The 57,671-nt window shown below is 69.1% G+C and carries 51 protein-coding genes and 1 tRNA gene (1 of these 52 running past the window's edge); 41 read left to right on the forward strand and 11 right to left on the reverse strand.

Annotated elements, in window-relative coordinates; translation table 11 throughout:
- The 18 genes from ACR3IO_RS18765 to ACR3IO_RS18850 form a co-directional block, all read left to right on the forward strand.
- Positions 1-1,318 (forward strand): hypothetical protein (locus ACR3IO_RS18765; RefSeq protein ID WP_434072745.1); only part of this gene is annotated, 1,318 nt, incomplete at its 5' end.
- A gap of 3 nt (positions 1,319-1,321) precedes the next feature.
- A complete protein-coding gene (locus tag ACR3IO_RS18770; RefSeq protein ID WP_434072746.1) occupies positions 1,322-2,353 on the forward strand; it encodes an HAD-IIA family hydrolase in 1,032 nt (343 codons plus the stop codon).
- Positions 2,354-2,443: 90 nt separating this feature from the next.
- The gene (locus ACR3IO_RS18775; RefSeq protein WP_434072747.1) at positions 2,444-2,608 is read left to right on the forward strand and encodes a hypothetical protein; all 165 of its coding nucleotides are present in this window, start codon (positions 2,444-2,446) and stop codon (positions 2,606-2,608) included.
- A 2-nt stretch (positions 2,609-2,610) separates the two neighbouring features.
- Positions 2,611-3,420, forward strand: a complete 810-nt coding sequence (locus ACR3IO_RS18780; protein WP_434072748.1) for a TlyA family RNA methyltransferase — start codon at positions 2,611-2,613, stop codon at positions 3,418-3,420.
- On the forward strand, positions 3,417-4,331 hold the full coding sequence (locus ACR3IO_RS18785) for an NAD kinase (protein ID WP_434072749.1): 915 nt from the start codon (positions 3,417-3,419) through the stop codon (positions 4,329-4,331). Before ACR3IO_RS18780 ends, ACR3IO_RS18785 begins: the two co-directional genes overlap by 4 nt.
- Positions 4,324-6,030, forward strand: coding sequence for a DNA repair protein RecN (gene recN / locus ACR3IO_RS18790; protein WP_434072750.1), 1,707 nt, complete (start codon positions 4,324-4,326; stop codon positions 6,028-6,030). Before ACR3IO_RS18785 ends, recN begins: the two co-directional genes overlap by 8 nt.
- A 125-nt stretch (positions 6,031-6,155) precedes the next feature.
- Positions 6,156-7,847: a CTP synthase gene (locus ACR3IO_RS18795; RefSeq protein WP_434072810.1), complete on the forward strand. Its 1,692-nt coding sequence runs from the start codon at positions 6,156-6,158 to the stop codon at positions 7,845-7,847.
- Positions 7,840-8,535 (forward strand): NUDIX domain-containing protein, encoded by a 696-nt coding sequence (locus ACR3IO_RS18800; RefSeq protein ID WP_434072751.1) that lies wholly within the window; start codon positions 7,840-7,842, stop codon positions 8,533-8,535. Before ACR3IO_RS18795 ends, ACR3IO_RS18800 begins: the two co-directional genes overlap by 8 nt.
- Before the next feature lie 11 nt (positions 8,536-8,546).
- Entirely contained in the window at positions 8,547-9,452 is a 906-nt protein-coding gene (gene xerD / locus ACR3IO_RS18805) for a site-specific tyrosine recombinase XerD (RefSeq protein ID WP_434072752.1), read from the forward strand.
- 55 nt (positions 9,453-9,507) lie between these two features.
- Entirely contained in the window at positions 9,508-10,395 is an 888-nt protein-coding gene (locus ACR3IO_RS18810; RefSeq protein ID WP_434072753.1) for a ParA family protein, read from the forward strand.
- The gene (locus ACR3IO_RS18815) at positions 10,379-11,284 is read left to right on the forward strand and encodes a segregation and condensation protein A (RefSeq protein WP_434072754.1); all 906 of its coding nucleotides are present in this window, start codon (positions 10,379-10,381) and stop codon (positions 11,282-11,284) included. Before ACR3IO_RS18810 ends, ACR3IO_RS18815 begins: the two co-directional genes overlap by 17 nt.
- Positions 11,285-11,348: 64 nt before the next feature.
- Positions 11,349-12,011, forward strand: coding sequence for an SMC-Scp complex subunit ScpB (gene scpB, locus ACR3IO_RS18820; RefSeq protein WP_434072811.1), 663 nt, complete (start codon positions 11,349-11,351; stop codon positions 12,009-12,011).
- Between the two features lie 46 nt (positions 12,012-12,057).
- Positions 12,058-12,867 carry a pseudouridine synthase gene (locus ACR3IO_RS18825; RefSeq protein WP_434072812.1) on the forward strand — a complete coding sequence of 270 codons (810 nt, stop codon included), beginning with the start codon at positions 12,058-12,060 and terminating at the stop codon, positions 12,865-12,867.
- A complete protein-coding gene (locus tag ACR3IO_RS18830) occupies positions 12,864-13,946 on the forward strand; it encodes a prephenate dehydrogenase (protein WP_434072755.1) in 1,083 nt (360 codons plus the stop codon). Before ACR3IO_RS18825 ends, ACR3IO_RS18830 begins: the two co-directional genes overlap by 4 nt.
- Positions 13,947-13,948: 2 nt before the next feature.
- Positions 13,949-14,635, forward strand: coding sequence for a (d)CMP kinase (gene cmk, locus ACR3IO_RS18835; protein WP_434072756.1), 687 nt, complete (start codon positions 13,949-13,951; stop codon positions 14,633-14,635).
- A gap of 54 nt (positions 14,636-14,689) precedes the next feature.
- A complete protein-coding gene (gene der / locus ACR3IO_RS18840; protein ID WP_434072757.1) occupies positions 14,690-16,207 on the forward strand; it encodes a ribosome biogenesis GTPase Der in 1,518 nt (505 codons plus the stop codon).
- 61 nt (positions 16,208-16,268) lie between these two features.
- Positions 16,269-16,688, forward strand: coding sequence for a nitroreductase/quinone reductase family protein (locus tag ACR3IO_RS18845; protein WP_434072758.1), 420 nt, complete (start codon positions 16,269-16,271; stop codon positions 16,686-16,688).
- Positions 16,689-16,699: 11 nt separating this feature from the next.
- Complete coding sequence (locus ACR3IO_RS18850; RefSeq protein WP_434072759.1) at positions 16,700-17,608, forward strand: CHAD domain-containing protein; 909 nt, start codon at positions 16,700-16,702, stop codon at positions 17,606-17,608.
- Positions 17,609-17,617: 9 nt separating this feature from the next.
- Here ACR3IO_RS18850 and ACR3IO_RS18855 read toward each other — a convergent pair whose 3' ends face one another.
- Complete coding sequence (locus ACR3IO_RS18855) at positions 17,618-18,241, reverse strand: GNAT family N-acetyltransferase (protein WP_434072760.1); 624 nt, start codon at positions 18,239-18,241, stop codon at positions 17,618-17,620.
- A 76-nt stretch (positions 18,242-18,317) separates the two neighbouring features.
- Here ACR3IO_RS18855 and ACR3IO_RS18860 point away from each other — a divergent pair, with 76 nt between their 5' ends.
- The gene (locus ACR3IO_RS18860; RefSeq protein ID WP_434072761.1) at positions 18,318-18,776 is read left to right on the forward strand and encodes a MarR family winged helix-turn-helix transcriptional regulator; all 459 of its coding nucleotides are present in this window, start codon (positions 18,318-18,320) and stop codon (positions 18,774-18,776) included.
- The gene (locus ACR3IO_RS18865; RefSeq protein WP_434072762.1) at positions 18,773-19,429 is read left to right on the forward strand and encodes a hypothetical protein; all 657 of its coding nucleotides are present in this window, start codon (positions 18,773-18,775) and stop codon (positions 19,427-19,429) included. Before ACR3IO_RS18860 ends, ACR3IO_RS18865 begins: the two co-directional genes overlap by 4 nt.
- A 35-nt stretch (positions 19,430-19,464) precedes the next feature.
- Here ACR3IO_RS18865 and ACR3IO_RS18870 read toward each other — a convergent pair whose 3' ends face one another.
- Positions 19,465-19,950, reverse strand: coding sequence for a hypothetical protein (locus ACR3IO_RS18870; protein WP_434072763.1), 486 nt, complete (start codon positions 19,948-19,950; stop codon positions 19,465-19,467).
- A 220-nt stretch (positions 19,951-20,170) separates the two neighbouring features.
- Between ACR3IO_RS18870 and ACR3IO_RS18875 the strand changes: the two genes are divergently transcribed.
- Positions 20,171-20,247, forward strand: a tRNA-Pro gene (locus ACR3IO_RS18875).
- A 557-nt stretch (positions 20,248-20,804) separates the two neighbouring features.
- Positions 20,805-21,869: a hypothetical protein gene (locus tag ACR3IO_RS18880; protein WP_434072764.1), complete on the forward strand. Its 1,065-nt coding sequence runs from the start codon at positions 20,805-20,807 to the stop codon at positions 21,867-21,869.
- Between the two features lie 122 nt (positions 21,870-21,991).
- Here the strand turns inward: ACR3IO_RS18880 and ACR3IO_RS18885 are convergent, their stop codons facing one another.
- The gene (locus tag ACR3IO_RS18885; RefSeq protein WP_434072765.1) at positions 21,992-25,435 is read right to left on the reverse strand and encodes a helicase-related protein; all 3,444 of its coding nucleotides are present in this window, start codon (positions 25,433-25,435) and stop codon (positions 21,992-21,994) included.
- A 72-nt stretch (positions 25,436-25,507) separates the two neighbouring features.
- On the opposite strand from ACR3IO_RS18885, the gene ACR3IO_RS18890 reads away from it, so the two are divergent.
- The 4 genes from ACR3IO_RS18890 (at position 25,508) to ACR3IO_RS18905 (ending at position 30,983) form a co-directional block, all read left to right on the forward strand.
- The gene (locus ACR3IO_RS18890) at positions 25,508-26,548 is read left to right on the forward strand and encodes a hypothetical protein (protein ID WP_434072766.1); all 1,041 of its coding nucleotides are present in this window, start codon (positions 25,508-25,510) and stop codon (positions 26,546-26,548) included.
- Positions 26,545-29,658 (forward strand): AAA family ATPase, encoded by a 3,114-nt coding sequence (locus ACR3IO_RS18895; protein WP_434072767.1) that lies wholly within the window; start codon positions 26,545-26,547, stop codon positions 29,656-29,658. Before ACR3IO_RS18890 ends, ACR3IO_RS18895 begins: the two co-directional genes overlap by 4 nt.
- A gap of 569 nt (positions 29,659-30,227) precedes the next feature.
- Positions 30,228-30,392: a helix-turn-helix domain-containing protein gene (locus tag ACR3IO_RS18900; RefSeq protein WP_434072768.1), complete on the forward strand. Its 165-nt coding sequence runs from the start codon at positions 30,228-30,230 to the stop codon at positions 30,390-30,392.
- Positions 30,393-30,764: 372 nt separating this feature from the next.
- On the forward strand, positions 30,765-30,983 hold the full coding sequence (locus ACR3IO_RS18905; protein ID WP_434072769.1) for a hypothetical protein: 219 nt from the start codon (positions 30,765-30,767) through the stop codon (positions 30,981-30,983).
- 75 nt (positions 30,984-31,058) lie between these two features.
- Here ACR3IO_RS18905 and ACR3IO_RS18910 read toward each other — a convergent pair whose 3' ends face one another.
- Positions 31,059-33,518, reverse strand: coding sequence for a right-handed parallel beta-helix repeat-containing protein (locus ACR3IO_RS18910; RefSeq protein ID WP_434072770.1), 2,460 nt, complete (start codon positions 33,516-33,518; stop codon positions 31,059-31,061).
- 576 nt (positions 33,519-34,094) lie between these two features.
- Between ACR3IO_RS18910 and ACR3IO_RS18915 the strand changes: the two genes are divergently transcribed.
- Together ACR3IO_RS18915 and ACR3IO_RS18920 are read left to right on the forward strand one after the other, a co-directional pair.
- Positions 34,095-34,550, forward strand: coding sequence for a glutamate-cysteine ligase family protein (locus ACR3IO_RS18915; RefSeq protein WP_434072771.1), 456 nt, complete (start codon positions 34,095-34,097; stop codon positions 34,548-34,550).
- A gap of 285 nt (positions 34,551-34,835) precedes the next feature.
- Complete coding sequence (locus ACR3IO_RS18920) at positions 34,836-35,405, forward strand: NADPH-dependent FMN reductase (protein WP_434072772.1); 570 nt, start codon at positions 34,836-34,838, stop codon at positions 35,403-35,405.
- 19 nt (positions 35,406-35,424) lie between these two features.
- Here the strand turns inward: ACR3IO_RS18920 and ACR3IO_RS18925 are convergent, their stop codons facing one another.
- The 3 genes from ACR3IO_RS18925 to ACR3IO_RS18935 all read right to left on the reverse strand — a co-directional run bounded on the left by ACR3IO_RS18925 (position 35,425) and on the right by ACR3IO_RS18935 (position 37,908).
- Positions 35,425-36,435, reverse strand: coding sequence for a zinc-binding dehydrogenase (locus ACR3IO_RS18925; protein WP_434072773.1), 1,011 nt, complete (start codon positions 36,433-36,435; stop codon positions 35,425-35,427).
- Positions 36,432-36,950, reverse strand: a complete 519-nt coding sequence (locus ACR3IO_RS18930) for a MarR family winged helix-turn-helix transcriptional regulator (RefSeq protein WP_434072774.1) — start codon at positions 36,948-36,950, stop codon at positions 36,432-36,434. Before ACR3IO_RS18930 ends, ACR3IO_RS18925 begins: the two co-directional genes overlap by 4 nt.
- 130 nt (positions 36,951-37,080) lie before the next feature.
- A complete protein-coding gene (locus tag ACR3IO_RS18935; protein ID WP_434072775.1) occupies positions 37,081-37,908 on the reverse strand; it encodes a LuxR C-terminal-related transcriptional regulator in 828 nt (275 codons plus the stop codon).
- Between the two features lie 100 nt (positions 37,909-38,008).
- Here ACR3IO_RS18935 and hxlB point away from each other — a divergent pair, with 100 nt between their 5' ends.
- Positions 38,009-38,587 carry a 6-phospho-3-hexuloisomerase gene (gene hxlB, locus ACR3IO_RS18940; protein ID WP_434072776.1) on the forward strand — a complete coding sequence of 193 codons (579 nt, stop codon included), beginning with the start codon at positions 38,009-38,011 and terminating at the stop codon, positions 38,585-38,587.
- A gap of 58 nt (positions 38,588-38,645) precedes the next feature.
- On the forward strand, positions 38,646-39,269 hold the full coding sequence (gene hxlA / locus ACR3IO_RS18945; protein WP_434072777.1) for a 3-hexulose-6-phosphate synthase: 624 nt from the start codon (positions 38,646-38,648) through the stop codon (positions 39,267-39,269).
- 72 nt (positions 39,270-39,341) lie between these two features.
- Here the strand turns inward: hxlA and ACR3IO_RS18950 are convergent, their stop codons facing one another.
- Together ACR3IO_RS18950 and ACR3IO_RS18955 are read right to left on the reverse strand one after the other, a co-directional pair.
- Positions 39,342-40,262, reverse strand: a complete 921-nt coding sequence (locus ACR3IO_RS18950; RefSeq protein WP_434072778.1) for a LysR family transcriptional regulator — start codon at positions 40,260-40,262, stop codon at positions 39,342-39,344.
- A 92-nt stretch (positions 40,263-40,354) separates the two neighbouring features.
- The gene (locus ACR3IO_RS18955) at positions 40,355-41,422 is read right to left on the reverse strand and encodes a LacI family DNA-binding transcriptional regulator (protein WP_434072779.1); all 1,068 of its coding nucleotides are present in this window, start codon (positions 41,420-41,422) and stop codon (positions 40,355-40,357) included.
- 190 nt (positions 41,423-41,612) lie between these two features.
- Here ACR3IO_RS18955 and ACR3IO_RS18960 point away from each other — a divergent pair, with 190 nt between their 5' ends.
- The 5 genes from ACR3IO_RS18960 (at position 41,613) to ACR3IO_RS18980 (ending at position 49,667) form a co-directional block, all read left to right on the forward strand.
- Complete coding sequence (locus ACR3IO_RS18960; RefSeq protein WP_434072780.1) at positions 41,613-42,917, forward strand: ABC transporter substrate-binding protein; 1,305 nt, start codon at positions 41,613-41,615, stop codon at positions 42,915-42,917.
- A gap of 74 nt (positions 42,918-42,991) precedes the next feature.
- Complete coding sequence (locus tag ACR3IO_RS18965) at positions 42,992-43,876, forward strand: carbohydrate ABC transporter permease (RefSeq protein WP_434072781.1); 885 nt, start codon at positions 42,992-42,994, stop codon at positions 43,874-43,876.
- Between the two features lie 3 nt (positions 43,877-43,879).
- Positions 43,880-44,746 (forward strand): carbohydrate ABC transporter permease, encoded by an 867-nt coding sequence (locus ACR3IO_RS18970; RefSeq protein ID WP_434072782.1) that lies wholly within the window; start codon positions 43,880-43,882, stop codon positions 44,744-44,746.
- On the forward strand, positions 44,743-47,394 hold the full coding sequence (locus tag ACR3IO_RS18975; RefSeq protein WP_434072783.1) for a family 78 glycoside hydrolase catalytic domain: 2,652 nt from the start codon (positions 44,743-44,745) through the stop codon (positions 47,392-47,394). Before ACR3IO_RS18970 ends, ACR3IO_RS18975 begins: the two co-directional genes overlap by 4 nt.
- Complete coding sequence (locus tag ACR3IO_RS18980) at positions 47,391-49,667, forward strand: glycoside hydrolase family 3 C-terminal domain-containing protein (protein WP_434072784.1); 2,277 nt, start codon at positions 47,391-47,393, stop codon at positions 49,665-49,667. Before ACR3IO_RS18975 ends, ACR3IO_RS18980 begins: the two co-directional genes overlap by 4 nt.
- On the opposite strand, the gene ACR3IO_RS18985 is transcribed toward ACR3IO_RS18980, so the two are convergent.
- Positions 49,579-50,472, reverse strand: coding sequence for an IclR family transcriptional regulator (locus tag ACR3IO_RS18985; RefSeq protein ID WP_434072785.1), 894 nt, complete (start codon positions 50,470-50,472; stop codon positions 49,579-49,581). The two genes, ACR3IO_RS18980 and ACR3IO_RS18985, sit on opposite strands and share 89 nt — an antisense overlap.
- A gap of 120 nt (positions 50,473-50,592) precedes the next feature.
- Here ACR3IO_RS18985 and ACR3IO_RS18990 point away from each other — a divergent pair, with 120 nt between their 5' ends.
- The 3 genes from ACR3IO_RS18990 to ACR3IO_RS19000 all read left to right on the forward strand — a co-directional run bounded on the left by ACR3IO_RS18990 (position 50,593) and on the right by ACR3IO_RS19000 (position 53,659).
- Positions 50,593-51,564: a PDR/VanB family oxidoreductase gene (locus ACR3IO_RS18990; RefSeq protein WP_434072786.1), complete on the forward strand. Its 972-nt coding sequence runs from the start codon at positions 50,593-50,595 to the stop codon at positions 51,562-51,564.
- A gap of 71 nt (positions 51,565-51,635) precedes the next feature.
- Complete coding sequence (locus tag ACR3IO_RS18995) at positions 51,636-52,850, forward strand: cytochrome P450 (protein WP_434072787.1); 1,215 nt, start codon at positions 51,636-51,638, stop codon at positions 52,848-52,850.
- Complete coding sequence (locus ACR3IO_RS19000; protein WP_434072788.1) at positions 52,847-53,659, forward strand: SDR family NAD(P)-dependent oxidoreductase; 813 nt, start codon at positions 52,847-52,849, stop codon at positions 53,657-53,659. The genes ACR3IO_RS18995 and ACR3IO_RS19000 overlap by 4 nt, the downstream gene beginning before the upstream one ends.
- A gap of 79 nt (positions 53,660-53,738) precedes the next feature.
- Here ACR3IO_RS19000 and ACR3IO_RS19005 read toward each other — a convergent pair whose 3' ends face one another.
- Positions 53,739-54,773, reverse strand: coding sequence for a VOC family protein (locus ACR3IO_RS19005; RefSeq protein WP_434072789.1), 1,035 nt, complete (start codon positions 54,771-54,773; stop codon positions 53,739-53,741).
- Between the two features lie 265 nt (positions 54,774-55,038).
- Between ACR3IO_RS19005 and ACR3IO_RS19010 the strand changes: the two genes are divergently transcribed.
- From ACR3IO_RS19010 to ACR3IO_RS19020, 3 genes are all read left to right on the forward strand, one after another.
- Complete coding sequence (locus ACR3IO_RS19010; RefSeq protein ID WP_434072790.1) at positions 55,039-56,040, forward strand: fumarylacetoacetate hydrolase family protein; 1,002 nt, start codon at positions 55,039-55,041, stop codon at positions 56,038-56,040.
- Positions 56,037-57,068: a cyclase family protein gene (locus ACR3IO_RS19015; RefSeq protein ID WP_434072791.1), complete on the forward strand. Its 1,032-nt coding sequence runs from the start codon at positions 56,037-56,039 to the stop codon at positions 57,066-57,068. The genes ACR3IO_RS19010 and ACR3IO_RS19015 overlap by 4 nt, the downstream gene beginning before the upstream one ends.
- Positions 57,069-57,141: 73 nt before the next feature.
- On the forward strand, positions 57,142-57,671 hold the beginning of the coding sequence (locus tag ACR3IO_RS19020) for an FAD-dependent monooxygenase (protein ID WP_434072792.1). The gene runs 604 nt beyond the window's last position; the window shows 530 of its 1,134 coding nt (coding positions 1-530); it begins with the start codon at positions 57,142-57,144; the stop codon falls past the right edge of the window.

Below are 57,671 nucleotides of genomic sequence, written 5' to 3' on the forward strand. Positions count from 1 at the left end.
CGGGGCGCCGCGTTCCTATGGTGACCGCGACAACAAGCGTCCGTACGAGAAGCGTGATGGTGGTTCCTCGCGTCCGTACGAGAAGCGTGATGGTGGCCCGTCGCGTCCGTACGAGAAGCGTGATGGTGGTTCCTCGCGTCCGTACGAGAAGCGTGATGGCGGTGCGCCGCGTTCGTACGAGAAGCGTGATGGTGGCCCGTCGCGTCCGTACGAGAAGCGTGATGGTGGCCCGTCGCGTCCGTACGAGAAGCGTGATGGTGGCCCGTCGCGTCCCTACGAGAAGCGCGATGGCGGTGCATCGCGTTCGTATGGCGAGCGGCCCGAGCGACGCGACTCCAGCGAGCCGCGGGACTTCCGTCGCGATTCCGCGGGTGCCGCGAACCTGGCGGTTCGTCCGCACCACGACGACCCGTTCATTCCCGAGTCGATCGAGCCGCGGGATCTCGACAAGGGCGCCCGCGCCGAGCTCAAGACGCTCAGCAAGGAGAACGCCGACTGGGTCGCCCGTCACCTGGTCGCGGCATCCATGTACCTCGATGACGACCCCGAACTCGCGCACCAGCACGCGCAGTCCGCGGGCCGTCGGGCCGGCCGCGTCGCGGTCGTCCGAGAGACACTCGCGATCACGGCCTATGCGACCGGCGACTTCGCACTCGCCCTGCGAGAGCTCCGCACGTACCGTCGCATCTCGGGCAGCAACGACCAGCTCCCGCTGATGGTCGACAGCGAGCGCGGCGTGGGTCGCCCCGATCGCGCGCTCGAGGTGGGTCGCGCCGTCGATCGAGCCTCGCTTCCCGCAGCCGTCCAGGTCGGATTGGCCATCGCCATGTCCGGCGCGCGCCTCGACCTCGGCCAGGCGGAACTCGCCCTCGCCGAGCTCGAGATCCCGCAGCTCGATCCCGACCGGGCCTTCACCTACAGCCCCGCGCTCTTCTCCGCGTACGCCGAGGTGCTCGACGAGCTCGGGCGTGCCGATGAGGCCGCATCGTGGCGGTCCCGTGCGGCGCGAGCCGACGAGGCGCTCGGCGGTCCCGAGCTCGATCTCGTCGAGATCTACGAGGTCGAACTGGAGCCGGAGCTCCCGGGCGAGGCCGAGCCGACCGCCGCTGAGACCGGCTCAGACGCTGACGACGTCGCCGACGAAGCCTTCTCTGCTGAGGTTGACGAGGTCGAGGCCGACGAGACCGAGGTCGAGGTCGAGTCCGACGAGGCATCCGCTCAGGTGTCCGAGGCCGACGATCTCGGCGACCCGGGCGACGTGCTCGAGGACGACGTGCGCGCGGTCCTGGCCGAGGGCGACGACGAGGATCGGGCGTAGCGGGTGGGGCTGTTCCGTTCGAAGCTCGTCGGATCCGCGCCGCTCGACGGCGCGGATGCCGTGCTCGCCGATCTCGACGGCGTCGTCTACGCCGGCGCCGGGGCGATCCCGTACGCCGTCGAGAGCCTGTCCTCGGCGAAGCAGCGCATGGCGGTCGGGTACATCACGAACAACGCCTCGCGAAGCGATGCATCCGTCGCCCGGCATCTCTCGGAACTCGGCCTCGCGGTCGAGCCGGGCGATGTCGTCACCTCGCCGCAGGCCGCGATGCGACTGCTCGACGAGCAGGTGTCGCCGGGGGCCCTCGTCATGGTCGTCGGCGGTGAGGGCATCGTCGTCGAGCTCGAGAAGCGCGGCTACCGCGTGACGAGATCGGCGGATGACGCGCCCGACGCGCTCGTGCAGGGCTTCACGCCCGAGATCGGCTGGAAGGACCTCGCCGAGGCGGCGTTCGCCCTCAACGCCGCGGGCGGCCCCGGTTCGGACGCGCCCGGCATCCCGTGGATCGCGACGAACACCGACTGGACGATCCCGGTGGCACGCGGCATCGCACCGGGGAACGGAACACTCGTCTCCGCGGTGCACACCGCCGTCGGACGCCTCCCGCTCGTGGCCGGCAAGCCCGAGACGCCGATCTTCGACGAGGCAAGGCGCCGCTTCGGGGCCGAACGGCCCCTGGTGGTCGGCGATCGCCTCGACACCGACATCCTCGGGGCGAATCGTGCGGGCATGACGAGCGCACTCGTGCTCACGGGCATCGATCGTGCCAAGCAGGTGCTCGCCGCGGATGCCGCGAGTCGACCGGACTACATCGTCGCCGACCTGCGCGGGCTGCACGAGCCCTACCCGGCGACCGAGGAGGTGCGCGGCGCCCTCCGGGTCGGCCGCTCGCGAGTCCGGGTCGACGGTCGGCGCGTGGTCATCGAGGCCGAAGGTGACGACGAGCTCGACCTGCTCCGGGCGGCGTGCGCCGCCATCTGGCGTTCGGGCCAGGCGATCCACGTCTTGGACGTCCCGTCGTCGCTGTACGCCTGAGTCGGGGGCGCCGGCCGTGTTCGCGGTCGGCGTTCTCCGGTTCGTCGCGCGTCCCGGTCGGTCGTCGGACGCCTCGGGTAGCGTGGTGACGTGAGCATTGACGACGCGCCCTTCGAGGCATCCGACGAGGCACGTGCGGCCATCGCCGCGATCGAGGCGCTTCCGCTCGACGAGCGCGCGCCGGCGTACCTCGCCCTCGCGGAACGGCTCAGGGCAGAGCTCGAGCACTCCGATCCCACCCGGCAGTCCGACTGAGCATGCCGGATCAGCGACTCGATGCCGCCCTGGCCGAACGAGGACTCGCGCGCTCGCGCACGCATGCGGCGACCCTCATCGCGGCCGGCCTCGTGACCGTCGACGGAAGACCCGCCGTCAAGGCGTCGCTCAAGGTCGATGAGCACCGCGAGCTCGCCGTGGCGGCATCCGATCACTACGTCTCGCGAGCGGCCCACAAGCTGATCGCCGCGCTCGACCGCTTCGGCGTCGACCCTGCCGGGCGCGTGGCGCTGGATGCCGGCGCATCGACGGGAGGCTTCAGCCAGGTGCTGCTGGAGCGCGGTGCCCGCATGGTGCTGGCCGTCGACGTCGGGCACGGCCAGCTCGCCGCCGAGCTGTTCGGCGCACCAGGGCTCGTGCTCGTCGAGGGATGCAACGTCCGCTCCCTCGACCGGGCGACGCTGGCCTCGCTCACCGGGGTGGCCGAGGCGCCGTCGCTCGTGACGGCCGACCTCTCGTTCATCTCGCTCACGACCGTGCTGCCCGCGCTGGCCGCCACCGCCGCGGAGGGTGCGGACTTCGTGCTGCTCGTGAAGCCGCAGTTCGAGGTCGGCCGTTCCGGCGTTCGCGAGGGCATCGTGCACGACGCGGCGCTGCGTTCCGAGGCCGTCGCGAACGTGCTCTGGGCCGCCCATGACCTCGGCATCGGCACGACCGGCGTCATGTCCTCCCCAATCTCGGGCACGCGCGGAAATCACGAGTACCTCGTGCATCTCGACGCCGGGCACGGAACGAATCCGACAGAATGGATGCGTCGGGTCGAGCAGATGACGGGAGGCTTCGCCGAGTGAACGATGCACGGCACTTCCTCGTGGTCTCGCACACCGGTCGTCCCACCGCGCTCGAAGCGACCGGAGAGGTCTGCTCCCAGCTCATCGCCGCGGGCGCCGTTCCGGTCATCTCCGACGAGCAGTGGAACGACGTGCACGAGTTCGTTCCCGAGCTGAACGGCGCGGTGCGCCGACTCGAGGAGACCGATCCCGCGCTCATCGAGCTGGTCATCGTCCTCGGCGGCGACGGCACGATCCTCCGCGCGGCCGAACTCGTCCGCGACCAGCAGGTGGCCCTGCTCGGCGTGAACCTCGGCCACGTCGGATTCCTCGCCGAGAGCGAGCGCGACGACCTCGGATACACCGTGCAACGGGCACTGGCGCGCGACTACGTCGTCGAGGAGCGCATGACGCTGTCGGTGCGCGCGAAGATCGGCGACGAGATCGTCTACGAAAGCTGGGCGCTGAACGAGGTCTCGATCGAGAAGGCCGAACGCGAGCGCATGATCGAGGTCGTGATCGAGGTCGATCGCCGCCCGCTCTCGTCGTTCGGCTGCGACGGCGTGGTCATGTCGACGCCGACGGGGTCGACTGCGTACGCCTTCTCCGCCGGGGGCCCCATCGTGTGGCCCGGCCTCGAGGCGCTGCTGCTCGTGCCGCTCAGCGCGCACGCCCTGTTCGCGAGGCCGCTCGTCGTCGCCGCGGACTCGTCGCTCGCCGTCGAGGTCCTGCAGCGCACCGAGACCTCGGCCGTCATCTGGTGCGACGGCCGTCGCACCTTCGACCTCCCGCCTGGTGCGCGGGTCGTCGTCCGCCGGTCGCCGATCCCGGTTCGGCTGGCGCGCCTGCACGAGGCTCCGTTCACCGACCGGCTCGTGAACAAGTTCCAGTTGCCCGTGAGCGGATGGCGAGGGCCGGTGGGCCGTGATTGACGAACTCGGAATCCGCGATCTCGGCGTGATCGCCGAGGCGACGCTGCCGCTCGGGCCCGGGTTCACCGCGGTCACGGGCGAGACTGGCGCCGGCAAGACCATGGTCGTCACCGCGCTCGGGCTGCTGCTGGGTGCGAGGGCCGATGCCGGCACCGTTCGGTCCGGTGCGAAGCAGGCCTGGGTCGAGGGGCGATGGTTCGTCCCCGGCGACGGCGCGGTCGCCGAACGCGTCGCCGAGACGGGCGGGGAGATCGAGGCGGGCGAGCTCCTGCTCGGGAGGTCCGTCTCGTCCGAGGGTCGGAGCAAGGCCGTCGTCGGAGGGCGCAGCGCCCCCATCGGCGTGCTCACCGAACTCGGCGACGAACTCGTCGTCGTGCACGGACAGGCAGATCAGCAGCGACTGCGGTCCGCCGTCGCGCAGCGAGATGCGCTCGATCGGTTCGCCGGCGCCGCGTTGCAGGCCGCCCTCGTCGACTACCGACGCGCCTTCATCACGTGGCATGCCGACGCGGCGGAGCTCGAGGAGCTCACCAGCGCGCACGAGGCGCGGATGCGCGAGGCCGCCGAACTCCGGGAGGCGCTCGACGAGGTCGAGGCGGTCGATCCGCAACCCGGCGAGGACGTCGAGCTGGGCGAACGCTCCGACCGGCTGTCCAACCTCGAGGAACTCCGCCTCGCCGCAGCGCAGGCGCACGCGCTCATCTCGGCCGACGAGGTCGTCGACGACGCCCCAGACGCGGTCGCCCTCGTCGACGGGGCGAAGCGGCAGCTCGAGCGCGTGCTCGAGCACGACTCCGGGCTCGCCCCGATCGCCGAGGTGCTGCAGAACGCGGGCTTCCTGCTCGCGGACGCCGCGGCCGAACTGGCCGGCTACATCGCCGGGCTCGATGCCGACGGCGCACGCGAGCTCGAGGCCGTGCAGGCGCGACGCGCGGAGCTGACCGCGCTCATCCGCCGGCACGGGAGCACCCTCGACGAGGTGCTCGAATTCCGCCGGACGGGTGGACTCCGGCTCGTCGAGCTCGACGGCGACGATGAGCGCATCGAGCAACTCGCGGCATCCGTCGACGAGAGCGCGGCCGAGGTCGACCGCCTGGCCGCTGCCGTCACCGAACTGCGCACCGAGGCGGCCGGTCGCCTGGCGGACGCCGTGACCGTCGAGCTCGCGGCGCTGGCGATGCCCGACGCGCGACTGACCGTGCTGGTCGATGCCGAACACGAGCCGGCCCTGCACGGGCGCGACCAGGTGTCGATCCTGCTGCAGCCGCATCCCGGCGCCGAGCCGAGGTCGGTCTCGAAGGGGGCGTCGGGCGGTGAGCTCTCGCGCGTCATGCTCGCCATCGAGGTCGTCATCGCCGGCACGGACCCCGTGCCCACCTTCGTCTTCGACGAGGTCGACGCGGGGGTCGGCGGCGCTGCGGCCATCGAGATCGGACGCCGACTCGCCCGACTCGCCGAACGCTCCCAGGTCATCGTCGTGACCCACCTCGCCCAGGTCGCGGCGTTCGCCACGAACCACCTGAGCGTGATCAAGGGCACCGACGGGCGCGTCACCGAATCGAGCGTCCGCCGTCTCGAAGGAGCCGAACGCGAGGCCGAGATGGCCCGCCTGCTCTCGGGACTCGCCGAGTCCGAGAGCGGCATCGCGCACGCCCGAGAGCTGCTCGAACTCGCCTCGGAGCGGGCGAGAACCGGCTGAAACACCGACGAGGATCGCCCGGCGATCATGCCGGGCGAACGATGAAGGGGGAGCGTGTGCAGGATGTCGAGCCAAGTCACGGCAAACGTGGCTTAGACTATAAGCCCGTGGTGGAAGAACGCGGAATAGCGCAGTCAGGCGCACAGAACTCAGACGACACGACCAAGCACATCTTCGTGACCGGTGGTGTCGTTTCTTCGTTGGGCAAGGGGCTCACAGCAGCCAGTCTCGGCAACCTGCTCACCGCGCGCGGTCTCCGTGTCGTGATGCAGAAGCTCGACCCCTATCTCAACGTCGATCCCGGAACGATGAACCCGTTCCAGCACGGCGAGGTCTTCGTGACCGACGACGGCGCGGAGACCGACCTCGACATCGGTCACTACGAGCGGTTCCTCGACATCGACCTCAGCCAGGCCGCGAACGTCACGACCGGGCAGATCTACTCGACGGTCATCGCCAAGGAGCGACGCGGCGAGTACCTCGGCGACACCGTGCAGGTGATCCCGCACATCACCGACGAGATCAAGCGCCGCATGCGGCTGCAGGCGACCGAGTCGCCCAAGCCCGACGTCATCATCACCGAGATCGGCGGCACGGTCGGCGACATCGAGTCGCAGCCGTTCATCGAGTCGGCGCGCCAGGTGCGTCACGAACTCGGACGCAAGAACGTCTTCTTCGTACATGTGTCGCTCGTGCCGTACATGGGCGCCTCCGGCGAGCAGAAGACCAAGCCGACGCAGCACTCGGTGGCGGCCCTCCGGTCCATCGGCATCCAGCCCGACGCGCTCGTGCTGCGCAGCGATCGCCCGGTGACCGAGTCGAACAAGCGCAAGATCGCGCTCATGTGCGACGTCGACGAGGCCGCCGTCGTCAACGCGGTCGACGTCCCGTCGATCTACGACATCCCGACGATGCTGCACGACCAGGGTCTCGACGCCTACATCATCGATTCGCTCGGCCTCGACGGCAAGGCGGCAGACGTCGACTGGTCGGGCTGGAGCAGCCTCCTCGACGTCGTGCACGACCCCAAGCACGAGGTCACGATCGGGCTCGTCGGCAAGTACATCGACCTCCCCGACGCCTACCTCTCGGTCACGGAGGCGCTGCGTGCCGGCGGCTTCGCCAACGACGCCAAGGTCAAGATCGAGTGGATCCCGTCGGACGAGTGCCAGACCCCAGAGGGTGCGCACCGGCACCTCTCCGGACTCGACGGCATCTGCGTGCCCGGCGGCTTCGGCGTGCGCGGCATCGAGGGCAAGCTCGGAGCGCTCCGCTATGCGCGCGAGAACGGCATCCCGACGCTCGGACTCTGCCTCGGCCTGCAGTGCATGGTCATCGAGTACTCGCGCAACGTCGTCGGCCTCTCGGGCGCGTCGTCCAGTGAGTTCGATCCCGACACCGAGTTCCCGGTCATCGCGACCATGGAGGAGCAGGTCGAGATCATCGCCGGCGGCGACCTCGGCGGCACCATGCGGCTGGGACTCTACCCGGCGGCACTCGCCGAGGGCTCGATCGCCGCGGAGGTGTACGGCTCGACGCTCGTCTCCGAGCGCCACCGCCACCGCTACGAGGTCAACAACACGTACCGCGACCGCATCGCCGAGGCCGGACTCGTCTTCTCGGGCACCTCGCCCGACCGCCACCTCGTCGAGTTCGTCGAGCTGCCGCGCGACGTGCACCCGTACTACATCGCGACGCAGGCCCACCCCGAACTGCGCAGCCGGCCGAACCAGGCGCACCCGCTGTTCCGCGGGCTCGTCGCGGCATCGCTCGACCGGCAGAAGTCCAGCCTGCTCTTCGACGACGCGAATGCCTGATCCCCTCGAGGTCGAGCCGCTCGCCGACGAACCGGTCTCCGTGCCGGTGTCGGCGAGCGAGCTCGCCTTCGCGGGCCGGGTGTGGGACATCCGCCGCGACACGTTCGACCTCGGCGACGGGCCGATCGTCCGCGACTACATGGACCACCCCGGCGCCGTCGCCGTGCTCGCGCTCGACGACGACGATCGGGCGTTCCTGATCCGCCAGTACCGGCATCCGGTGCGCACGCGAGGGTGGGAGATCCCGGCCGGCCTGCTCGACGTGCCCGGCGAGGACCCGCTCGAGGCGGCCAAGCGCGAGCTCGCCGAGGAGGGCGACCTGGCGGCTTCCGAGTGGTCCGTGCTCGCGGACTTCTTCACCTCGCCGGGCGGCAGCGATGAGGCCCTGCGCGTCTACCTCGCGCGCGGACTCACGGCCACGGCCGAGGCCTTCGCTCGCGAAGACGAGGAGGCGCACATCGAGATGCGCTGGGTGCCGCTCGACGACTGCGTCGACGCGGTGCTCGCGCGCCGCGTGCAGAACCCGTCACTGGTCATCGCGATCCTCGCCGCACAGGTGTCGCGGTCCCGCGGCTGGCAGAGCCTCGGCCCGGCCGACGCCGAGTGGCCGGGCCGATCCACCCCGCGTGGCGTGACCGGCGCGGTCGCGGCATCCGCCGATGTCGCCTCGCCTGCGGCACGGGGCTGAACGGGATCCTCGTGACCGGGCCGTCGGCCGTCGATGCCTACCTCCGCCACCTCACGGTCGAGCGCGGCCTCGCGAGGAACACGGTCGCGTCGTACCGTCGCGACCTGGCGATCTACGCCGACTGGCTCACGCAGGAGGGGATCGCCGGGCCGGCCGCGGTCGGCGAGCAGGACCTCTCGCGCTTCATCCGCTTCCTCGGGGCCGATCGTGTGCCGCCGCTCGCGACGTCGTCGGTCGCGCGCGTGATCTCCACGGTGCGGGGCCTGCATCGCTTCCTCGTCGACGAGGGCTTCATCGAGGCCGACGTCTCGCGCGAGCTGCGTCCGCCGAAATTGCCCATGCGGCTCCCGAAGGCGATCTCGGTCGAGGACGTCGAGGCGCTCCTCGCCGCGGCCGGAGGCGAGGAGGTCGTCGAGCTCCGCGATGCGGCCCTGCTCGAGGTGCTCTACGCGACCGGGGCGCGTGTGTCCGAGGCCATCGGCCTGAACGTCGACGACCTGGTCGACGGCGATGTCGTGCGGCTCTTCGGCAAGGGCGGCAAGCAGCGCATCGTGCCGCTCGGTTCGTACGCCCGCGCCGCGCTCGATGCGTACCTCGTGCGCGCGCGGCCCGTGCTCTCGGTCCGCGGCACGGCGACGCCTGCGCTGTTCCTCGGCATGCGCGGTCGGCGGATGTCCCGGCAGACGGCGTGGGAGGTCATCCGCGATGCCGCCGAACGTGCGGGCCTCACGATGTCCGTCTCCCCGCACACGCTTCGGCACTCGTTCGCGACCCATCTGCTCGAGGGCGGGGCCGACGTGCGCGTCGTGCAGGAGTTGCTCGGCCATTCCTCGGTCGCCACCACGCAGATCTACACGCTCGTCACGGCTGACACACTCCGGGAGATGTACACGACCGCCCACCCCCGCGCTCGCTAGAATCGACCAAGCAACTCGTACGACGAGGCGCCGGCAGGCAGGGGAGAGACCACACGTGACCAACCAGACGCGCGACTCGGCGGACGGAATCGCAACGCTCCCGCCGGAGCTCGGTCCGACCGGTCGTCCTCACCGAGAGTTCCCCGAGCCCGCGCCGCTGCGTTCGCACGGTCCGGCCCGCATCATCGCCCTCTGCAACCAGAAGGGCGGCGTCGGCAAGACGACCACCACGATCAACCTCGGCGCGACGCTCGCCGAGTACGGCCGGCGGGTGCTCGCCGTCGACTTCGACCCGCAGGGCGCGCTCTCGGCCGGTCTCGGCGTGCAGACGCACGACGTGCCCACGATCTACGACCTGCTGCTCTCTCGCGCGATCGACCCGAAGGACGCGATCCAGCACTCGGGCGTCGAGGGACTCGACGTCATCCCGGCGAACATCGACCTCTCCGCCGCCGAGATCAACCTGGTCAACGAGGTGGCCCGCGAGCAGATCCTCGCCGGCGTGCTCCGCAAGGTCTCCGTCGACTACGACGTGGTCCTCATCGACTGCCAGCCGTCGCTCGGACTGCTCACGGTCAACGCCCTCACGGCGGCGCACGGCGTCGTCATCCCGCTCGAGTGCGAGTTCTTCGCGCTGCGCGGGGTCGCGCTGCTCATCGAGACGATCGACAAGGTGCGCGACCGCCTCAACCCCGCGATCACGCTCGACGGCATCCTCGCGACCATGTACGACTCGCGCACGCTGCACTCGCGCGAGGTGCTCGAGCGAGTGGTCGACGCCTTCGGCGACGACGTGCTCGAGACCGTCATCACGCGCACGGTGAAGTTCCCCGATGCCACGGTCGCCGCCACGCCGATCACCGAGTTCGCGCCCGAGCACCAGGCATCCAAGTCGTACCGTCAGCTCGCGAGGGAGCTGGTCTTCCGTGGCGCGGTCGCCTGAGGCCGTTCCGGTCTCGGGGGAGCACGCGCCCGGCGTCGAGGCCGGAATCGGTGGCGCGCCGGCGGGCGAGGCCGTGGCCGACCCGGCCGAGGCATCCGACGCGCCTGCTGCCGGGTTCCGCGTCGCGCTGACGAACTTCGAGGGCCCGTTCGACCTGCTGCTCTCGCTCATCGCGAAGCACGAGCTCGACATCACCGAGGTGTCGCTGTCGGCCGTGACCGACGAGTTCATCGCCTACCTGCGGGGAGTGGACTCGGCGGAGGAGCTCGACCGCGCGTCGGAGTTCCTCGTCGTGGCGGCCACCCTGCTCGACCTCAAGGTCGCCGGGCTCCTCCCGCAGGGAGAACTCGTCGACGCCGAGGACGTGGCGTTGCTCGAGGCCCGCGACCTGCTCTTCGCCCGCCTGCTGCAGTACCGCGCGTTCAAGGAGGCGGCGCGCTGGTTCCAGGCAGGCCTGGAGGCCGAGGGAACCCGACATGCGCGCACCGTGCGACTCGAGGACAAGTTCCGCCAGCGTGCGCCCGAGCTGCGGTGGACGCTCAGCGCCGAGGACTTCGCCGCGCTCGCGACGCTCGCCCTCACCCCCCGGGAGATCCCGGTCGTGGGCCTCACGCACCTGCACGCGCCGCTCGTCTCGATCCGCGAGCAGGCCGCCCACGTCGTCTCCGTGCTGCGCCGCGGCGAACCGGTCAGCTTCCGCCAACTCATCGCGGGCGTCACCCGACCGGGCGTGGTGGTCGCCCGGTTCCTCGCGGTGCTGGAGCTCTACCGCCATGCCGCCATCGGGTTCGACCAGGTCGAGCCGCTCGGCGAACTGACCCTCCACTGGGCCGCCGAGTCGTGGTCCGATGCCAACCTCGAGGCCCTGGGAGCCGACTATGACGAGTGACACGGATGCCGCGATGAGCGACACGGATGCCGCGACGGATGAGTCCGTCGAAGCAGAGGCCGCGATGTCGGAGTCGCACGACGGCCCCGAGCTCTCGATCGTCACGCCGCTCGACGTGCCCGGCCAGCCCCACCTCGACCTCGACCGCGCCCTCGAGGCGATCCTGTTCATCGCCGACGAGCCGCAGAGCGTCGTGCACCTGGCCGCCGCGGTCGCGCGCCCGGTCGCCGAGGTCCGAGCGGCCATCGCGCGCCTGCGCGCCGACTACGACGGGGCGGCGGGTTCCGGCGAGCCGCGCACCGACGTCGCGGGCGACGAGACCTCGGCACGCGGCATCCGCCGGGCCTTCGAACTGCGCGAGGTCGGCGGCGGATGGCGGTTCTACGTGCGAACCGAGTACGACGCGCTCGTCTCCGATTTCGTGATCGCGCAGACGTCGACGAGACTTTCGCAGGCGGCACTGGAGACGCTCTCGGTGATCGCGTACAAGCAACCGATCTCCCGATCGCAGATCGCCTCGATCCGCGCGGTGAACGTCGACTCCGTCGTGCGCACGCTGCTCGGCCGCGGACTCGTCACCGAGGTTGACACGGATGCCGAGACCGGAGCACTCCTCTACGGCACCACCGACCTGCTGCTCACCAACCTCGGCATCAACTCGCTCGACGAGCTGCCCCACATCTCCCCGTTGCTCGACGACGGCCAGGAAGGATTCGACCGTGACTGATACCAACGGCCCCGACGACGGGGCCGGCGACGGCACCGCCGACCGCATCGCCAACGACTGGGCCGCGCCCGCGGAGGGCGTGCGCCTGCAGAAGGTGCTCGCCGCGGCGGGCGTCGCGAGCCGCCGGGTCGTCGAGCAGTACATCGTCGAGGGGCGCATCGAGGTCAACGGCGAGGTGGTGACCGAGCTCGGGCGCCGCGTCGACCCCGAGGTCGACCTCGTCGCCGTCGACGGCGTCGCGATCCAGCTCGACCCCGACAAGCGCTACTACATGCTGAACAAGCCGCGCGGCGTCGTCTCGTCGATGCGCGACGAGCAGGGCCGCCCCGACCTGCGGCAGTTCACCGACGAGATCGAGGAGCGCATCTACAACGTCGGCCGGCTCGACGGCGAGACGAGCGGCCTGCTGCTGCTCACGAACGACGGCGACCTCGCCCACGTGCTCGCGCACCCCTCGTTCGGCGTCGAGAAGACGTACATCGCCAAGGTGAAGGGCCGGGTCACCGCGCAGACGATCCAGCGGCTCAAGCAGGGCATCGAGCTCGAGGACGGCCCGATCAAGGTCGACCGGGCCAAGGTCAGGCAGCACCAGGCCGACGACGGCCACTCGATCGTCGAGCTCACCTTGCACTCGGGTCGCAATCGCATCGTGCGCCGCATGCTGGCCGAGGTGGGGCATCCGGTCGTCGACCTCGTGCGGCGCAGCTTCGGTCCGCTGCACCTCGGCACCCTCCGCGTCGGCGTCATGCGCGAGCTCACCGACACCGAGCGCGGCCTGCTGCTGACCATCTCGCGGGACGCGGATGCCGCGCGCCGGGCTCGTGGTGACGGCGAGGCGCCGAAGGAGGAGTCGTGACCGAATCCCGCCTCACCGGTCCGGTCCGGGTCGTCGGCGTGGGCCTGCTCGGTGCGAGCATCGGGCTCGGCCTCCGGGCGAAGGGCGTCGAGGTGATCCTCGCCGACGCGTCGCCGACGCACCTCGCGATCGCCGCCGACTACGGGGCCGGTCGCCCGGCCGCGCCCGGTGACGAGCCGCAGCTCGTGGTCGTGTGCGTTCCGCCCGACGTCACGGCCGACGTCGTGGCATCCGAGCTGGCCGCGTACCCGAACGCGATCGTGACGGATGTCGCGAGCGTGAAGCTCGCGATCCACGACGACCTCGTCGCTCGCGGCGCCGACGTCTCCCGCTACCTCGGCACGCACCCGATGGCCGGCCGCGAGGTCGGCGGACCGATGTCGGGGCGCGCCGACCTCTTCGTCGGACGCCCGTGGGTCGTCGCCGCGCACGCGGGCATCTCCTACCGCGACGCATCCGTCATCGACGACCTCATCCTCGACCTCGGGGCGACGCTCGTCGAGCTCACGCCCGAGCAGCACGACCGCGCCGTCGCGCTCGTCTCGCACGTGCCCCAGGTCGTCTCGAGCCTCATGGCGCGCCGGCTCATCGACGCGCCCCACGCCTCGGTCAACCTCGCCGGGCAGGGCCTCCGCGACGTCACCCGGGTGGCCGCGAGCGACCCCGAGCTCTGGGTGCAGATCCTCGGCCAGAACGCCGCGCCGGTCATCGAGATCCTCCGCGGGTACCGCGACGACCTCGACCGCTTCATCGACGCACTGGGCGACCTCGAGGCGCCCGGCGCCCGCCGGCGCATCGCCGAGGAGCTCTTCGGCGGCAACACCGGCGTCGAGCGGCTGCCCGGCAAGCACGGCGTCGACCGCCGCTACGCGAGCCTCATCGTCATGGTCGACGACCGGCCCGGGCAGCTCGCCCGCCTCTTCCACGACGTCGGCGACGCCGGCGTCAACCTCGAGGACCTCCGCCTCGAGCATTCGCCCGGCGCCCAGGTGGGCCTGGCCGAGATCTTCGTGCTCCCCGAGGTGCAGGAGCGCCTCACCGACGAGCTGGCCGCGCGCGGCTGGCGGATTGCAGGTTGAACGTGTCCTCACTCGACATCCCCGTCGTCGTCGCGATCGACGGACCCGCCGGCAGCGGGAAGTCGAGCGTCTCCAAGGCGGTCGCACGCCGGCTCGGATACGGGTTCCTCGACACCGGCGCCGCGTATCGGGCGCTCGCCTGGCACGTCCAGGCGTCCGGCATCGACACGGATGACGCGGCATCCGTCGTCGCCTCGCTCGCGAGCTTCGACTACCGCATCGGGACCGATCCCGCCGGGTACGCGGTGCACGTCGGCGACGTCGACGTGACGGCGGCCATCCGCGACCCCGAGATCTCGGCGGTCGTGAGCCGCGTCGCGCGCGTGCCCGAGGTACGCACACACCTCATCGAGCTGTTCCGCAGCAGCATGGCCACCGAGACCCGGCCGGGCATCGTCGTCGAGGGCCGCGACATCACGACCGTGGTCGCCCCCGACGCACCCGTGCGCATCCTGCTGACGGCCTCACCCGAGGTGCGCGCCGCGCGCCGCTCGGCGGAGCTCGTCGGGTCGGCCACCGCGGCCGTGGGCGATGCCCTGCGGCAGCGCGACGAGGCCGATTCCAAGGTCGTCGAGTTCATGACCGCGGCCGACGGCGTGACCACGGTCGACTCGACGGAACTCGATTTCGACCAGACCGTCGACGCCGTCATCGCCGTCATCAGGAACATCCAGCCGGTCACTGATTGAATAGAGCGGGGTGCATCTCGATCAGACGCGCCCGCAGACTTTGAGGAGACACCCATGACCGACCAGCGCGACGAGTACGACGACGAGCCCGTCGTCGACGAAGGACTCGCCGACCGCCTCGCCGACGTCGACGACGATCTGGCCGAACAGCGCGCCGCGGCACTGCGCTCGGGGCTCTCCGACTACGACCTCGACGAGGACGACCTCGATGTGCTCGAGCACTCCGAAGAGGGCGAAGCGGGCATCCGCTACCTGCCGGCGCTGCCGGTGGTCGCCATCGTCGGCCGCCCGAACGTCGGCAAGTCGGCCCTCGTGAACCGCATCCTCGGTCGCCGCGAAGCCGTCGTCGAGGACACCCCCGGCGTCACGCGCGACCGCGTCGCGTACAAGGGCGAGTGGCTCGACCGACGCTTCACGCTCGTCGACACCGGCGGGTGGGAGCCCGATGCGAAGGGCATCGACGCGTCGGTCGCCGCACAGGCCGAGGTCGCGATCGAGCTCTGCGACGTCGTGCTCTTCGTGGTGGATGCCACGGTCGGCGCGACCTCGACCGACGAGCACGTCGTGCGCCTGCTCCGCAAGACGAACAAGCCCGTCTTCCTCGTCGCGAACAAGGTCGACGACGCACGCCAGGAGTCCGAGGCCGCAGCGCTCTGGAACCTCGGCCTCGGCGAGCCGCACCCCGTCTCCGCCCTGCACGGCCGCGGCGTCGCCGACATGCTCGAAGCGGTCTTCAAGGTGCTGCCGCAGGTCTCCGCCGTCGCCAAGGACGAGTTCGGCGGCCCCCGACGGGTCGCGATCCTCGGTCGCCCGAACGTCGGCAAGTCGAGCCTGCTCAACAAGGCCGCCGGCGAGGAGCGCGTCGTCGTCAACGAGCTCGCGGGCACGACGCGCGATCCCGTCGACGAGCAGATCGAGCTCGGCGGCAAGATCTGGCGCTTCGTCGACACCGCCGGCATCCGCCGTCGCGTGCACCTCCAGCAGGGCGCCGACTTCTACGCGTCGCTGCGCACGCAGGCCGCGCTCGAGAAGGCCGAGGTCGCCGTCGTGCTCCTCGACGTCTCGCAGCCGATCTCCGAGCAGGACGTGCGCATCATCGACCTCGTGCTCGAGTCGGGCCGTGCGCTCGTGCTCGCGTACAACAAGTGGGACCTGCTCGACGACGACCGTCGTCGCTACCTCGAACGCGAGATCGAGAAGGACCTGCACCACGTGGCCTGGGCTCCGCGCGTGAACATCTCGGCGCGCACCGGCCGTCACCTCGAGAAGCTCGTTCCGGCCCTCGAGACCGCGCTCGAGTCGTGGGACACCCGCATCGCGACGGGCAAGTTCAACGCGTTCCTCACCGAGCTCACGCAGCAGACGCCGCACCCCGTGCGCGGCGGCAAGCAGCCCCGCGTCCTGTTCGGCACGCAGGCTGCGAGCCGGCCGCCGACCTTCGTGCTCTTCACGACCGGGTTCCTCGACCCGGGCTACCGCCGCTTCATCCAGCGGCGCCTGCGCGAGATCTACGGGTTCGCGGGCTCGCCGATCGTCATCAACATGCGCGTGCGCGAGAAGCGCCAGCGGTAGCGATCCGGCTCGGTCGATCGTGGCGCCCCGCCGTTCGCTCGCTGACCACCGATTCCGGACGATGTCCGGAGTGCATCATGCGGTGTTGAAGGCGAGCGGATGGCGCTTGGGCAAGCGGATCGCCGGCATGCCGGTGATCGAGCTCGCCACGGTCGGGCGTCGGAGCGGTGCGAGGCGAACCGTCGTGCTCTCGGCCCCGATCGTCGAGGGCGATCGCCTCGTGCTCGTGGCGTCGCGCGGCGGCTCCGACCGGCACCCGGACTGGTACCGGAACCTCGTGCGACACCCGCGCGTCGAGGTGACGCGCGGGCGCACGACCGAGTGCATGACGGCGAGGACCGCGAGTCCTGCGGAGCGGGCCGACCTCTGGGATCGGGTCGTCGAGGCGTACGACGGCTACGCCGCGTACCAGCGTCGCACCGAACGGCAGATCCCGCTCGTGATCTGCGAGCCGTGCGCGAGCGGCGACGGGTCGGCGTGACGGCATGGCGCATGGTGGGTGACGCACGGGCCGACGACGCGGCGATCGACGCGGGGACCGCCGTCATCGCCGCGCTCGGTGCGGCAGGTGCACGGATGCGAGGCCTGGAGGCGTCGGCGCGAGCCGACGAGCCGGACGCCGTGCATCAACTCCGGACGCACGTGCGACGCGTTCGAAGCCTGCTCGCGGCCTACGCGCCCGTGTTCGACGCGGCCCCGGCGCTCGCCCTGCGGCGACGGTTCGGCGAGTTCGGAACGGAGCTCGGCGTGGTGCGGGACATCGAGGTGCGCATGCAGGTCGCCGAGCGCGCGCTCGAGGAGGCATCCGATCGCGGCCTCATCGACGATGAAGCGCACCTGCGTCTCGTCCGGTCGCGTCTCGTCGATGCGGAGCGCCTCGAGTATCGGCTGGCCCACGCCTGGTGGCTGGAACGGCAGGCGCTTCCGCGTGCCGCGGCGCGTCGTGACGCGTTCGACGCCGCACCGCCGCTCGCGCCGGCCGCCGCCGATCCGGCGTCGGACGTGCTGGCGGCATGCATCGAGCGCGAGGCGCGCCGAACCGTGCGGCGTGCTCGACGCGTCGAAGGCGCCGACACCGAGTCGCTGCACGCCGTGCGCAAGGCGGGTCGCCGGCTGCGGTACGCCGCGGAGGCGGTGTCGACCGAGCCGGTGGCGCTGTTCGACGGTCGCGTTCGCGCGTTCGCTGAGATCGGCGACGACCTGCACGACGTGCTTGGCGATCATCGGGACGAGGTGCTCTTCGCGGACCACGTGCGACGTGCGGGCGCCCACGTCGCGCACGAGGGCGGTGCCTCGCTCGTGTTCGACCGTCTCGCGGAGGCGGCGGAGGAGCGGGCGGCCGGCCACCTTCGACGGCTGCCGGCGGTGATCGCCGAACTGCGCGCCCTCGTCGAGGACTGACGGAAGCGGTCAGTCGTCGGAGAACCGCACCTGCATGACCGCGCGGCTGGGTGTCGGGCGCGCGACCTCGAGGAACCCGGCGCGCTCGAACATGCTGACGGTGCCGGGGAAGAGGTCGGCGGCGGGCACCTTGGCCCGCGCGGCGGGGTCGACCCCGTAGGCCTCGACGACGCGGGCGCCGTGCTGCCTCGCGTAATCGACGGCCGCAACGGCGAGAGCCCCGCCGACGCCGCGCTTGCGGTGCGCGCGCGGCACGACGAAGCACGTGATCGCCCAGATGCTCGCGTCATCGAAGTCCTGGTCGGGGGAGCCCTGGGCCACGATGCGCTTGCGGGGCAGGCCGGGCAGTGCTGGCCGGGGTTCGACGGCGCACCAGCCGACGGGGGTGTCGCCGTCGTAGGCGATGAGCCCAGGTCCGTGCTCGCCCTCGGTGATCTGCTGCTCGAGGAGATGGGCGAGCTCGGCGTTGCCCATGCTCCATTCGCTGCGGGGGAGCTTGTACCACTGGCACCAGCAGGTGGCCGGATCACCCTTGGTGCCGAACACGGCCTCGACATCGGCGAACGGCACCTGCTGCGCCGGAACGATCTTCAGGACTGGCGGACGGGCGTCGGCGGTGACCTCGGACTGCATGTGGCCACGATAGTGGGCGGGTGCGACATCCGCTCGCTCTTCGTGAATATAGGTAATGATGTAGTACCATCACGATATGCCCGAGACGCCGACCCCCACCGTGCTCGATCGCCTGCTCGAGATCGGCGAACTCTTCCAGCACGACATGGCGACGGCGTTCGACGGCACATCGCTGACGCCCGCCCGGGTGCGCGTGCTCTGGGTGCTCCAGCACGCCGGGCCGATGACGCAGCAGTCGCTCGCGACGAACCTCGAGGTGAGTGCGCGCAACGTCACGGCGCTCGTCGACGCGCTCGAAGACGGCGGGCACGTGCACCGCACGCCGCATCCGACCGATCGTCGCGCGACCATCGTCTCGCTCACCGACACGGCCGAGGAGCGCATGCGCGGGATGCAGCGCGATCACGCCGAACTCACGGCCGACCTGCTCGAGGCCGTCGCGCCCGCCGACCGCGACGCCCTTGCGCGCGGCGTCGACGCCATCGCCGAACGCCTCCGTGCCCTCATCGAGGCTGATCGGGAGCGCAGGGCATGAGCGTGACGAGCGAGCGCCGCGCCGCGGCATCCGCCCTGCAGCGGGCCTGGAGCTTCGCCAAGCGCGCCCTGCTCGTTGAACTGCGCATCTATGCGAACATCGGGCGCTTCGTCGCGCGCCGGCCAGCGATCGCCCCCGGGGCAGTGGGGTTCAGCTACCACAAGCCCGTGTTCACGGTGCTCATGATCTTCATCGTGCTGTCGGCCGTCGAGATCCCGATCATCGACCTGATCGTGCATCGATGGCCGGGTGTGCGCATCGCGATGCTCGTGCTCGGCATCTGGGGCGTCACCTGGATGTTCGGCCTGCTCTGCGGGTACCTCATGCGACCCATCACCGTCGGGCCCGACGGCATCCGCGTGCGTCAGGGGCTCGAACTCGACGTCGCGCTCGCGTGGGACGACATCGCCTCGGTCGCGATCGCGAAGCGCGTCGACGAGCCGAAGTCGCCGCGCATCGAGCAATCGGATGCCGCGCGCACGCTCGTGCTGCGCATGCAGGACGAGACGAACATCCTGATCGAGCTCGAGCGGCCGACCGTCGTGCGGCTGCCCGGACATGCGCCGAAGGGCGGCGATCAGGAGATCACCGCCCTTCGGCTGTGGGTCGACGACCCGAAGGCGCTGCTCGACGAGGTGCGTCGGCACCTCTGAACGCCTGCCGGGCTGAGCCGGCGCGTGTGCGCGGGTCAGGCCTTGGGAGCCTCGGGAGCCGTCGGTGCCTCGGGAGCCGTCGGTGCGGCGGGAGCCTCGGCGGCCGGTGCGGCTGCGGCCGGTGCCGGTGCGTCGACGGGCACCTCGACGTCGGACTCGTCGACCAGCAGGTCGAGCTCTTCGAAGTCCTCGTCATCGATGTCGCCGAACACGGCCTCGAACTCGGCTGCGGCCGTCTGCGCCTGGATCACGGCGGCGCGGTTGCGGGCGTGCGTTGCGAGCGCGAGGAGGAGGCCGACGATGCCGGCGGCGAGGAGCAGCCCGCCGATCGTGGACATCGAGATGTTGTTGAGGTACGTCGCGTAGTCGGAACCCTGCGTCGTGTAGAAGTCCACCTGCGCCGCGTTGCCGTTGATCAGCAGCAGTGCGCCGGCCACGGTCACGGCGACCGCGACGACCCAGAGCAGGATGATGGGCAGGTTCAGGGTGGACTGCTTGGGGGCGGTGGCGTTGTTCGACACGAGATTCCTTCGGAGAGGTGGCAGGGATGATTCCCGTCATGCGGGCACGCCGCCGTCGAGGGCGACTCCGACGAGCCTAGGGGAAGCGGCTATGAATCGGATATGCGGCCGCCCACCGCGCCTCCGCTGCCGGCGGGGCCGCTCGGCGTCCCGATGTGTTCGAGCACCCCTTCGGATGCCGCTATGATGGTCAAGTTGCCTCCGACGAGTTCGGGAGCATCGGGCTGTGGCGCAGCTTGGTAGCGCACTTGACTGGGGGTCAAGGGGTCGCAGGTTCAAATCCTGTCAGCCCGACCAGCGTGAAAAGCCCCGGTGAGAAGTGATTTCTTGCCGGGGCCTTTCTGTTCCTGTGATCGCGCTGAGAGAATGCCCTGCCGAGTAACCGGGTGCACCCGCAACTGACGCGCGCGACTTGCATGACAGCTGTCGAGCCGCGAGATTCCGGGGAGGTTGGCGCCTTGCGTGCACCGCTTGAGGCGGTCGCGCGTTGCTCGGATCTGACGCGTGTTGCGAGTGGTCGCAGGTTCAAATCCTGTCTGGCCGGTGGAAACACGCGGATTCTGAGGAGTTAGAATCCCTCAGTACATCGGAAACCCATCGGCTTCACGCTCGTTCGCACGGCTTTGGTCCGCCTGCTCTGCGGCCACGACCAGTGTTACCACTGGTGGTTTTGCGATCGTTTACTGTTTATCGAGATTCATCTTGCTCGAAGATACGCGGACACTTGATCGGCTCTTCGAAACCATCGAAACGCCGCTCCGACGTGCCGTGTGCGCTCCGAGTGCGGCCAGACGGATGTGTCCGGGCTCATCCCTCGCTGTGCATGTGGATGTGAGCCCTACACTGACCGTGTGATGAGTGCGGCTGAACGCCAACCGTTGCTCGGCGCTCTCGCCGGGCGAGCCGGCTTGGGCGAGACTTTCGCGACCGAGGCACTCGGCGTGATCCTGCAGAACCGCGGAATGCGGAACGCTGGACTGCGGTATCTCGAGGAGATCCTGGCCATCGATCTTTCCGGCATTGCGCACCTCTTGACCGAGGTGGACCATCGAGAGTTCGGGCGGACTGACATCGAGGGCCAGGATGTGTCCGGCCGGCCACTGCTGATCATTGAAGCGAAGTTCGGTGCAACTCTCACGGTGGATCAAGCGGCCAGCTACCTCGCGCTTCAGGTCGCGGAGAGCGCAGGGCAGCAGTCCGGCCTCGTGTTGCTCATGCCTGAAGCGAGAATCGCGGATGCGGCACACCTCATGCGACAGGCAAAGGCACGAGTAGGGGAGGTAGACCGCGCCACTGCGTGCATTTCTTGGACACAGTTGCTGGATGTATTGATGCAAGCGACAGGCGACGAGGAGCGCGGGTCCAATTCGTTGGAAGCTGACCTGATTCAACTGCGCGCACTCATCGATGCGCGTACCCGGTTCGTACTGGAGCCACTCGGGGTCGCGGCGGCAGGCGAGGAGTGGCAGACACGCCGCGCCGAGCTGGTCGGGCTCGTGGACATTGCTACTCAGTTGTTGGCAGATGCACTTGGAGTTTGGCGGGGTCCGCAAGTTGCCCGTCGTGACATCGTCTTTGCGCCGTCTTATTACCTGAAAGCAGCAGGTCCGGTTCCGGGGACGTACTTCTCACTTGGCCTCCACAGCGGCTTCGCATCCGAAGGTTTGACTCCGATGTGGCTTAGATTCCACAAGTTGACAGGGGAACGCCGCGCGGTAAAGCGAATACGTGAACTTCTCGGCGACACACTTCGCTTCGGGCCGGTCCTTCGCCATGACGGGGGCCATCTGTGGGTGCCGATCGCACTCGACCCACTCCGGGCGGACGAAGCCCTCGTTGATGACGTCGTCGATCAGGTTCGAGCGATTCTCGTGGCGGCACGGGCCGAATCCGTCGGACCGAGGTCTAACCGCCAGTGAAGGCTCACCCGAAGAGGGCAAGAGCGCACAGACTCGCACGATGCTCTCCTGTTGGGGGTGTCAGGGGCATTAGATACCTGCGCCGTGGCTCGGACAAGAATCGCGGCCCCGCACGTATGGCATCAGAAGGGTGCTCGCCCGCGTGCCCACCAACCATCCCAGTCAAGCGTCTGCGCTACCACGCCGAAGTCGTTGAGCCACGCCGGTTCGGCGCCCTCGAACGCCTCACCGATGTAGTGCACACGGTCGCCGGCCGGTCCGTCTGGATGCACCGAGACGAGCGCGAGACGGTGGTTCGGCGCCACGTTGAGGGCCGTCAGCACCTCAGTGCGCGTAATGGTGAAAGTGTCGGCGCCGAGAATGCGTGCCTTCACTTCGATTCGGATGCTAGGTTCATCGTCTCGGCTCGTGAGGACGTCGAAGCCCGGGTTGTTGAACGCCTGCTCGACCGGTGCGCGACCGAGTGCGCGTTCCGCGGCGAGGACCGCATCGACCCCGCGGCGCTCAACTGCCTTACGGGCAGCAGCAAGATCGGCGAAGTTCGCCATGTTCGCCCCCGGGGGCGGCTCGACAGCTCCTGGCACAACGAGCGCCACAGACACGATCTTCGGGGGCAGCGGGGCCATCTTGAGCTGCTTGTCGATGAGTTCCAGTCGCGCGTCGAGCCGTGCAGTGAGGTCGCCTGCCCGCTTGCGCAGCAAGTCGCCGGACGTGCGAACCCTCTTACCCTCGCGGGCTGCGCTATCTGCTTTCAACGCCTCCGAGTCCAGTCGCCTGATTTCGTGGTTCAGGCGCGACCGCACACGGTCGCGCAGCCTCTCGTACTCGGCCGTGCGCCGCGTGATGATGTCGCTCGTGAAGGCGGGCAGCTGTTCGGCGATCACCCACGACTTGGCGTCTTGTTCTGCGGCAGCGAGCCAGGGCTGGCTGCTGGCCACGACTCTCGGCGTGGGGGGCGAGTAATCGAGATACGGCGCTGGACCGGCTTCGATTACTGCACCATCCTCGTCGGTCAGCACATAGCCGAACCGTTGAGCGATCGTCGCGCCCGTGGCATCCTGCACCTCGTTGAGTACGCCGACCAGCAGCGCCGGCGCGTCAGCCTCCGCATTCGCGAGCACGGTACCACGGTCGAGTGTCGTTGCGAGCTTCTGGACCGTCAGGCGCAACACGGCATCGTGAAGCGGATGCCCCGGCGCCAGCAGTTCAGCGCGGTCATCAGCCGCGGTGCCGATGGTCGTGATGTCGAAAGTTATGCGGTGATAGCGGCGCGCGATCGGGGCGCGGGTCGTCTCGCGGACCGTGGCGGGCACGTGTGTGATCTCGTACCGACCACGCTCGCGCCGCTCGATTCGGCCACCGAGTCGTGTGAACGCCTCGACGAACGCATCACGGATGAAATGAGGCTGCAACCTACGTGCTCGTGCATCTTCCATTTCACCGCGGAGCCGCGCGAGCTCATCCAAAGGAAGTGCCTCATGAGCGAGAGCGTGGTCGTCCATGAGCTCTTCGAGCCCCTTCGCGACACCGGCATCGATGGTCTCGAACATCTTCGCGCGGACAGCGGGCTGTTCGCCGTACCGGATTGCATCTCGCAGCAACTTGGTGAGTGACATTTCACCTAGCGAGGTTCCGAGCACATCGAAGACCTTGCCGCCGTAGGCGCGCCTCTGTTCGTTGATCTTGTCTAGAAGTCGGCGGAACACCTCGCCCTCGCGCGTCCCCTCGGCGACCATGTTCCAGAGTCGGCAGACCTCTGTCTGGCCGATGCGGTGGATTCGACCGAAGCGCTGCTCGATGCGGTTCGGGTTCCATGGCAGGTCGTAGTTCACCATGAGGTGCGCGGCGTGAAGGTTGAGACCTTCACCTGCAGCATCTGTCGCGACGAGCACCTGAACATCGGGATTGTGAGTGAATTCCTCGGTGATGCGCCGACGTTCCAGACGATGGACGCCACCGTGGATGGCAACAACCGCGTCGGCCCGGTCGATCAGCGCGCCGATCCGCCCTTCAAGGTAGTTGAGGGTGTCGCGGTGCTCCGTGAAGACGATCAGCTTTCGTGGGGTGCCGTCGCGCCTTTCCAGCACGTGTCCTTCGAGCACACCGCGCAGCTCGACCCACTTGCTGTCCTGCTGACTCTCCAGAACTCGCCGCGCGAGCTCGGCGAGGTGGGCGAGTTCGGCGACCTCGGTCTCAAGCTCTGCGGCCGTAGCAGCTGCGGTCGCGGCATCCACCAACTCCTCTTCGACAGACTCCAGCTCGTCGGCATCGAATTCGTCCAGGTCGGGATCGTCGTCGAGAGGGATGGATGGTGCGCGTACATCGACCACCGGTCGATTCGCAAGGAGGTCTTGTCTCTTCCGTTCGAGTCGGTCCGCGCGTCGTCGAAGCGACTGGTAGATCGCTTCCGGGCTGGAAGCGAGTCGCCGCTGCAGGACCGTGAGGGCGAAGCCGACTGTCACTCGTCGCTTGCCGTCGAGTCGATCGGCGCGATTCATCCCTTCTCGCACGTACTCCGTCACCTCGTTGTACAGGTGCGCTTCGGTAAGGGAGAGCGGGTAGCTTGCCGTCTCGGCCTGGCGCTCGGGGAAGAGCGGTTTGCCCTCGAAGGTGAGGAGGTCTTCCTTGACCATTCGTCGCATGAAGCCGTCGGCCGTGCCGGATTGCGCTCGTTTTTCGCCCGGACCCTCGAAGCGATCCCGGTCCAGCAGCGAGAGGAAGCTCTGGAAGTCTTCCTCTTTGCCGTTGTGCGGAGTGGCGGTCATGAGGAGTAGATGACGAGCGCGTTCGCTCAGGAGGACTCCGAGCTGGAATCGACGGGACACCTTGATCTCGCCACCGAACCAGCGAGCGCTCATCCGATGCGCTTCATCTACGACGACGAGGTCGAACTCGGCGTCTTCCAACTGCGTGTGAAGATGATCGTTTCGCGCCAGCTGATCCATACGCGCGATGAGGAGAGGCTTGCTCTCGAAGACGCTGCCACTGACGCCGGCATCTTGTGAACCGGACGCGAGGATCTCGAAGTCGAGCCCGAACTTGAGCCTCAGCTCGTCCTGCCACTGCTCGACGAGGCTTCCCGGTGCGACGATGAGGCAGCGCTTCACGTCGTCCCGCAGGAGGAGTTCTTTGATGTAGAGCCCGGCCATGATGGTCTTGCCGGCGCCAGGGTCGTCCGCGAGGAGGAATCGCAGCGGAGTGCGGGGGAGCATCTCTCCGTAGACCGCGCGGATTTGGTGAGGTAGTGGCTGCACGTTGCTGGTCGACACCGCCAGCATCGGATCGGAGTAGCCCGCCAGCAGGATGCGTTGAGCCTCGGCGGCGAGGCGGTAGTCCTGCGGGTCTCCGTCGACTGGGCGGCCCTCCTCGCGGTGGAACGACAGAGCCTCCTCGTCATGCCGGTAGAGGATTCGCTCGGCAACATTGCCGTCTGGGCCGCGGAAGATCAGTTGGAGGGCGTCGCCTCCGTGAGGGATTGCCATGATCACTTCGACCGCTGCGCCGGGGATCACGCCCGCGAGCTTGTCGCCCTGCGAGATGGAATCGAACAGACCCTGGGATGGCACGGTTACTTCTTATCAGTCAATCCGTGTGCGATTCGATAGGTTGTAGCCTGTTCGGCTACGGAGAGGTACGGGATGCTGTCATTGCTCGCTGCCAGCGGCGTGAACGTCGACCGGGCTTTTCCCGGCCTCGGCCCAGCGGCTGCCGACCGGCGGCGAGCGCTGGCGATCACTGGCCTCGTGAATATCGTGCGAACCGCCGAGTCTGTGGGGGCCGAGACCATTCTGATCGTGGGGGGCCTGTTCGACGATCGAACGGTGAGCACCACCGCGATGAAGACGGTGGTTCCCCTGCTGAACGCGTTCGCCGGTCGTGTGCTGATCGCGCCCGGCGCGCAAGACCCGTACACCCCGCAGGGTCCGCATTCTACAACGGAATGGGGTCCCCGAACCTCGGTCTGGACCTCGGTCGACTTCGCTGACCCCTTGGCCACCGGCCCGGTGCGCGTTCTGGGCCGAGCGCTGAGACCGGGTGGATCGGGAGTCCCGGCCTTTCCGCACATCGTGCAGGGTGACGGATGTGTCGTGCTGGCAGGCGCGGAGCTTCCGGTGGATAGGTGTGTGAGCTGGGCAGGTGATGGACCGGGACGCCACGTGGTGACCACGGGTCCGCAGGAGACGCTCCTTGAGGGCCTGACCGTGCTCGAGGACGTGAACCCGAGTCTCGGTTCCGCCGCGGGGAATGCCGCCTTGATATTGCTGGATGGGTCCAATGTCGTTTCGGTGGAGTTCAAAGCCGTGCTCGAAGCGGCCGCGGGAGCCGTCGTCCCTGTCGACATGTCCGAGATCACCAGTACGGACGCTCTGCTCGGCGCGCTAAATCGGGCGGTGTCATCGGCTCCCGCGTGGTCAGTCGTTCGTCTCATGGGTATCGTCCGGCAAGGTGTGCTGCTCCCCGCATTGGCGGGTCGAAGTCACGACCGCGACGACGTGCGGGTGGATATGGGCGACCTTTCGTTCGCTTTCGAAGAGCCGGAATCGTCTGATCACACCGCGATGTCAGAGTTCGTGCGGTCGCTCAGTCGCGACTCGGCCGACGACCGTTCGCGACACCAGGCGATTGCGTTGGGGCTTGCGGCGTTTGAAGCATCCGCAAGAGAGCAGGCTGAGCCATGAGGTTTGAGCGTGTAACAGCGAACGCATTCGGGGCGTTACGAGGCGCGAAGCTCGATATAGCGCCGGGCATGACCGTGGTGCACGGACCTAACGAAGCGGGCAAGTCAACGTGGTTCGCGGCGATCTATGCCGGGCTGGTCGGTCGGCGTGTTTCCCGCGGCCGGGGGACCAAGTCGCAGTCAGAGTTTCGGCGCCGACACAAGCCCTGGTCCGGTGCCCAGTGGAAGGTCGAGCTGGTCGTCGCCCTGGACTCCGGTCGCCGGCTGGTTCTCGAACAGGATCTTCAGGCCGGGCGCGTCTCGATTCGGGATGCCGCGAACGACCGACTCATCGACATCGGACGGTTGGAGCAAGAGCTGGGACGGTCGCTGCGAGCGGACGACAGTTTCGACGGTGCTCGGCTCCTCGGGCTGGATCGGGAAGCGGTCCGCGCCACTCTGTTCGTGGGTCAGGCCGACGTGCTTCGCGTGCTGCAGAGCGGCGAGGAGCTGCAGGAGCACCTCCAACGCGCGGCATCGTCAACGCATCTCGACAGCACTGCGGAGGAGGCACTCGGCTGGATCGAGGCGCAGCGACGCGAGCGTGTGGGCAGCCCTCATGTGGGGGCGAAGCCACTACGAGCGCTCACAGCGGGACTCGCGAAAGCACGAGACGACGTCGGTAATGCGCTGGACAAGCGACACCGTCTGCAGACGGCGCAGGTCGAATTGGCCGACCACCTCGAGTCCCTCCACGAGGCCGAGCGCCGTGTGTCGGAGCTGAGATCGGTGGCCGAGTGGGTGGCCATCGACGAGTTGGCCGAACGCATCCGACGGGCACGCGAGCTTGATGCCAGCCTCGCCGCCGCTGCGGACGAGGGGGCGCCGGCCGACGCCGACACCATTGCGTCTGTCGTCACCGCCGTCGAGGCGTACAAGGCCCGCGGATCGCAGCCGGTCCAACCAGAAGGACCAGATGCAGCGACGATGCGTGCGGAGCTTGAGGCGCTCCCGGCGGTACCCGACGGGGCGAGGACGCCCAATCCGACTATTGTCGACCTCGCGAGGCGCATGAACGAAGGCGTGGCGTCACTCGAGACGCTGCGCGGAGAACCCCTCGATCTGCCCGTCGGCCAGCATCCCGATGTCTCGCCCGAAGCCCTCCGCACGCTCGCGACGTATCTCGAAGAACCGGCCCCAGTGCTTCGTCCCGGTGTACAGGACGAAATCACCTCTCTGAAAGCGCAATGGGAGCTCGGCCGAGCCGGGCACGATCGGCTCCGGGCGGAATTCGATCTCGCGCGAAATGCCTACGCGTCGGCGCAGACCTCATACGAGGCCGACCTGCGGCACTACCAGGACAGACGCGCCGCATTTGATCTCGAGCTCGGTGCATTCCAAGCCGACATCGCGGCGTATGATCGAGCGCGACTGGCGAGAGAAACCCAGCGCGCCGAGTATGAGCAATCGCTCGCGACAGTACGAGTGGCCGAGGGCTCGATGCGACGCCGAAAGCGGATCGGTTTCACGATGCTGGGGATCGGTGGCGCGACGATCGTCGGAGCCGGGATCCTCTTCGCCGTCGGCGCTTCGTCGCTCGGGATCATCCTCGGGCTGATCGCGCTCGCCCTTCTCGGCATCGGCGGGGTCTTCGCCACACGGAAGTCGCCCGCTGCGGAGGTCCCGCCTCCGGCGGACATCGACCTCCCTTCTGTTCGAGAGCAGCCCACAGTCCCATCGCCTCCCGTTCCGCCGCAACCCTTCACAGCGGAAGCTCCCGGCGATGCGCCTGCGCCACCTCCGCAGCTGCTCGATCTCGAGCGCGAACTGGACAGGTGGCGGGCGGCGGCAGGCGAGCAGCGCGACCGCCGATCGCGAGCTGAGGACGAGATCACTCGACTCGGCCTCGCCGCCGATCCGGTTGCGCTCAAGGCGCTCGCACGGTCGGTCGACGATGTTGCTGCCGCCAGATCGAGGCTCGACGAACACACGCAGCGAGTGGCAACGCGCGAACACGACGTTGCCCAGACGGCCAGTTCACTCCTCGAGAACCTTGGCTTGGTGGTGCCGGAAGTGAGGGCGACCGAGCTGGTCGTCCTCGCGCAGGGGGCGACCGAAAAGTACGTGGCTGAGTGCGATGAACGCGACCGGCTGGCACGATTGGCCGAGCGGCGCTCAGACCTCATCGTCGCGCTCGAGCAGAGGGAGCAGCGCGATGCGGAGTTCGCACGGGCACGTGGCCTGTACGACGGTGCCGCGCGGCAGCTTTCCGACGCCGCGGTAACGCTGGGCCTGCCAGATGACGGGTCGCAGGGACTGCTTACACGTCTTGAGGCATGGCTCTCGGAACAGCGTCGGCTCGCGGAAGTGCGCTCTGCCTCGATGGAGCTTGTCGGGCGGCTCGAACAGCTCCTCGACGACGAGACCATATCTGAGCTCGAAGTGCAGCTCGAGGAGCGTCAGGCCGTCGCAGGTGAACGCCCCGACAGTGTGGATGTAGCGGCTCTTGACGAGCTTGCGAGAGCCCAGGAGCGCCGCGCGGCAGCGGCGGACGAGGTCGCGAATGCCGAGGGTCGAATCCGAGAAATGCTGGCAACGTCCATTCCGATCCCTCCGGCTGTCGAACAAGAGGCTCGCGCGGAGCAGGCGCTCGATGACGTACGCGAACTCGACGGGTATCTTGCGTTGGCTGAGGCGCACCTGAAGATCGCGAAAGAACGCGCCCACGCCGACATCGCACCAGTGCTTGCCGCGACAATTCGCCCATGGGTGCCCCGCATTACGAGTGGACGTTACGCGGACGTCACGATCGATGCGGAAACACTCAATGTCGCTGTGACCCCTGTCAGTGGACGCCGCACGGAAGCGGATGTGATGTCCCAGGGCACGTCGGAGCAGATCTTCCTGCTTCTTCGTATCGCGCTTGCGATGCACCTCTCGACAGTCGACGAAACGGCTCCGCTGGTTCTGGACGACGTGACGGTGCAGTCAGACCAGGAGCGCACGGTCGCGATCCTTGACCTGCTTCATGAGCTCAGCGCCGATCGCCAGGTCATTCTCTTCACTCAGGAGCCGGAAGTGGTCGCTTGGGCGAACGAGCAGTTGCCAGTGGCCGCGTTGATCTCGTTGTAGGAGCGCAGTTGCCGAGCCACACCTGCCGTCCGAGGTCTCAGAGTGTTCAGGGTCGCGCCGCGCCAGGAGCTGGGTTGCGCTTGGAAGCGGTGCTCGGACTTGCTAGATATCGGGCACTCGCCGTGCTCGGCGCGTGCCCATCGGTCTCCCATCTCAATCATCCGGGAACGTCTGGGGACGACCGGATAGAATCGGAGGCAACGAACCGCTCGGTTCCCTGCCAATACAAGGAATCCCGTGAGTTCCCGAGGCAACTGGTGAGGACCTCAGATGCGCGGACTCTTCCAAGGGGTCGCAGGTTCAAATCCTGTCAGCCCGACCAAAAAGTCCCGGAAACTCAAGGGTTTCCGGGACTTTTGCGGTTAACGAATTGATCCACCCATCGACTACCCATCGTTTTCAGCTTCTCAGCACCGCTTTCGGGCATTGTCGCTCCGGCAGGCGCGTGTTGGTTCCGGTCGCTTGTGGTCGTCAGGGGAGGCCGATCGCACCTGAGCGGTATGAACGCTCGAGAGATTGCGATGAGCCCTTCAGCGTCAGCGCCAGACAACGCATGGGGGCTCGAACCGATGCTCGATATCGGCGAGCTCGCTGCCTATCTCGGGGTGCCGGTCTCGACCATCTACGACTGGCGTACCAACGGGCGCGGGCCGACCGCGTATCGATTCGGCAAGCGCCTCAAGTTCGCAATCTCGGACGTGCGCGAATGGGTCGCCGAGCAGCGCGGCCGGTAGCAGTGGCCTTCGTGCGAACGGCGGTGGTCTGAATGCCGCGCCCCAGGCTGGATATCGGCACGTTCGGTGAGATTGCGACGCGCCGAATGCCGTCAGGTGCCTTCGAGGCTCGCGCGCGTTTCCGAGATTGGGATGGTCGACTTGCCCTCGAACTCGCGGTCCGTCACGAGATACTGGCGTCCAACCCGATGGATCACGTCGGGCGCGTCTAACGGGAAGCCCGGATGCCTGATGCGCTCACGAGTCTGGAAGTGAACGCCATCCGGACAGTCATCGGAAGATGGGAATCGGGCGTAGATCACGTCTCCGGACCGTGGCCTGACGGGCAGCTCGGCGCTCGCGATCGGGCGCTCCGACCTCACCGACGTCATCATGAACGCAACCGGCGGGCTGCTGGGGTTCGCGCTCGCCGCCCTGCTGCGACGTGCACTCGGCACGACCACGGGCCGGGCCACGACCGTGGTGTGCGCCCTCGGGACGGCGGCCGCGCTCGTCGGTGTCGCGACCCTCGCGGCCGCGCCCATGACGCGTGCACCGCGTGGGTCCGTGCCGATGAGCACCTCGGCGTCGGCGGACGATCCGACGCCCTGACACACGTCATCGGGGCTGTCGGGTCGACGACGGCCGCGTCACCCACGTGCGGGTGAGGGGGCCGTCGCCATGACCTCAATCGACTGCGATGTCCGGGAACGTCTTCAGCGCCCAATCCGGCCAGGCGACCTTCACCTCGCCCGCGGCCGGCGGCGTGCCCGCCTCGGCGCCCGCGCTCTCCTGCCCGGTCGCCGCCCGGAACGCGCTGAGCGTGCCGTACTGGACCGTCCCGCGGTTCGTGGTGTTGAACTTGAACGGCAATGCGGGAGCGCCATTCGTGCGTACGTACAGGTTGCCGTTCGCCACGTTGCCCTGATCCGCCCAGCTGCGCGTGCTCGTGTAGTCCTCGGACCAGATCAGCGGCGTCGCGTTCGTGCCGACGATCGTGTTGCCGATGACCTGGATCTCGGTGTTCAACCACGGCATGGTGGGGTCGGGCGCACTGAACCGGCTGTCGACGCCGTAATGCCCGGGCGCGGGAACGCGGTTGTCCTGGAGCATCACCACGTTGCCGTTGCCGTTGCCGGAAACCGCGTTGCGGGTGATGATCGACTTGGTCCCGTCATTGATGCGGATGCCGTTCCCGGCGTTGCCCTCGATCAGGTTGCCCGCGAACACGCCGCGGGACGAGATCTCGAAGTAGACGCCGTGGTTGCCGTTGTCGCTCACGCGGGTGTCGCTCACGGCGACCTGGAAGCACGACACGTCGAACCAGATGCCCGTTCCGCCGTTGCCGGTGACGTCGGACCCTTCGATCGTGACGCCGCGAGCCCGGTTCAGCTTGATGCCGCCCGCACTCGGAGCCATGTTGAAGTGCTCGGTGTTGTTGCCGTCGACCTTCACCCCGTCCATGAGCAGGTCATCGGACTTGTTCGAGTTCACGCCGAGCATGCCGGCGTCCTCGACGGTGACGTTCCTGATCGTGGCGCCCGAGTTGCCGATGAACAGTCCGGTCGTGGCGGACTCGGAGATGATCACGTCCTCGAGCGTCGCGTTCGTCGACTCGAGCGTGACGGAGCCCATGTCGGGGTTCGGGGTCGAGTAGCGGCGGATGCCGATGCCGCGGACGGTCACGTCGTCGGCGCGGACTGAGATCGCCCGGGTCGTGTCACCCGATCGCACGGACTTGCCGCTCGGGTCGGTCCCGACGACGAGCGCGTCGTTCGCGTCGTCGACCCAGAATGTGCCCGCGACCACCTGGGCGCGGTTCTGCACCTCTCGGAGTTCCACGCCGTTCACATACGTCTGGTCGGGGTGGGCAGCCATGGGGTACGACGGGTTGACGAAGCCCCAGTTGCCCTCGGTGTTGTCCGCTGCCCCGCGAGTGAAGGTGGGGCTGGCATCCAGCGACACGGTCCAGCCGTCGTGGCGCCAGGCGGAGCCGTCACGCACCCAGCCATCGACGGGAACGGTGCCGTCCATCCAGACGGTCTCGCCCGGATACGCCTGGATCGTGATGCCCGCCTTGTAGACGGCGACCGACTCGTGGTACTCGCCGCCGCGGAGCACGATCGTGCCGCCCGCCGCGGTGCCGCTCAGCGCCGCGTTGAGCGTCTGATAGGGCTTGCCGATGCTGCCGTCGCCTCCAGCCGTCGACTTCGGGTCGACGAACTTCGCGCCCGCGGGAATCGCGTAGTCGGTGGTTCCGAGCGGTGCCGAGCCGGCATCGGGTTCGAGGTTCGACACGGCATCCGGTGCACCGGCCGTGTTCCCCGGCGTCGGGGTCGGAATCGGCGTGGGCGTGGGCGTGGGCGTCGGCGTCGGCGCGACAGGAGTGGTCGCCTCGGCGACCTTCACCGGGGCACCGCCCGACCACACCCGGTTCGTGTACCCGGCCTTGGCGTAGACGACGCCGACGTGGAGGTACTTGCCGGCATCCGCGGCCGTCGGGGTGTACGACTTCGACGAGGCACCCTCGTCGACCATCACCCAGTTCCCGCCGGGCTTGGCGGAGTCCGATCGATACCACTGGTACCAGGCGACATCCGGCGACGGCGCCCAATCCGAACCGTCGACGATCGTCAGCGGCGCACCGACCGACGGCGTCCCCGAGATGCTCGGCGACGCCGAACCCGAGAACGACGTCCCGGCCGCAGGGGTAGGAGTGGTCGCCTCGGCGACCTTCACCGGGGCACCGCCCGACCACACCCGGTTCGTGTACCCGGCCTTGGCGTAGACGACGCCGACGTGGAGGTACTTGCCGGCATCCGCGGCCGTCGGGGTGTACGACTTCGAGGAGGCACCCTCGTCGACCATCACCCAGTTCCCGCCGGGCTTGGCGGAGTCCGATCGATACCACTGGTACCAGGCGACATCCGGCGACGGCGCCCAATCCGAACCGTCGACGATCGTCAGCGGCGCACCGACCGACGGCGTCCCCGAGATGCTCGGCGACGCCGAACCCGAGAACGCACTGTTCGCGGCGGCCCGGGCCGCTCCCGCTGAGACCGACGCCTCGTGCGGCGCGGCGAACGCGGACACCGCGGCACCGTCGGCGCCCACCATCGCGCCGACAGCGACGACGGCTCCGACCACGAGTCCGACCCGCAGGCGACTGCGGGCGATTCGTTCGGTGGGGGCGGGTGCTGCAATCGGTCGGTAGGTGTTTCCTGCGGGGTTCTGGTTTCGGTTCTGATTCTGATTCTGCATATGCTCACTGGCGCCGTCGCACGCTGAGCGGTGCGAGGCGCGGATCTCGATCCATTCGATGTACAGGGGGGTCGCCGAGGCGTATTGGGAAGTTTGCAGAGAGTTTCTGAACGATCCCTCACCTTCTTCAGCGAATCTGCCCCGGGCCGATGCGGCGGGCGCGACAAGCTGATATGTGAACAGGTTGCTTCGGCGACGACGAGCGAACGGTGTCCGTCGACGCCACGAGGCCGGCGTCCTCGGCCTGATGGTGTCGATCCGCGGCCGACCCGCTTCCGTCCTGACGCGGATCTTCCTGAGTCGGGTCCCGCTTCTTGTCGGCCCGTTTCTCGAGCCTTCGCGCGCCCCATCCGGTGAGAGGGTCGACATCCTCCCGTTCTGGGTCGAAACCCTGTTCGCGACGCGCGTCAAGCCCTCGCGCGGTTCTCGTCGGCAAACGACGATGAGGCATGCGCACGATCGATGCGGCCGGCTCCTCGGATAGCTCAGCTCCGGTCGGTTGAGCGTTCTCCGCGAGTCCACCCGTTCGGCATCGAGGAGGAGTTCGTGTTCCTCGATCCTCCGACCATGAGGCCGGTGCCGGTTGGTGCGCGGGCGCTCGTCGAGGCGAAGGCTCTCGGGTTCGACGCCGCGTCCTCGGAGTTCCTCGCCTCGCAGATCGAGTTCGCGACAGGTGTCCAGCACACCGGCGCCGCAGCGGAAGTCGAGCTCGCCGGGTTCCGTCGCGCGATCGCGGGGGTCGCCGACCGACTCGGCGTGATCGTCGCTTCCACGGGCGCCCCATTCGACTCGGATGTTGCGCCGGACGTCAGTCCGGCGGAACGATACGTCCGCATCCGCGACGACATCGCCGCGATGGTCGATGACCACCAGGTGTGCGGCATGCACCTGCACTTGGGGATCGCGCCCTCGTGGTGACCTTCCTCATCGGCGCCCTGCTGGGGACCACCGGTGTCGTGTGACCACCGACTTGGCGCCGGTCGGTTGATATCTGCGACGGTTTGAAGTGGGCGGTTCGAATCCGGCCCGGCTCAGCTGGCGCGAGCGTAGGCTGCCAGCGGCGACTCGTCACGCGTCCGGAATCGCCGGTCGCGATCGTCGGGTCGCGCAGCGAGCACGCCGACGTCCGGTGGCCCACCACGATCCGGTGACGTCCGGCGCCCCGCTTCATGGAGAACGCACGCACGAATCCAAGGAGTCGCGATGACCACGTACCAGGTCGGCTATTTCGTCGGCAGTCTCTCTTCGACATCCATCAACCGGACGCTGTCCAAGGCGCTCATCCGGCTCGCGCCGGAAGGCCTGGAGTTCACGGAGATCCCCATCCGGGACCTGCCGCTCTACAGTCCCGACTACGACGACGCCTACCCGCCCGAGGCGATCGCGCTCAAGGAGGCGATCGGCCGGTCCGACGCGCTGCTGTTCGTCACGCCCGAGTACAACCGGTCGATTCCGGGCGCGCTCAAGAACGCGATCGACTGGGCCTCGCGGCCATGGGGGCAGAACTCGTTCGACCACATTCCCGCGGCGGTGATCGGCGCCTCGATCGGGATGATCGGCACCGCCGTGGCGCAGCAGAGCCTGCGCGCCGTGCTCAGCTTCGTGAACGCGCGTCAGATGACGGCGCCGGAGGCGTACATCCACTTCACGCCGGAGATCTTCGCCGAGGACGGCGAGGTGCTCGTCGAGAGCACCGCGCAGTTCCTGGGCAACTTCATGGAGGAGTTCAAGACCCATGTCGAACGGGTCCTGACGGTGATCCCGCGACCGTAGTCCGCGGGGGCGGATCCGTTCAGTGCCGTCGCCCCTCCTCGGAGAGGTCCACGACGCCCTTGCCGCCGACACGGCCGGCCTCCATGTCCTCGTGCGCCTGGACGATGTCGTCGAGACGATAGGTCCTTCCGACCGGGATGATCGCGTTCCCGGCCTCGACGGCGTCGAGGAAGCCCTGGAGCGTCTCGGCGCTCAGGTCGGATCCCGCGCCCGAGTACGCGGTGAGGCGCACGCCGTTCGGCAGCCAGTCCATCGGATAGAACTCCGGGATGGTCCAGTGATCCGAGAGCATGCCCGTGAAGCACACGGTGCCTCCCGTCCGGACCGCGCGCAGCGTGTCCCGCATGACATCGACGCCGACGAGTTCCACGGCCCCGTCGATGCCGTCCGGTTCGATCGCGCGGACCTGCGCTGCGACGTTCCCGTCGTCGATGAGCACGTGATCGACCCCGACGGATCGCAGGAGCTCGGCGGCCTCGGGTCGGCGTGTGGTGGCGTAGACGGTCAGTCCGCTGAGCTTGCCGAGGATGGCGAGGGTGAGCCCGACCGACGAGGTCCCACCCCGGATGAGCAGGCTCTGCCCCGAGCGCGCCTCGAGTCCGACCCGCAACGAACCGGCGGCCGTCTGCAGCATCTCCGGCACGGCACCGAGCTGCGCCCAGGGGAGCGAGCTGTGGAACGGGATCGCCTGGCCGACCGGCACGACGACGTACTCCGCATAGCCGCCGTCGAACGTGCGCCCCATGCCGCCCATCATCGTCATCACCGGGGTTCCCTCGGCGAATTCACCGCCGGGCGCTGCCACGACCACTCCGGTCGCCTCGATGCCGGGGATGCGGGGGAACGACCCGGAGCTGCCGACGCCGCGACGGAAATGGAGCTCGGAGCGATTGAGCCCGAACGCCTTGACCCGGATCAGGACCTGCCCGGCGGCCGGCGTCGGGCGGGGCACCTCGCGCACCTGCAGTACCGACGGGGGCCCTGGCTCGTCGATGACCACCGCGCGCATCTGGTCAGTGCCGTTCGTCATGCTGAGATCTCCTTCGTCGTCGACTCCGACTGGTCGAGTGCGAGCTGGAGGCCCGCGAACACCTCGATGGCCTCCGAGGTCGCGGCCGGATCGGGGAACGTGTCCCGGACGACGTGCTCGATGACGGTCGTGGCGTCCTGTGCGGTCTGTTCGCCCGCTGCGGTGAGCATGATCAGCGAGGACCGCCGGTCGTCGGGATGCGGGCGTCGCGTAGCGAGCCCATCGCGCTCCAGACGGTCGACGAGCTTGCTGGCGGCGCCGATCGTGATCGACAGGGCGCGGCTGAGATCCTGCACCCGCCCCTCACTCCGATAGCGCTGCAGCATCCGGAGGGCCATGACGGTGCCGAGGCCCGGCATTCCCGCAGCGGTGAGATGGCGATCCACGCGGTTCCAGAGCGTCGTCTCGAACCGCACGACGCCTTCCAGGAACGTCACGGCCAGTTCAGCCGAGGCGAGTTCGTGCGAGCGGGCGGGCGGCAGTGCATCCGCTCGGCGGGTACTTCGGGCATTCATGGCGGCTCCCATCGCGGTCAATGGATGCAATGCATATTCCTCGGAATATATTTCCTGGTGATGCACATTCGTCGAACACGGCCGACGCGTTCGCGCGGACGGGCGCTGCCCGAATGGACGTGACGGCGTGTCAGCGGGCGAGGGCGGCCAGCTCGGCTCGGCTCCGGGCGCCGGCCTTGCGTAGGAGGTTCGAGACGTGGAACTTCACCGTGTTCTCGCTGATGCCGAGCTGGCGTGCGATCGCCTGGTTGCGCGCGCCGGTCACGACGAGTCTCAGAACATCGCGTTCCCGACCCGAGAGCGGTACGGCGTCGGCGAGCGGCTCCGGTTCGATCGGTGGGTCGAGGGGGAGCCGGATGTCGAGTGAGGAGCCCCAGCCCGGCGTCGAGGAGACCGCCAAGGCGCCATTCAGTGCTGAGACCCGCTCGGCGATCGGACGCAACGAGTCGTCGTGCGCGGTGAGTTCGCCCCGGCCGTCATCGCGGATGCCGATGAGCAGGTTGAGGCCGTCGCAGTCCCACTGGATGCGCACGCGGCGCGTCTCGCCCTGGTCGACGAAGGCGAGCACCGTGCTGCGGACGATGGCGCGCGCCGCGTGCGCGACCTCGCCGGGCAGGGCCCGGCCGGTGGCCGGAGGTTCGACGAACTGCACATCGAGGTCTCCGTACTTGACGAGCGGATGCAGGTCGACGCGGAGCCGGGCGAACGCGCCGACCACCGGCTCGAGCAGGTTGCTCCGCTGCTCGTCGGTCGCCATCCGGAGACCGACGAGCGCCGTCGTCGCGACCTCGGTGGCCATCGTGCGCGCACCGCGGTCGTCGAGTCGGGTGGAGCGCAGGATCGCGAGGATGGATTCGAGTGCGATCGCGTGCCGATCCGCCTGCTCGGCGACCGTGCCCGCGTGCTCCGCGGCGAGGCGCCGCGACGCCGGCGAGGGGAGGTCCGTGACAGGTTCCATCGCACCAACCTACCCATCCCGGAGCCGCCATCCTTTCGGATGGGCCGAACCGTGCGGACGAGTGGGGTGACCTCGCCCGGCGTGACGCGAGCATGAGGACATGGACCTCATCGACACCCCCGTCGCCTCGTCGCTCCGACGAGTCCAGCAGGAGCTCGACGCACTGCTCGAGCGGGTCGTCGTCGCCGAGACGGACGCGCTGGCGGCATTCGCCGACCTCATCGCCTCGTCGCCGCGCGTGTTCGTGGCGGGCGCGGGCCGCTCCGGCCTCGCGCTGCGCATGACGGCGATGCGCCTGATGCACCTCGGACTCAGCGTGCACGTGGCCGGCGAGGTCACGGCGCCGGCGATCCAGGCGGGCGACCTGCTGCTCACGGCGAGCGGCTCAGGCGCCACGGAGGGCATCGTCCGCGCGGCGCAGGTCGCGACATCCGTGGGCGCCCGCGTCGCCGCGATCACGACCGCTCCGGAATCACCGTTGGGTGAGCTCTCGACCGCCCTGATCGTCGTGCCCGCCGCGGGCAAGCTCGACCGATCGGGCGCGGCATCCGCCCAGTACGCCGGCAGCCTGTTCGAACAGGCCGTCGTGATCGTGGGCGACGCCGTCTTCGACGCCCTCTGGCAGCGCTCCGGGGCGACCGCGGACGAACTGTGGCCCAGGCACGCGAACCTCGAATGAGCCGCACGACCCCGAGAACCTCACGCACCACCCACCCAACCGCACACGAAGGAGCACGATGAAACTGCAGTTCGCCATGGACACGCTGACCACCGAGGCCGCACTCGAGCTCGCCGCCGCCGCGGCGCCCCACGTCGACATCCTCGAGCTCGGCACCCCGTTGATCAAGAGCGCGGGCCTCTCCGCCATCACCGCGGTCAAGTCGGCTCACCCCGACAAGATCGTGTTCGCCGACCTCAAGACCATGGATGCCGGCGAGTTGGAAGCGGACATCGCCTTCGCCGCCGGCGCCGACCTGGTGACCGTGCTCGGGTCGGCCGGGGACAGCACCATCGTGGGTGCGGTCAAGGCCGCGAAGAAGCACGGCAAGGGCATCGTCGTCGACCTGATCGGCGTCACCGACAAGCCGAAGCGCGCCAAGGAGGTCGTGGCACTCGGGGTCGAGTTCGTCGAGATGCACGCGGGACTCGACGAGCAGGCCGAGGAGGGCTTCACGTTCTCGACGCTGCTTCGCGATGGCGAGGCGTCCGGAGTGCCGTTCTCGGTCGCCGGAGGCATCACCGCCTCGACGATCGCCTCCGTGCAGGCGTCGGGCGCCCGCGTCGCCGTCGCCGGCGGGGCGATCTACGGCGCGACCGACGTGGGCGCCGCAGCCGCGACGCTGCGCGCCGCGATCGTCTAGCAGGGCAATGAAGGGGAGGCCGGCGCGAGGTCGGCCTCCCTGTTTCGTCGGCGTCCGACCCAAGGGGCGCCGTCAGGCGTCGGCGCGCATCTCCTCCGCGACCGCGGAGATCTGCGTCCGCAACCATCGATGCCCCGCATCCTCCTCGTGGGTCGGGCTCCACCAGAAGGCGTGCCGGATCAGGGGCAGCTCGAGCGGCGAGGTCACGACGACCACATCGGAGCGGGCCGCGAAGCGCCGGGCGAGCGATTCCGGCACGAAGGCCACTCTGTCGGTGCCCGCAATCATGTCGGGCAACGTGAGGAAGCTGCGGGTGACGACCTCCGTTCGGGGATACACGCCGAGCGTGAGCAGCTGGCGGGTCGCGCTCGTCACGGCGGTGCGGCCGCTGTAGGTGACGGCCCAGGGGCGGATGCCGAGCGAGTCGACGGTCAATTCCGCCGGCCCGGCGCCATCTGCCGGCGCCGCGACGATGCACGCCCATGGATCGATGAACAGGTCGATGTGCTCGGCATTCTCGAAGTACCCATGCGGGAGGAAGAGACCGTCGATGTCGCGAAGCGAGTCGGGGGCGTTGTCGACGACGGCGTCCTGCACGTGCTCGAACCGCAGCTGCGTGTGCGGTGCGGCCGCCGCGACCGCCCTGGCGAGCGGCGCTCCGAAGATCGCCGCGACATAGTCGGAGCCGACCAGGCGGAACTCCCGGTGGCTCTCGGACGGGCGGAATTCCGCCTGGGTCCCGAAGAGCTTGCTGAGCACGCCGGTGGCGCCCTGGACCTCGGTGAGGAGCTCCGTCCCGAGTGGGCTGAGGACGTACGTGTTGCCCGAGCGAATGAGCAGCTCGTCATTGAAGTGCCGGCGGAGCCGGGCGAGCGCCGCCGAAAGGGCGGGCTGACTCATGAACAGACGGTCAGCGGCCCGGCTGACGCCCCGCTCCTCGAGCAGCGCCTGGAGCGGGACGAGCAGGTTGAGATCGATCGAGCCGAGCTGCATCGGTCCACGATGGCGTTCGCCGGCGGCCTCGCCGGCGAACGATCCGTCCGATCCATCCGTCTCCATCGACGTCGTCCCTTCGTCGGTAGGACCTATCGCCCTGTGCTCCGTCGTACCACGAGTGCGGGTTCGAGTCGAACAGCACGATGCTCGTGTGCGCTGGAATCGATGTCGTCGAGGAGGAGCCCGACGCCGGCGTAGCCCAGTTCGGCACCCGGTTGGCTGATCGTCGAGATCGGGATCGGTGCATCCCAGGCCGCCTGGTTGTTGTCGTACCCGATCACGCCCACGGAGATCGGGACCGAGATTCCGGCGGTCTCCGTGAACGCCTGCACGATGCCGGCGGCGAGCAGGTCGGATGCCGCGACGACGCCGTCGATCTCACCGGCGGCGACCCTCGGCGCGAGGGCGTGACCGACCTGCCACCCGTCGGCCCGATTGATGCCTTCGGGCGAAAGCTCGTCGACCGGCCGAATGCCCGCTGCTGCGAGCGTTCGTCGGAAGCCCTCCCGACGCTCGGCGACCGGTTGCAGCGCGCTCGGGCCGCCGACGAAGACGAGCCGCGAGCGGCCGCTGTCCAGGAGATGCCGTGTCGCCAGCCGGCCGCCGGCTTCGTTGTCGAAGTACGCGCTGCAGAACGCGGCGGCATCGGCATGGAAATTGAGCAGTGTGAGCACCGTGCCGCGCGAGCGCCGCGCGGCGAGTGCCCGGTAGTGGGACTCGTCGTTGAGGGTGAGCAGTGTGCCGAGCACGCGGGACTCGGTGAAGAGGTCGACGTAGCGATCCTCGCGTTCGAGGCGACCATCGGCATTCGCGACGAGCAGCGAGAGCCCGTGCTCCTCCGCGGCGCGCTCGGCGCCGCGAGCGATGTCGACGAACAGTGAGTTGCCGAGGTCGGAGAGCACGAGTCCAACGGATCTGGAGCGCCCGGCAGCGAGGGATCGAGCGGCCCCGTTCGGCACGTACCCCAGCATCGAGATGGCACGCTCGACGCGGTCGATCGTCTCGGCGGCGACCCGTTCGCGATGGTTCAGGACGTTCGACACGGTCGACTGGGAGACGCCGGCGAGGGAGGCGACATCGGCGATTCCCGCGGTTCCGGTGCTCGTCGCACCGGATGCCCTCTGGCCGCCGGGACTCGTCGTCGAGGTGATCGTCATGAGCACAGCGTACGCGATGGTTGCAGCGTTCCAAGCCACGCAACGACGCGGGTATTCGTGGGTTCGATAGCGGGTATCAGGATGCACATGCCCGAAATCACGGCTGAGCCGCGGCGGAGCACGGTGCATCCGCTTAGCATCCTCTTGCAGCGCTACAACTCGATGGCGCGGCCGCATTCAAGGAGGAACTGTGACCACAGCACGCAACCGAGCGCGACGCTTCGTTCCGCTCATCGCCGGATTGGGAGCAACCGCGCTCCTGCTGACCGCCTGTTCAGGCGACAGCGGCGGCGAGACCGCGGCGCCGACGGACTTCACGTACCTGTCGTTCGCTGAGAACACGAGCATCCAGGACACCCTGACCTCGCTCAGCACCGGCAGCTGCGCTGCCGAGAACGAGGCGCTCCCGCTCGACATCACCACCCAGCCGCAGGCCAGCTACGACCAGCAGCTCCAGCTGCTCGCCGGTCAGGACGCGCTGCCGGTGCTCTTCGCCAGCGGCAACTCGCCGCAGGTCGCCAAGGACCTCAACGACGGCGGCAAGCTCGTCGACGTCGATGCGGCTCTCGAGGAGCTCGACCAGAGCGACGCCATCATCCCCGCAGCTCGCTCCACCATCGAGGCCCTCTACGGCGGCGACGTCTACGTGCTTCCGACCGAGTTCAACGTCGAGGGCATCTGGTACAACAAGCAGCTCTTCGCCGAGAACGGCATCGAGGAGCCGACCACCTGGGACGAGCTCACCGACGCGGCGGCGAAGCTGAGCGCGGCGGGCGTCACGGCGTTCTCCGCCGACGGTCAGGACGGCTGGCCGCTCACGCGTCTCGTCGGCAACTACCTGTTCCGCACCATCGGCCCGGATGCCCTGCAGAAGGTCATCGACGGCGAGGCCTCGCTCACCGACCCCGAATACGTCGAAGCGGCGGCGGCTGTCGCCGACCTCGGCAAGGAAGGGTACTTCGGCCCGTCGGTCGGCTCGATCGACTACATGACCGCCGTCAACCAGTTCCTCACGGGCGAAGCCGGCATGTTCTACATGGGCAGCTGGATCCTCGCGAACTTCAACGACCCCGCCCAGAACCAGATCGGCGCCGAGAACATCGGATTCATGCCGTTCCCCGAGGTCGAGGGCGGCGCGGGCAGCCGTGACCAGCTCGCCGCGAACGTCGGTGTCCCGCTCGCGCTGTCCGAGGCGAGCTACTCCGAGGATGTCTCCGCATGGCTCGGCTGCTTCGCCGAGAACTTCGGGTCGACCTCGCTCGGCGAACAGGGCGTCATCACCGGCTTCGCCGTGAACGAACCCGTCGAGGACCTGCCGCCGCTCACGCAGGCCGTGCAGGAGCGCATCGACGAGACGACGCAGAGCGTGCTCTGGTTCGAGGCGCTGTTCAACGCGAAGGCGGCCACGACGAGCCAGACCAACGCGTCGCAGCTCGTGACCGGCGCCATCACGCCCGAGAAGTTCATGGAGATGGTCCAGGCGGACCTGAAGTAACTCCCCGACCCAACCGGCCGAGGGTCGCGTTCCCACGCGGCCCTCGGCCCACGTCTCGATCGAAAGCAACCCTTGTGAACCGCGTACTCGGCGACCCGCGCGCCATCCTCATCCTTCTGGGCCCCGCCCTGCTCGTCTACACGCTCGTGATGCTGGTGCCGATCTTCTGGTCGCTCGGCTACACGGTGTTCGAGGGCAACCCGATCACGGGCTTCGAGTTCGTCGGCTTCGGCAACTTCGTCGAGCTGTTCAACGATCCGAAGATCGCCGACGCGCTGGTGTTCACGCTGAAGTACGCGGTCGTGCTGACCATCGCCCAGGTCGGCTTCGGGTACCTCCTCGCCCTCATCTACGTGTTCTGGCTCCGCAAGGCATCGAGCCTGATCCGCACGCTCGCGTTCTTCCCCGTCGTGCTGCCCACGGTCGCCGTCGCCCTGCTCTTCCAGGAGCTGTTCAAGATCGCGCCGGTCAACGGCCTCGTCAACGACCTGCTGAACCTCGTCGGCATCCCGTCCGTCGACTGGTTCGCCTCGCCCGACACAGCATTCCTCGTGCTCATCCTCATGGACCTCTGGCGCTCGATGGGCTTCTACGCCGTGCTGCTGTACGCCGGCCTCGTCGACATCCCCGACGACCTGTTCGAGTCCGCGCGGCTCGACGGGGCATCCGGCTGGCGGCTCGTGCGTCACATCGTCATCCCGCTGTCGCTGCCCGTGCTGCTCTCCTCGATCATCTTCAGTGTCAACGGCACCTTGAAGGTCTTCGACTCGGTGCTCGCGCTGACCAACGGCGGCCCGGGCAACACGACCACGCCGCTCACGCTGTACATGTACCAGACCTCCTTCACCTACGGCGAGTACGGCTACGGGAGCACGATCGCGCTGCTGCTCACGATGATCTGCCTCCTCGTCACGATCTTCATCTTCCGTTCGTCGCGCCGCGATCTGACCAAGGGCTGAACCATGACCGCCACCTTCACCGATCGCTCGCCCCGCCTCATCCGCTTCGTGCGACGCGTCCCCGTCTGGATCATCGTCGGCCTCCTGCTGGTCGTCGTGGTCTACCCGCTCTTCTGGCTCCTCACCGGGTCGCTGAAGACGCAGGAGGAGTTCCTCAACAACCCCACATGGGCGCTGCCGGAGGACTGGACCAACTTCAGCAACTACGTCGAGGCGTGGACCACCGGCAATCTCGGGGTCTACATCCGGAACAGCATCCTCGCGGTCATTCCGGCCCTGTTCTTCACCATCGTGTTCGGCGTGGCCGCCGGGTTCGCCCTCGAGGTGATGGTGTGGAAGGGCCGTGGTCCCGTGCTCCTGGCGTTCCTCGCGGGCATCATGATCCCGGGCCAGATGATCCTGCTCCCGTTGTTCACGATCTACTTCCGTGCGGGCCTCACCGGCTCGCTCTGGCCGCTCATCATCACGTACACGGCGATCGGCCTGCCGCTGACGGTGTTCATGATGGCGACCTACTTCCGCAGCGTCCCGCGTGAGATCTTCGAGGCCGCGACCCTCGACGGGGCGAACATCTTCCGGATGTTCTGGACCATCGGCTTCCCGCTCGTGCGCAACGCGATCTTCACCGTCGCGCTCGTGCAGTTCTTCTTCATCTGGAACGACCTGCTCATCGCGCTGACCTTCACGACCCGCGACGACCTCCGCACCATCCAGGTCGGCCTGCTGAACTTCACCGGGCAGTTCGGCCAGATCCAGTACGGCCCGACGTTCGCGGCCATCGCCGTCAACGTCATCGGCACGCTCGCGATCTACCTCTTCCTCAACCAGCGCGTGATGAAGGGCCTGACCGCGGGCTCGGTGAAGGGATGACCGGCATCGAGGGCCTCCGGCTCGAGCACGCTGCCACCACACTCGGAATCGGCGTCGCCGCCCCTCGCCTGAGCTGGGCCCTGAGCGGCGAGCGTTCGCAGCGCGCGTACGAGGTCGAGGTGAGCTTCATCGGCACCGACGAATCGACGACGGTCGTCGTCGATTCCGCCGACACGCTCTACCGGCCCTGGCCTGCGCGGCCGCTCCGGTCCCGCGAAGCGGCACAGGTGAGCGTTCGCTCCCATCTCGTCGGCGACGAGGCGCCCACCGCCTGGAGCGCACCGGTCCGGGTCGAAGCCGGACTCCTCGACGTCGCGGACTGGGTCGTGGACTGGGTCTCCCCGTCCCTGCGTGCGCCGCATGACGGCGCGCGAGCCGCAACCCTCCTGCGTGCGGAGTTCGACGTCGAGGGACGCGTGCGCCGGGCACGGGTCTACGCGACGGCGCACGGCGTCTACGATCTCGAGGTGAACGGCGCCGCGGCATCCGACGAGGTGCTCGCGCCCGGATGGTCGAGCTACCATCATCGCCTCCGCTATCGCACGCTCGACATCACCGAGACGCTGGCCGAGGGGCGGAATGCGATCGGCGCATGGCTCGCCGACGGCTGGTACCGCGGCAGGCTCGGGTTCAACGGCGGGCTGTGGGACAACTACGGCACGGATGCCTCGCTCCTGCTGCAGCTCGAGATCGAAGACGACCGCGGCGTGCGCGTCGTCCCGCTGCACTGGACGCACGCGGCAGCGCCCATCGTCGCCACGGGCTTGTACGAGGGCGAACGCCACGATGCCCGACTCGAGCACGTCGGTTGGTCTGCACCGGGATTCGCTGCCGACGACTGGGAGTCCGTGCACACGCTTCCGCGTCAGCAGTTCTCCGCCGAACTCGAGGCGCCCACCGGCCCACCCGTGCGGGTGATCGAGTCGATCCGTCCCGTCACCGCGGAACGGCGAGACGACGGCCGCCTCTTGCTCGACTTCGGCCAGAACATCGCGGGCAAACTGCGATTCACCGTGGCCGGAACGCCGGGGGAGACCGTGACACTTCGGCACGCGGAGGTACTCGACGCCGGGGAGCTCGCGCTCCGCCCGCTCCGTTCGGCCACCTCCGAAGACGAATACACGTTCGCCACGGACGAGCCCATCACGTGGACCCCGAGGTTCACGCTGCACGGCTTCAGGTACGCCGAGATCACCGGATGGCCGGCCGATGCCGGCACCGACGGCATCGAGGCGCTCGTCGTCCACTCCGACATGCGTCGCACCGGCTGGTTCGAGGCCGACCACCCGTTGCTCGACCGCTTCCACGAGAACGTGGTCTGGAGCATGCGCGACAACTTCGTCGACCTGCCGACCGACTGCCCGCAGCGTGACGAACGGCTCGGTTGGAGCGGTGACATCCAGGTCTTCGCCCCCACAGCCGCGCACCTCTTCGACGCCACCGGGGTGCTCGAGAACTGGCTGAGGGACCTCGCTGCCGAGCAGCGGGCGACCGGGTCGGTGCTGAACTTCCACCCGTGGATCGATTGCGGCTTCCCGGTGGACCCCGCTGCGGCCTGGGGTGATGCGGCGGTCATCGTGCCGTGGACCCTCTACCGTCGCACCGGCGATCTCGAGCTCCTCCGCGCGCACTTCGACAGCATGTGCGCGTGGGTGGATCAGGTCTTCGCGCTCACGCACGGGACGGGCCATTGGAACGAGGGGTTCCAGCTCGGGGACTGGCTCGATCCCGCGGCGCCGCCCGAGCGCCCCGGCGACTCCCGAACCGATGCCACCCTCGTCGCGACCGCATATCACGCGCGCACCGCGCGGTTGGTGCTGGCCGCTGCCGAGCTCCTCGGCGACACGGCTGCGGTGGCGCGCTACGCGCGCATCGCCGACCTCGCAGCGACGGCGTTCCGCACGAACTACGTCGCGCCCTCGGGCAGGGTCGTCAGCGACACGGTGACCGCCCTGTCGGTGGCGATCGCGTTCGAACTGCTCGAGGGCGACCAGTACCGCGAAGCGGGGGAACGGCTCGCCGAACTCGTCGCGGAAGGGGACTACCTGATCGCCACGGGATTCGTCGGGACGCCGATCGTGTGCGACGCACTCACCTCGACCGGCCACCTCGACGACGCCTATCACCTGCTCCTCCGCACCGAAGCGCCATCGTGGCTGTACGCCGTGACGATGGGAGCGACCACGGTCTGGGAGCGCTGGGACAGCATGTTGCCCGACGGCAGCATCAACCCCGGCGAGATGACGTCGTTCAACCACTACGCCCTCGGAGCGGTGGCCGACTTCCTCCACCGCGTCGTCGGCGGGCTCGAGGAGTTGGAACCCGGCTACCGGCGGGTGCGCATCGCGCCGCGGGCCGGCGGGGGACTCGGACGCGCGTCGGTGCGGCACGACAGCCCCTTCGGCACCATCTCGTGCGAGTGGGCGCGCGAGGGCGGCCGCATGACGGTCGAGCTTCGTATCCCGGTCGGGGTCACCGCCGAGGTGGCCCTGCCCGATGGAACCGACTACGTGGAGACCGTGGGAGCCGGTGCCCACCGGTTCGAGTTCGCCCATCGGGCACCCGACGAGGATCCTGCTCGACCGCGAAGATGGAACATCCACAATCCCGAGGAGCGCGCGCAGATGATCCTGGAGGGTTCACGATGAGCTCCGACGAGGGGGCGAGCGCCGTGGCGCTCTCGGCGGAGCTCCCACTCGAGGAGGCGGCGAGCCTGCTCTCGGGTGCCGACTTCGCATCGACGAAGGCCCTGCCGGAGCGCGGCATCCGCGCCGTGATGATGACCGACGGGTCCAACGGCGTCGCCATGAACCTGCCCGACTGGTCTGGCAAGGTACCCGCGACCTGTTTCCCGACGTCGTCGGCGTTGGCGTCGACCTGGGACCCGGAGCTCGTCGAACGCGTCGCCCGCGCGATCGGCGACGAGGCGCGCGCTGCCGGCGCCGACGTGCTGCTGAGCCCCGGCATGAACCTCAAGCGCTCGCCGCTCGGCGGCCGCAACTTCGAGTACTACTCCGAAGACCCCCTGCTCACTGCTCGCCTCGCATCGGCCTTCGTCCGCGGCGTGCAGGCTGCGGGCGTCGGCGCCTGCGTCAAGCACTTCGTTGCGAACAACCAGGAGACCGACCGCATGCGCGTGAGCGCCGAGGTCTCCGAACGCGCCTTGCGGGAGCTCTACCTCGCGGCCTTCGAAGCTGTCGTCACCGAGGCGAAGCCCTGGCTCGTGATGGCGTCCTACAACCGGGTGAACGGCTCCTACGTGAGCGAAGACCGACGCCTCCTCACCGGCGTCCTGCGCGAGGAGTGGGGCTTCGACGGGGTCGTGGTCTCGGACTGGGGTGCGGTCGAGGACCGCGTCCGCGCCGTCAGCGCCGGTCTCGACCTCGAGATGCCGTCGACCTCAGGGGCATCCGATGCGCAGGTCGTCGAGGCGGTGCGAGCGGGCGTGCTCGACGAGGCCGTCGTGCGTCGGTCCGCCGAACGGATCATCGCACTCGGCGAACGGGTCTCGGCCCGAGCCGACGCGCGTCCGGTCGACCGCGAACGTGCCGCCGCACTCGCCATCGAGGCGGCTCGGAAGGCGGCCGTGCTCGTCAGGAACGAGCACGAGACGCTGCCCCTGGGCGGCGCCGCTCGGGTCAGCGTCATCGGCGCCCTCGCCGACGAGCCGCGGATCCAGGGCGCTGGAAGCGCCGGCGTCAATGCTCCCGCGGCCGGCTCGATCGTCGAGGCGCTCCGACCGCTCGTCGGCGGCGTGGATCACGCGCCCGGGTACCTGCCCGATGCGGTGACGACGAGCGATGAACTGCTCGCCGAGGCGGTCCGCGTCGCCGCAGCATCCGATGTCGCCGTGGTCGTCGTCGGACTGCCCGAGACCGCTGAATCGGAGGGCTACGACCGCACCACGATCGACCTGCCGGAGGCGCAGGTCCGGCTCATCAGCCGGGTCGCCCTGGCCGCTCCCAGCACGGTGGTCGTCGTGATCGCCGGCGGCGTGGTCTCGCTCGAGCCCTGGCGCCCGTACGTCGATGCGATCCTCCTGGCCGGACTGGCCGGACAGGGTGTCTCCACCGCGCTCGCAGACCTGCTCGTCGGTGCGGCCGCGCCTTCCGGCCGGCTCGCCGAGACGGTGCCGCTCGCGCTCTCGGATTCGCCGAGCTACCTGAGCTTCCCGGGTGAGGCCGGCCGCAGTGTCTATGGTGAGGGCGTGTTCGTCGGATACCGCGGTCACGACAGCGCCGAGTCGCCGGTCGCGTATCCTTTCGGCCACGGCCTGACCTACACGACGTTCGAATTCGACGACGCGGACGTCACATCCGACGGTTCCGGATGGGTGGCGACCACGACCGTCCGGAACACCGGTGCACGGACCGCTCGTGCGGTCGTGCAGGTGTACGTGTCGCCGCCCGATTCCCCGGTCCGCCGGCCCGTGCGAACGCTCGCTGGGTTCGCGGCCATCGAGCTCGAGCCGGGTTCGTCCGGATCGGCCTCCGTGCGCGTCGACCGCCGTTCGGTCGAGCGGTGGAATGAGGCCGCGGGGCAGTGGGTCGCCGACGGCGGCACGCACGTGTTCGCCTTCGGGGCGTCATCCCGCGACCTCCGCCAGGCCGTCGCCGTCGAGATCGACGGAACGGAACCCGACCTGCCGCTGACGCCGCATTCGACCCTGGTCGAATGGCTCGATCACCCCGTCGCCGGCGCCATGCTGCTCGACGAGCTTCGCGCCGCGGATCCGACCGGCGCGACGGTCGGGATGCTGACGAATCCGACGGCGGTGCTCATGATCGGCGGGCTTCCCATTCACCGGCTCGCGGTGGATGCCGGCAACGCCCTCAGCGAGGAGCTGCTCCAGCGGGTGAGTGCGGCTGCCGGCGGTTCGCAGGACCGGCCAGGTACTGCATCGACTCGTCCGACGAGTTGACGAGCGTGCGGTAGCGGCCGCCGGGGCTCGCCTCGGGATGACTCTGCGGCAGTGCAGCCGAGCGCAGTGCGGCCGAGATTCGCCCGGCGGCCGTGCGAAGCTGGTCGACCAGCGGCAGCCACGGGGCGTCGTCATTGGGCACGACGGCACCGACGGAGGCCACGGTCTCACCGGCGGCTCCGGTGATCGGCACCGCGATGCCGCGGGCGCTCGGATGGATGTACCCGTCGGCGACGGCGAAGCCCTGCGCGCGGACGCGGTGGAGGACGCGGCGCAGCCCCGCGGCATCCGTGATGGTGGCGTCGGTGAGCGAGCGCAGGGGGTGGGCAAGCACCGCGTCGCGGGTGGCGGCATCGGCGTCGGCGAGGAGCACGAGGCCCGCTGCCGAGGCATGCAGGGGGAGGCGCCCGCCGATGATCGTCGCGTTCACGACCGCGTCACGGCTGGAGAGCCGTTCGAGGAAGAGCACGTCGCCGCCGCTCAGGATGCCGAGCTGCACGTGCTGGTGGATGACGCCGTGCACGTCCTGGAGGTGTGGCATGGCGATCTCGCGCAGCCCGAGCGCACCGGGGGTGCGGCAGGCCAGCTCCCAGAGACGGATGCCGAGACGGTAGGTGCGATCGGCGCCGCGCTCGACGAGCCGTTGTTCCTCGAGGTCGGCGAGCAGGGCGTGCGTCGTGCCGACCGGCAGCCCGCTGCGCCTCGAGAGCTCGGACAGGGTGAGGAACGGCGCGTCGATGCTGAAGGCGTCGAGGAGCTGCAGCTGCCGACTCAGCGTTGATCGGCCTGCGGATGCGCGCGCCATCGTGACCTCCTCTGCGCATCGATCCTAGCCGTTTTCGATTGATTCGAAATCGGGCGCAACGCTGGACGTGCGCGACCTAGCGTGTCCCTACCGATCGTCGACGAAGACAGGGAGGCAGCGATGACGCTGATCGAGACCGGGGCCGACGTGCTCGTGGTGACCGCGAAGACCCGGGCGGCCGACGAGGTCGTGGCCCTGGAACTTCGACGCCCCGATGGTGGGCGTCTTCCCGACTGGACGCCCGGTGCGCACCTCGACCTGGTGCTGCCCGACGGCACCACGCGCCAGTACTCACTGCACGGCGACCCGCGCGAGGCCGGCGCGTATCGCATCGCGATCCTCCGTGAGGCCGATGGGCGTGGCGGTTCGCGCTACGTCCACGACGAGTTGGGCGTGGGCGATCTGGTGGGGTTCGGCGGCCCGCGCAACACCTTCCGCCTGACCCCTGCACCCGCGTTCGCGTTCGTCGCCGGTGGCATCGGCATCACGCCGATGCTCCCGATGCTGCGCGCGGCGAGTCTGCTCGGCTCCGACTGGCGGCTGCTCTACCTCGGCCGCTCGCGCTCGCGCATGGCGTTCGTCGACGAGCTCGCCGGGTACGGCGACCGGGTCACGGTCCGGGCGTCCGACGAGGTCGGTCCCACCGACATCCGCTCGTGGCTCGAGTCGGGGCCGGATGCCGCGGCGCCGGCCGAGACGAAGCTCTACGCGTGCGGGCCGACCCGCCTCATCGAGGCGATCTCCGAACTCGCCGCCGAACGCAGGCCCGGTTGGACGAGGGTCGAGCGGTTCGCGGCGGCCGAGCACGGGGAGCCCGCGCGCACGACGCCGTTCGACGTCGAGGTCGCCGGCTCCGGACGACGCATTCGCGTCGCTCCCGGTGTGGCGGTGGCCGATGCCCTGCGGAGCGCCGGCTTCGACCTGCTCACCTCGTGCTCGCGCGGCGTCTGCGGCACGTGCGAGACCAGCATCGTGGCGGGTGTGCCCGACCACCGCGACTCGATCCTCGACGACGCGGAGCGTGCAGACGGCACCTGCTTCTTCCCGTGCGTCTCGAGAGCGAAGAGCGACCGCCTCGTGATCTCCCTCTGAGGCGCGGCCGCGCCACCCACCAGCCAGCCCTGTCCCGATCAGCGATTCCCATCTCGACGAAGAGAGCACCGATGACGACCAGCACCCCAGTCCTCGACACGACGATCCCGGCCTCGGACGAGGACCCGTTCAGCCAGGAGGTCCTCGCCGACCCGCTTCCCTTCCAACATCGCCTCCGCGAGGCCGGGGAGGTCGTGCTCCTCGAGCGCTACGGCGTCTACGCGATGGGACGCTACGAGACCGTGCGAGCGGCGCTGCTCGACTGGCAGGGGTTCGAGTCCTCGGCCGGCGTCGGGATCACCGACTTCCGGAAGGAGGCACCCTGGCGGCCGCCGAGCCTGCTGCTCGAAGCCGACCCTCCGCATCACGATGCGCCGCGGTCGGTGCTCGAGAAGATCCTGGGCCCGCGTGAACTCCGCGAACTGGCGCCCCGCTGGCAGGCCGATGCGGAGGGGCTCGTCGACGAGGTGCTCGCGCAGGGGCTGGAGTTCGATGCCGTCGAGTCGTTCGCGGAGGCCTTCCCGCTCCGCGTGTTCCCCGATGCCGTCGGGATTCCGGCCGAAGGCCGAGAGCATCTCCTGCCCTACGGCGATCACCTGTTCAACAGCTTCGGACCTGAGAACTTCCTCGTACAGCACGGAGCGCCGCACATCGGTCAGCACTCGGCCTGGGTCAACGAGCAGTGCGCACGCGATCGCATCAGTCCCGGCGGTTTCGGAGCGGCGATCTGGGCCGCCGCCGACCGCGGTGACCTGACCGCCGACCAGGCGCCGCTCGTGGTCCGGTCGCTGCTGTCCGCCGGTGTCGACACCACGGTGCACGCGATCGGTGCCGTCCTCCACGCCTTCGCGACGCATCCGGATGCCTGGGCCGAGCTCCGCGCCGACCCGTCGCTCGCACGCGTGGCCTTCGATGAGGCGATCAGGCTCGAGGCACCGGTGCAGACGTTCTTCCGGACCACCACGCGGGACATCGAACTCGGCGGCCTGCGCATCCCCGCCCGCAACAAGATCCTGATGTTCCTCGGCTCGGCCAACTCCGACCCGAGACGATGGACCGATCCCGAGCGCTTCGACCTGTCCCGTGACCCCTCCGGCCACGTCGGGTTCGGCATGGGCATCCACCAGTGCGTCGGCCAGCATGTCGCGCGCCTCGAAGCGACGTCGCTCATCACTGCGCTGGCGCGCCGGGTCGCGTCGGTCCAGCTCATCGGAACCCCGGATCGCCACCTGAACAACACGCTCCGGGCGTGGAAGCGCATGCCGATGCGCGTGGAGCTCGCGTGAGCCCCGACCGCGACGCCGAGGCCACCCGGCCGACCGGGCAGGGCGGGTCGGAGCACGCGGGCCGTACCTACGTGGTCACGGGTGCGGCGTCGGGAATCGGTGCGGCGTGCGCCGCCCTGCTCGCTGCACGCGGGGCGCGCGTGATCGCGGCCGACCTGCGATGGGAGGGCGGCGGCGAAACGCCGCCCGGCATCGAGGGCGTCGAGGTCGATGTGTCCGATCCGCAGGCGTGGGGAGAACTCGCGGACGGGCTCCGCGTGGCCGGTCGCACGGTGCACGGTCTCGTGAACGCGGCGGGGATCACACGTCGAGGCCGACTGGCGGATGTCACGCGCAACGACTTCGAGGCCGCGTTCGCGGTGAACGCGATCGGGCCGGCCCTCGGGATCCAGGCGATCTCGCCGCTGATGGAGGAGGGCGGATCGATCGTGAACATCGGTTCCGCCGCGGGCTTCACGGCCCACTACGGCATCGCCTATGGGGCGAGCAAATGGGCCGTTCGGGGCATCACGAAATCGGCGGCGATGGAGCTCGCCGCGAGGGGCATCCGCGTGAACCTGGTCAGCCCGGGATACATCGACACCCCGATGACCGCCTCGGCGTCGGACGCCTTCCGGGCGGCGAGCTTCGCTTCGACGCCCTTGGGCCGTGCCGGGCGTGCGGCCGAGGTGGCCGAGGTCGTCGCGATGGTGATCTCGCCTGCTGCGTCGTTCGTGACGTCCGCCGAGATCGCCGTCGACGGCGGGTTGACCGGGCACGGCGGCGGACTCGCGCTCGCGCGGGCGCTCGACGCGGCCGCGATCGAATGACCGCGTTCCGCCTCGGAGCATGAACGAGGCCGCCCGACCCGGTCTCCCGGGCGAGCGGCCTCGACACTGCTGGGAACGATCAGCCGCGACCCTGCTTCGCGTACGGGTTCGCGAGGGCGTCGGCGATGATCGCCTCGGCCGTGTCGGGGTGCAGGCCCTCCTCGGTGGCCGACGGCGCGGCATCCGGCGGGAACGACTCGGTCATCGACATCGGCATGGCGCCGTTGCGGTAGAGGTTGTTCGAGCCCTGCGAGGGCTTCCAGTCGTTCGGCTCCCAGTCGGGCACGTAGTTGCGGTAGCCGCCCGTGTTGACCTCGACGCGCATGCCGCTCGGGTCGCGGAAGTAGAGGAAGTTCTGCTCGCCGATGCCGTGGATCGAGGGGCCGTACTCCATGGCGACGCCGTTCTCCATGAGCACGTCGGCCGCCTGGAGGAGGTCTTCGCGGGTGTCGACCCAGTAGGCGTAGTGGTTCACGCGGCCGGCGCGCTGCGACGTGTCGAGCACGACGCCGAGGTCGTGCGACTTCTCGTTGGTCGTGATGACGCCGAAGACGGTGACCGGGGCCTCGTCGAGCACGGTGTAGGCCATGATGCGGAATCCGAGGACGTCGCGGTACCACTCGGCGAACCCGCGCACGTCGCGTGCGGCGACGGTGACGTGGTCGAGCGAGCGAGGTCCGACCGCGTGACGCGTGCGGCGCTCGGGGCGGTCGGGGAAGACCGAGGCGAACTCGCCGTCGGCCTGGTACTTGTCGACGTCCCAGAACAGCTTCATGGTGTGGCCGTAGGGGCCGGTGAAGGTGTACGAGCGACCGTGGCCGAAGCCCGAGTCGTGCCAGACGCCCGTGACGCCGGCGGCCTCGATGCGGCGTGCGGCCTCGTCGAGAGCCTCGTCGCTCGTGGTGCGCCACGCCATCTCGACGAGGGCCGGTTCGGCGCCGTGCGAGATCACGAGGCTGTAGTCGTAGTAGTCGCCCCACGAGCGCAGGTACGTCTTGCCGCCCTCGCTCGCGATTGCACGAACGCCGACGAGACGCTCGTAGAAGGCGACGGATGCCGCGGGGTCGGGTGCCGCGATCTCGACGTGCGCGAGGTGGGAGAGGAGTTTGATCATCGTTGATCCTTCGGTCGTTCCGATTGGGCTGAGCGCACGTGGCGCCACAAGACCACCCTGAGCGGCGGGCGGGTATTCGGGAAGGTGAATCCTTGGATACCCCGCATAGATGGCAGTGATGGCCGCTGGCTGGCGGGAGCGGCAACGCGGGTATCAGGAAGGGTGATGCGCGGTATCACCGATCTCCGCTTTCCTGATGCGCGCGGACGCTCTTGAATCGAGCACACCGGATGCATCGAGGCATCCGGCGAACGGAGATCCACACGTGACGACGTCGTCAAGCCCGACCGTCCCCTTCGCCCTCGCGCGCTTCGCCTCCGACACCGGCCCAGTGCCCGGACTCGTCGTCGGTGATCGCATCCGCCAGCTCTCCGCCGAGGAGCTCGGAGCCGAGTCGCTCAACGAATTCCTCGCCGCGGGCGAAGCCGCCTGGGATCGCATCGCCGCCCTCGCCGCGCTCGCCGAGACCGAGGACGAGCTCGCCGATGCCGCATGGCAGCCCCTCGAGGCCGTCACCCTGCTCGCTCCCGTCGAGCCCCGCCAGGTGCTCCAGACCGGCGCGAACTACCGCACGCACGTCATCGACCTCGTCGTGGCCGGCCGCGCGAAGCAGGACCCGCGCCCGATCGAGGAGCTGCGCGAGTGGGCGGCCGACCTCATGGACCGTCGCGCACGCGAGGGCATCCCGTACTTCTTCATCGGCCTGCCCGCATGCGTGGTCGGAGCCGGCGAGATCCTCGAACTGCCCGCCTACAGCGACCAGCACGACTGGGAGCTCGAGCTCGCGGTGGTCATCGGTTCGCCCGCATTCCGGGTGAGCCGTGAAGATGCGCTCGCCCACGTCGCCGGCTACACGATCGTGAACGACATCACGACGCGCGACCTCGTGTTCCGCCAGGACATGAAGGACATCGGCACCGACTGGTACCGCGCCAAGAACGCCCCGGGCTTCCTGCCGACTGGCCCGTTCCTCGTGCCGGCCCGTCACATCGCCGATCCCGGCAACCTGCGCCTCACGCTCACCGTCAACGGCGAGACGATGCAGGATGCCACGACCGAGGACCTGCTCTTCGACATCCCCGCGCTCATCGCCGCGGCATCCGAGACGATGCCGCTGCTGCCGGGGGACCTGCTCCTGACCGGCAGCCCCGCCGGCAACGGCGTCGTCCACGGGCGGATGCTGCGTGACGGCGACGTCATGATCGGAACGATCGAGGGCCTCGGATCGCAGGTCGTGCGTACAACAGCAGCACGGGTGCCGGCATGAGCACGACGACCGAGAACCCGCGTGCGCTCACCGAGGACCCGGCCGAGCTCGACCGCAGCGACCCGATGACGCATATCGCGGCGGCCGCCGAGGCGTACCGCAACTGGGGGCGGTGGGGCGAGGATGACCGGCTCGGCACCCTCAACCTCATCGATGACGACGCGCGGGCCCGGGCCGCGGCCCTCGTGCAGCGCGGGGCGTCCTTCTCGCTCTCGCAGCCCTTCGACATGAACGGCCCGCAGCAGGGATGGCGCCGACGCACGAACCCGGTGCACACGATGCTCGACACGGGCACCGACGCCGAGTTCGTCGGCCAGGGCTTCCCGCACGGGCTCGGCGGCGCCGATGACGTGATCGCGATGCCGCTGCAGTGCTCGACCCAGTGGGACGGCCTCGGCCACATCTTCGATCGCGGCGTCGCCTGGAACGGCCGCCCGGCCGGCCGCGTCGTCACGAGCGAGGGCGACCTCGTCACGGGCATCGAGCACGCGGCATCCGCCATCGTCGGGCGCGGGGTGCTGCTCGATGTCGGCCGGTTCCTCGGACCCCGGCTCGGCGAGCCGGGCAGCAGCGAACTGCCCGACGGCTACGCGATCACCGTCGACGACCTCGAGGCGTGCATCGCCGCGCAGGGGCCGACCTCGCACGTCGGCCGCGGCGACCTCCTGCTCGTGCGCACCGGCCGCTACGCCCGCGCCAAGCGGGAGGGCTGGAACGGCTACGCCGGCGGCCCGAGCGCCGGGCTCTCGTTCACGACCGCCGGCTGGATCCACCGCACCGAGATCGCCGCGATCGCCACCGACACGTGGGGCTTCGAGGTGCGCCCCAACGAGTTCGACGAGGCGTTCCAGCCGCTCCACCAGGTCGTCATCCCGAACATCGGCCTGACCGTGGGGGAGATGTGGGACCTCGACGCGCTCGCCGAGGACTGCGCCGCCGACGGCCGGTACGAGTTCCTCCTCACCGCCCCGCCGCTGCCGATCACCGGCGCGGTCGGTTCACCCGTCAACCCCATCGCCCTCAAGTAGCCCTCACGCCCGGACCCACCCGGACGATCCGCAGTACGACCCGGCACCACCGCAGAACCACAAGGAGTCAATGATGACCGCAGTCTCTCGAGTCGCCATCGCCGGGGGAGGAGTCGCCGGCATCGCCGCCGCGATCCTCCTGGCGGAGGGCGGCGTGCACGTCGACGTGTTCGAGCAGAAGCCCGACCCCGGTGCGCTCGGCTCCGGCATCACCCTGCAGGGCAACGCCCTGCGCGTCTTCGACCGCCTCGGCGTCTGGCCGGCCGTGCAGGAGGAGTCGTACTCCTTCGATGTGCTCGGCATCCGCGCACCCGGCCCGGAGGCCCCGGTGCTCGCCCAGATCCCCGACCAGCGCACCGGCGGCGAGGAGTTCCCGGCCACGGCGGGGATGTACCGGCCGGACCTCGCCCGCATCCTGACCGAGCGGGCACGCGAGGTCGGTGCGGCCGTGCACCTGGGTGCGACGGTCACCGCGTTCGAGCAGGATGCCGATGGCGTCGACGTGACGCTCTCCGACGGGAGCGCCCGGCGCTACGACCTGCTGATCGGCGCCGACGGCCTGCACTCGAGCATCCGATCGATGCTCGGCATCGACACCCAGCC

Source organism: Agromyces sp. Marseille-Q5079, from assembly GCF_051016555.1.
Taxonomy (GTDB): domain Bacteria; phylum Actinomycetota; class Actinomycetes; order Actinomycetales; family Microbacteriaceae; genus Agromyces.

Excerpts from the sequence above, each read along its gene's own strand:
- ACR3IO_RS18855 (WP_434072760.1), bottom strand. The coding sequence starts at position 18,241 with ATGCAGTCCGAGGTCACCGCCGACGCCCGTCCGCCAGTCCTGAAGATC.
- ACR3IO_RS18900 (WP_434072768.1), top strand. The coding sequence starts at position 30,228 with ATGCTCGATATCGGCGAGCTCGCTGCCTATCTCGGGGTGCCGGTCTCG.
- ACR3IO_RS18970 (WP_434072782.1), top strand. The coding sequence starts at position 43,880 with ATGACCGCCACCTTCACCGATCGCTCGCCCCGCCTCATCCGCTTCGTG.
- ACR3IO_RS18845 (WP_434072758.1), top strand. The coding sequence starts at position 16,269 with ATGTCCGGAGTGCATCATGCGGTGTTGAAGGCGAGCGGATGGCGCTTG.
- ACR3IO_RS18865 (WP_434072762.1), top strand. The coding sequence starts at position 18,773 with ATGAGCGTGACGAGCGAGCGCCGCGCCGCGGCATCCGCCCTGCAGCGG.
- ACR3IO_RS18895 (WP_434072767.1), top strand. The coding sequence starts at position 26,545 with ATGAGGTTTGAGCGTGTAACAGCGAACGCATTCGGGGCGTTACGAGGC.
- ACR3IO_RS18995 (WP_434072787.1), top strand. The coding sequence starts at position 51,636 with ATGACGACCAGCACCCCAGTCCTCGACACGACGATCCCGGCCTCGGAC.
- ACR3IO_RS18990 (WP_434072786.1), top strand. The coding sequence starts at position 50,593 with ATGACGCTGATCGAGACCGGGGCCGACGTGCTCGTGGTGACCGCGAAG.
- ACR3IO_RS18800 (WP_434072751.1), top strand. The coding sequence starts at position 7,840 with ATGCCTGATCCCCTCGAGGTCGAGCCGCTCGCCGACGAACCGGTCTCC.
- ACR3IO_RS18860 (WP_434072761.1), top strand. The coding sequence starts at position 18,318 with ATGCCCGAGACGCCGACCCCCACCGTGCTCGATCGCCTGCTCGAGATC.
- ACR3IO_RS18935 (WP_434072775.1), bottom strand. The coding sequence starts at position 37,908 with ATGGAACCTGTCACGGACCTCCCCTCGCCGGCGTCGCGGCGCCTCGCC.
- ACR3IO_RS18915 (WP_434072771.1), top strand. The coding sequence starts at position 34,095 with ATGCGGCCGGCTCCTCGGATAGCTCAGCTCCGGTCGGTTGAGCGTTCT.
- ACR3IO_RS18905 (WP_434072769.1), top strand. The coding sequence starts at position 30,765 with ATGAACGCAACCGGCGGGCTGCTGGGGTTCGCGCTCGCCGCCCTGCTG.
- ACR3IO_RS19005 (WP_434072789.1), bottom strand. The coding sequence starts at position 54,773 with ATGATCAAACTCCTCTCCCACCTCGCGCACGTCGAGATCGCGGCACCC.
- hxlA (WP_434072777.1), top strand. The coding sequence starts at position 38,646 with ATGAAACTGCAGTTCGCCATGGACACGCTGACCACCGAGGCCGCACTC.
- ACR3IO_RS18920 (WP_434072772.1), top strand. The coding sequence starts at position 34,836 with ATGACCACGTACCAGGTCGGCTATTTCGTCGGCAGTCTCTCTTCGACA.
- ACR3IO_RS18890 (WP_434072766.1), top strand. The coding sequence starts at position 25,508 with ATGCTGTCATTGCTCGCTGCCAGCGGCGTGAACGTCGACCGGGCTTTT.
- der (WP_434072757.1), top strand. The coding sequence starts at position 14,690 with ATGACCGACCAGCGCGACGAGTACGACGACGAGCCCGTCGTCGACGAA.
- ACR3IO_RS18850 (WP_434072759.1), top strand. The coding sequence starts at position 16,700 with ATGGTGGGTGACGCACGGGCCGACGACGCGGCGATCGACGCGGGGACC.
- ACR3IO_RS18975 (WP_434072783.1), top strand. The coding sequence starts at position 44,743 with ATGACCGGCATCGAGGGCCTCCGGCTCGAGCACGCTGCCACCACACTC.
- ACR3IO_RS18980 (WP_434072784.1), top strand. The coding sequence starts at position 47,391 with ATGAGCTCCGACGAGGGGGCGAGCGCCGTGGCGCTCTCGGCGGAGCTC.
- hxlB (WP_434072776.1), top strand. The coding sequence starts at position 38,009 with ATGGACCTCATCGACACCCCCGTCGCCTCGTCGCTCCGACGAGTCCAG.
- ACR3IO_RS18880 (WP_434072764.1), top strand. The coding sequence starts at position 20,805 with ATGAGTGCGGCTGAACGCCAACCGTTGCTCGGCGCTCTCGCCGGGCGA.
- ACR3IO_RS18925 (WP_434072773.1), bottom strand. The coding sequence starts at position 36,435 with ATGACGAACGGCACTGACCAGATGCGCGCGGTGGTCATCGACGAGCCA.
- ACR3IO_RS18950 (WP_434072778.1), bottom strand. The coding sequence starts at position 40,262 with ATGCAGCTCGGCTCGATCGATCTCAACCTGCTCGTCCCGCTCCAGGCG.
- ACR3IO_RS18985 (WP_434072785.1), bottom strand. The coding sequence starts at position 50,472 with ATGGCGCGCGCATCCGCAGGCCGATCAACGCTGAGTCGGCAGCTGCAG.
- ACR3IO_RS18780 (WP_434072748.1), top strand. The coding sequence starts at position 2,611 with ATGCCGGATCAGCGACTCGATGCCGCCCTGGCCGAACGAGGACTCGCG.
- scpB (WP_434072811.1), top strand. The coding sequence starts at position 11,349 with ATGTCGGAGTCGCACGACGGCCCCGAGCTCTCGATCGTCACGCCGCTC.
- ACR3IO_RS18930 (WP_434072774.1), bottom strand. The coding sequence starts at position 36,950 with ATGAATGCCCGAAGTACCCGCCGAGCGGATGCACTGCCGCCCGCCCGC.
- ACR3IO_RS18955 (WP_434072779.1), bottom strand. The coding sequence starts at position 41,422 with ATGACGATCACCTCGACGACGAGTCCCGGCGGCCAGAGGGCATCCGGT.
- ACR3IO_RS19015 (WP_434072791.1), top strand. The coding sequence starts at position 56,037 with ATGAGCACGACGACCGAGAACCCGCGTGCGCTCACCGAGGACCCGGCC.